Origin of the sequence: Shewanella sp. MEBiC00475 (assembly GCF_005234075.1) — a bacterium.
Lineage (GTDB): Bacteria > Pseudomonadota > Gammaproteobacteria > Enterobacterales > Shewanellaceae > Shewanella > Shewanella polaris.
In genome coordinates this window covers 1,557,129-1,614,799 of record NZ_CP039928.1, presented here as the reverse complement: position 1 = coordinate 1,614,799, position 57,671 = coordinate 1,557,129, and the positions used below count along the sequence as shown (strand labels likewise).

At 38.7% G+C, this 57,671-nt stretch carries 51 protein-coding genes, 1 tRNA gene and 3 pseudogenes (1 of these 55 only partly in view); 28 read left to right on the top strand and 27 right to left on the bottom strand.

The features are described from left to right. Positions 1-21: 21 nt before the first annotated feature. The gene (locus FCN25_RS21240; RefSeq protein WP_276611788.1) at positions 22-144 is read right to left on the bottom strand and encodes a hypothetical protein; all 123 of its coding nucleotides are present in this window, start codon (positions 142-144) and stop codon (positions 22-24) included. A gap of 269 nt (positions 145-413) precedes the next feature. After that, the gene (locus FCN25_RS07080; protein ID WP_137223279.1) at positions 414-1,352 is read right to left on the bottom strand and encodes a LysR family transcriptional regulator; all 939 of its coding nucleotides are present in this window, start codon (positions 1,350-1,352) and stop codon (positions 414-416) included. Between the two features lie 96 nt (positions 1,353-1,448). Here FCN25_RS07080 and FCN25_RS07075 point away from each other — a divergent pair, with 96 nt between their 5' ends. Genes FCN25_RS07075 through FCN25_RS07060 form a run of 4 tightly spaced genes read left to right on the top strand, consistent with a single transcriptional unit; the run spans position 1,449 to position 5,013 of the window. Further along, positions 1,449-2,543 carry an HlyD family secretion protein gene (locus FCN25_RS07075; RefSeq protein WP_137223277.1) on the top strand — a complete coding sequence of 365 codons (1,095 nt, stop codon included), beginning with the start codon at positions 1,449-1,451 and terminating at the stop codon, positions 2,541-2,543. Between the two features lies 1 nt (position 2,544). Continuing rightward, positions 2,545-4,176, top strand: coding sequence for a DHA2 family efflux MFS transporter permease subunit (locus FCN25_RS07070; protein WP_137223275.1), 1,632 nt, complete (start codon positions 2,545-2,547; stop codon positions 4,174-4,176). Between the two features lie 46 nt (positions 4,177-4,222). Beyond that, positions 4,223-4,696 (top strand): GNAT family N-acetyltransferase, encoded by a 474-nt coding sequence (locus tag FCN25_RS07065; RefSeq protein WP_137223273.1) that lies wholly within the window; start codon positions 4,223-4,225, stop codon positions 4,694-4,696. Continuing rightward, positions 4,696-5,013 carry a putative quinol monooxygenase gene (locus tag FCN25_RS07060; RefSeq protein ID WP_137223271.1) on the top strand — a complete coding sequence of 106 codons (318 nt, stop codon included), beginning with the start codon at positions 4,696-4,698 and terminating at the stop codon, positions 5,011-5,013. The genes FCN25_RS07065 and FCN25_RS07060 overlap by 1 nt, the downstream gene beginning before the upstream one ends. Before the next feature lie 119 nt (positions 5,014-5,132). On the opposite strand, the gene FCN25_RS07055 is transcribed toward FCN25_RS07060, so the two are convergent. Next, on the bottom strand, positions 5,133-6,158 hold the full coding sequence (locus FCN25_RS07055; protein ID WP_137223269.1) for a porin: 1,026 nt from the start codon (positions 6,156-6,158) through the stop codon (positions 5,133-5,135). A gap of 612 nt (positions 6,159-6,770) precedes the next feature. Here FCN25_RS07055 and tcdA point away from each other — a divergent pair. Continuing rightward, the gene (tcdA, locus tag FCN25_RS07050; RefSeq protein WP_137227351.1) at positions 6,771-7,571 is read left to right on the top strand and encodes a tRNA cyclic N6-threonylcarbamoyladenosine(37) synthase TcdA; all 801 of its coding nucleotides are present in this window, start codon (positions 6,771-6,773) and stop codon (positions 7,569-7,571) included. A gap of 186 nt (positions 7,572-7,757) precedes the next feature. Continuing rightward, positions 7,758-8,369, top strand: a complete 612-nt coding sequence (locus FCN25_RS07045; RefSeq protein WP_137223267.1) for a superinfection exclusion B family protein — start codon at positions 7,758-7,760, stop codon at positions 8,367-8,369. A gap of 216 nt (positions 8,370-8,585) precedes the next feature. Here the strand turns inward: FCN25_RS07045 and FCN25_RS07040 are convergent, their stop codons facing one another. Then, the gene (locus FCN25_RS07040; protein ID WP_137223265.1) at positions 8,586-8,717 is read right to left on the bottom strand and encodes a DUF3149 domain-containing protein; all 132 of its coding nucleotides are present in this window, start codon (positions 8,715-8,717) and stop codon (positions 8,586-8,588) included. Positions 8,718-9,358: 641 nt separating this feature from the next. On the opposite strand from FCN25_RS07040, the gene FCN25_RS07035 reads away from it, so the two are divergent. Continuing rightward, a tRNA-Leu gene (locus FCN25_RS07035) sits at positions 9,359-9,443 on the top strand. Between the two features lie 130 nt (positions 9,444-9,573). Here the strand turns inward: FCN25_RS07035 and FCN25_RS07030 are convergent. From FCN25_RS07030 to FCN25_RS06995, 8 genes are all read right to left on the bottom strand, one after another. Beyond that, the gene (locus tag FCN25_RS07030) at positions 9,574-9,912 is read right to left on the bottom strand and encodes a YegP family protein (RefSeq protein WP_137223264.1); all 339 of its coding nucleotides are present in this window, start codon (positions 9,910-9,912) and stop codon (positions 9,574-9,576) included. Between the two features lie 128 nt (positions 9,913-10,040). After that, the gene (locus tag FCN25_RS07025; protein ID WP_137223260.1) at positions 10,041-10,448 is read right to left on the bottom strand and encodes a DUF2787 family protein; all 408 of its coding nucleotides are present in this window, start codon (positions 10,446-10,448) and stop codon (positions 10,041-10,043) included. Positions 10,449-10,465: 17 nt separating this feature from the next. Beyond that, on the bottom strand, positions 10,466-10,909 hold the full coding sequence (locus FCN25_RS07020; protein ID WP_137223258.1) for a JAB domain-containing protein: 444 nt from the start codon (positions 10,907-10,909) through the stop codon (positions 10,466-10,468). Positions 10,910-10,965: 56 nt separating this feature from the next. Further along, a complete protein-coding gene (locus FCN25_RS07015; protein ID WP_137223256.1) occupies positions 10,966-11,454 on the bottom strand; it encodes a DUF6641 family protein in 489 nt (162 codons plus the stop codon). Positions 11,455-11,478: 24 nt separating this feature from the next. Further along, a complete protein-coding gene (locus tag FCN25_RS07010; protein WP_137223254.1) occupies positions 11,479-13,512 on the bottom strand; it encodes an AAA family ATPase in 2,034 nt (677 codons plus the stop codon). Then, positions 13,509-14,444, bottom strand: coding sequence for a site-specific integrase (locus FCN25_RS07005; protein ID WP_137223252.1), 936 nt, complete (start codon positions 14,442-14,444; stop codon positions 13,509-13,511). The genes FCN25_RS07010 and FCN25_RS07005 overlap by 4 nt, the downstream gene beginning before the upstream one ends. 132 nt (positions 14,445-14,576) lie before the next feature. Beyond that, on the bottom strand, positions 14,577-15,869 hold the full coding sequence (locus FCN25_RS07000; RefSeq protein WP_137223250.1) for a hypothetical protein: 1,293 nt from the start codon (positions 15,867-15,869) through the stop codon (positions 14,577-14,579). Between the two features lie 63 nt (positions 15,870-15,932). Beyond that, the gene (locus tag FCN25_RS06995) at positions 15,933-17,663 is read right to left on the bottom strand and encodes a DUF3987 domain-containing protein (RefSeq protein ID WP_137223248.1); all 1,731 of its coding nucleotides are present in this window, start codon (positions 17,661-17,663) and stop codon (positions 15,933-15,935) included. A gap of 403 nt (positions 17,664-18,066) precedes the next feature. On the opposite strand from FCN25_RS06995, the gene FCN25_RS06990 reads away from it, so the two are divergent. Beyond that, the gene (locus FCN25_RS06990; RefSeq protein ID WP_137223246.1) at positions 18,067-18,762 is read left to right on the top strand and encodes a hypothetical protein; all 696 of its coding nucleotides are present in this window, start codon (positions 18,067-18,069) and stop codon (positions 18,760-18,762) included. Between the two features lie 150 nt (positions 18,763-18,912). On the opposite strand, the pseudogene FCN25_RS06985 reads toward FCN25_RS06990, so the two are convergent. After that, a pseudogene (locus tag FCN25_RS06985) lies at positions 18,913-20,025 on the bottom strand (IS4 family transposase); the annotation flags it as partial. A 139-nt stretch (positions 20,026-20,164) separates the two neighbouring features. Between FCN25_RS06985 and FCN25_RS06980 the strand changes: the two are divergent. After that, positions 20,165-20,998, top strand: coding sequence for a hypothetical protein (locus FCN25_RS06980; protein ID WP_137223244.1), 834 nt, complete (start codon positions 20,165-20,167; stop codon positions 20,996-20,998). Between the two features lie 308 nt (positions 20,999-21,306). On the opposite strand, the gene FCN25_RS06975 is transcribed toward FCN25_RS06980, so the two are convergent. Together FCN25_RS06975 and FCN25_RS06970 are read right to left on the bottom strand one after the other, a co-directional pair. Further along, positions 21,307-22,152 carry an HNH endonuclease signature motif containing protein gene (locus FCN25_RS06975; protein WP_137223242.1) on the bottom strand — a complete coding sequence of 282 codons (846 nt, stop codon included), beginning with the start codon at positions 22,150-22,152 and terminating at the stop codon, positions 21,307-21,309. Beyond that, the gene (locus tag FCN25_RS06970) at positions 22,145-23,605 is read right to left on the bottom strand and encodes an AAA family ATPase (RefSeq protein WP_137223240.1); all 1,461 of its coding nucleotides are present in this window, start codon (positions 23,603-23,605) and stop codon (positions 22,145-22,147) included. The genes FCN25_RS06975 and FCN25_RS06970 overlap by 8 nt, the downstream gene beginning before the upstream one ends. A gap of 470 nt (positions 23,606-24,075) precedes the next feature. Here FCN25_RS06970 and FCN25_RS21090 point away from each other — a divergent pair, with 470 nt between their 5' ends. The 6 genes and pseudogenes from FCN25_RS21090 to FCN25_RS06945 all read left to right on the top strand — a co-directional run bounded on the left by FCN25_RS21090 (position 24,076) and on the right by FCN25_RS06945 (position 28,707). Beyond that, a complete protein-coding gene (locus tag FCN25_RS21090) occupies positions 24,076-24,300 on the top strand; it encodes an SOS response-associated peptidase family protein (protein ID WP_254693732.1) in 225 nt (74 codons plus the stop codon). A gap of 657 nt (positions 24,301-24,957) precedes the next feature. After that, the gene (locus FCN25_RS06960; protein ID WP_137223238.1) at positions 24,958-26,202 is read left to right on the top strand and encodes a tetratricopeptide repeat protein; all 1,245 of its coding nucleotides are present in this window, start codon (positions 24,958-24,960) and stop codon (positions 26,200-26,202) included. Positions 26,203-26,725: 523 nt separating this feature from the next. Then, positions 26,726-27,379 carry a zinc ribbon domain-containing protein gene (locus tag FCN25_RS06955; RefSeq protein WP_175405839.1) on the top strand — a complete coding sequence of 218 codons (654 nt, stop codon included), beginning with the start codon at positions 26,726-26,728 and terminating at the stop codon, positions 27,377-27,379. Between the two features lie 308 nt (positions 27,380-27,687). Continuing rightward, positions 27,688-27,927, top strand: a pseudogene (locus FCN25_RS06950) (IS3 family transposase); the annotation flags it as partial. Positions 27,928-28,078: 151 nt separating this feature from the next. Beyond that, a pseudogene (locus tag FCN25_RS21085) lies at positions 28,079-28,282 on the top strand (ISAs1 family transposase); the annotation flags it as partial. Positions 28,283-28,428: 146 nt separating this feature from the next. Beyond that, positions 28,429-28,707 (top strand): hypothetical protein, encoded by a 279-nt coding sequence (locus FCN25_RS06945; RefSeq protein WP_137223234.1) that lies wholly within the window; start codon positions 28,429-28,431, stop codon positions 28,705-28,707. 286 nt (positions 28,708-28,993) lie between these two features. On the opposite strand, the gene FCN25_RS06940 is transcribed toward FCN25_RS06945, so the two are convergent. Further along, the gene (locus FCN25_RS06940) at positions 28,994-29,200 is read right to left on the bottom strand and encodes a hypothetical protein (RefSeq protein ID WP_254693731.1); all 207 of its coding nucleotides are present in this window, start codon (positions 29,198-29,200) and stop codon (positions 28,994-28,996) included. Positions 29,201-29,567: 367 nt separating this feature from the next. Here FCN25_RS06940 and FCN25_RS06935 point away from each other — a divergent pair, with 367 nt between their 5' ends. Next, positions 29,568-30,812, top strand: a complete 1,245-nt coding sequence (locus FCN25_RS06935; protein WP_175405837.1) for an MspI family type II restriction endonuclease — start codon at positions 29,568-29,570, stop codon at positions 30,810-30,812. Positions 30,813-30,854: 42 nt separating this feature from the next. Here the strand turns inward: FCN25_RS06935 and dcm are convergent, their stop codons facing one another. Beyond that, entirely contained in the window at positions 30,855-32,072 is a 1,218-nt protein-coding gene (gene dcm, locus FCN25_RS06930; RefSeq protein WP_137223228.1) for a DNA (cytosine-5-)-methyltransferase, read from the bottom strand. A gap of 479 nt (positions 32,073-32,551) precedes the next feature. On the opposite strand from dcm, the gene FCN25_RS06925 reads away from it, so the two are divergent. Further along, positions 32,552-32,791 (top strand): helix-turn-helix domain-containing protein, encoded by a 240-nt coding sequence (locus FCN25_RS06925; RefSeq protein WP_137223226.1) that lies wholly within the window; start codon positions 32,552-32,554, stop codon positions 32,789-32,791. Here the strand turns inward: FCN25_RS06925 and FCN25_RS06920 are convergent, their stop codons facing one another. After that, positions 32,792-33,007 (bottom strand): hypothetical protein, encoded by a 216-nt coding sequence (locus tag FCN25_RS06920; protein ID WP_137223224.1) that lies wholly within the window; start codon positions 33,005-33,007, stop codon positions 32,792-32,794. 17 nt (positions 33,008-33,024) lie between these two features. Then, positions 33,025-33,357, bottom strand: a complete 333-nt coding sequence (locus FCN25_RS06915; RefSeq protein ID WP_137223222.1) for a hypothetical protein — start codon at positions 33,355-33,357, stop codon at positions 33,025-33,027. 255 nt (positions 33,358-33,612) lie between these two features. Here FCN25_RS06915 and FCN25_RS06910 point away from each other — a divergent pair, with 255 nt between their 5' ends. Next, a complete protein-coding gene (locus FCN25_RS06910; RefSeq protein WP_137223220.1) occupies positions 33,613-34,146 on the top strand; it encodes a hypothetical protein in 534 nt (177 codons plus the stop codon). Positions 34,147-34,288: 142 nt separating this feature from the next. On the opposite strand, the gene FCN25_RS06905 is transcribed toward FCN25_RS06910, so the two are convergent. After that, positions 34,289-35,572 (bottom strand): site-specific integrase, encoded by a 1,284-nt coding sequence (locus FCN25_RS06905; RefSeq protein ID WP_137223218.1) that lies wholly within the window; start codon positions 35,570-35,572, stop codon positions 34,289-34,291. 1,181 nt (positions 35,573-36,753) lie between these two features. On the opposite strand from FCN25_RS06905, the gene FCN25_RS06900 reads away from it, so the two are divergent. Then, complete coding sequence (locus FCN25_RS06900; protein WP_137223216.1) at positions 36,754-37,452, top strand: hypothetical protein; 699 nt, start codon at positions 36,754-36,756, stop codon at positions 37,450-37,452. Between the two features lie 679 nt (positions 37,453-38,131). On the opposite strand, the gene FCN25_RS06895 is transcribed toward FCN25_RS06900, so the two are convergent. From FCN25_RS06895 to FCN25_RS06875, 5 genes are all read right to left on the bottom strand, one after another. After that, positions 38,132-41,989 (bottom strand): S8 family serine peptidase, encoded by a 3,858-nt coding sequence (locus FCN25_RS06895; protein WP_137223214.1) that lies wholly within the window; start codon positions 41,987-41,989, stop codon positions 38,132-38,134. Positions 41,990-42,279: 290 nt separating this feature from the next. Further along, positions 42,280-42,741: a transcriptional regulator AsnC gene (asnC, locus tag FCN25_RS06890; protein WP_137223212.1), complete on the bottom strand. Its 462-nt coding sequence runs from the start codon at positions 42,739-42,741 to the stop codon at positions 42,280-42,282. Positions 42,742-42,843: 102 nt separating this feature from the next. Beyond that, positions 42,844-43,521 (bottom strand): bifunctional tRNA pseudouridine(32) synthase/23S rRNA pseudouridine(746) synthase RluA, encoded by a 678-nt coding sequence (gene rluA / locus FCN25_RS06885; RefSeq protein WP_137223210.1) that lies wholly within the window; start codon positions 43,519-43,521, stop codon positions 42,844-42,846. A 73-nt stretch (positions 43,522-43,594) separates the two neighbouring features. Beyond that, positions 43,595-43,885, bottom strand: coding sequence for a hypothetical protein (locus FCN25_RS06880; protein ID WP_137223208.1), 291 nt, complete (start codon positions 43,883-43,885; stop codon positions 43,595-43,597). A 32-nt stretch (positions 43,886-43,917) separates the two neighbouring features. Next, complete coding sequence (locus FCN25_RS06875; RefSeq protein ID WP_137223206.1) at positions 43,918-44,337, bottom strand: hypothetical protein; 420 nt, start codon at positions 44,335-44,337, stop codon at positions 43,918-43,920. Positions 44,338-44,890: 553 nt separating this feature from the next. Between FCN25_RS06875 and FCN25_RS06870 the strand changes: the two genes are divergently transcribed. Then, a complete protein-coding gene (locus FCN25_RS06870; protein ID WP_137223204.1) occupies positions 44,891-45,880 on the top strand; it encodes a 2-hydroxyacid dehydrogenase in 990 nt (329 codons plus the stop codon). A gap of 97 nt (positions 45,881-45,977) precedes the next feature. Beyond that, the gene (locus FCN25_RS06865) at positions 45,978-46,715 is read left to right on the top strand and encodes a dienelactone hydrolase family protein (protein ID WP_137223202.1); all 738 of its coding nucleotides are present in this window, start codon (positions 45,978-45,980) and stop codon (positions 46,713-46,715) included. Positions 46,716-46,869: 154 nt separating this feature from the next. Here the strand turns inward: FCN25_RS06865 and tnpA are convergent, their stop codons facing one another. Then, positions 46,870-47,214 carry an IS200/IS605 family transposase gene (gene tnpA, locus FCN25_RS21325; protein WP_368074085.1) on the bottom strand — a complete coding sequence of 115 codons (345 nt, stop codon included), beginning with the start codon at positions 47,212-47,214 and terminating at the stop codon, positions 46,870-46,872. Between the two features lie 88 nt (positions 47,215-47,302). On the opposite strand from tnpA, the gene FCN25_RS06855 reads away from it, so the two are divergent. Then, positions 47,303-48,454 (top strand): transposase, encoded by a 1,152-nt coding sequence (locus tag FCN25_RS06855; protein WP_254693730.1) that lies wholly within the window; start codon positions 47,303-47,305, stop codon positions 48,452-48,454. A 164-nt stretch (positions 48,455-48,618) separates the two neighbouring features. On the opposite strand, the gene FCN25_RS06850 is transcribed toward FCN25_RS06855, so the two are convergent. Then, positions 48,619-49,161 carry a mechanosensitive ion channel family protein gene (locus tag FCN25_RS06850; RefSeq protein WP_137223201.1) on the bottom strand — a complete coding sequence of 181 codons (543 nt, stop codon included), beginning with the start codon at positions 49,159-49,161 and terminating at the stop codon, positions 48,619-48,621. A 150-nt stretch (positions 49,162-49,311) separates the two neighbouring features. On the opposite strand from FCN25_RS06850, the gene FCN25_RS06845 reads away from it, so the two are divergent. The 6 genes from FCN25_RS06845 to FCN25_RS06820 all read left to right on the top strand — a co-directional run. Beyond that, complete coding sequence (locus FCN25_RS06845) at positions 49,312-50,055, top strand: spermidine synthase (RefSeq protein WP_137223200.1); 744 nt, start codon at positions 49,312-49,314, stop codon at positions 50,053-50,055. A 241-nt stretch (positions 50,056-50,296) separates the two neighbouring features. Next, positions 50,297-50,866: an alkyl hydroperoxide reductase subunit C gene (gene ahpC, locus FCN25_RS06840; RefSeq protein ID WP_137223199.1), complete on the top strand. Its 570-nt coding sequence runs from the start codon at positions 50,297-50,299 to the stop codon at positions 50,864-50,866. 111 nt (positions 50,867-50,977) lie between these two features. Beyond that, positions 50,978-52,543, top strand: coding sequence for an alkyl hydroperoxide reductase subunit F (gene ahpF / locus FCN25_RS06835; protein WP_137223197.1), 1,566 nt, complete (start codon positions 50,978-50,980; stop codon positions 52,541-52,543). Between the two features lie 394 nt (positions 52,544-52,937). Next, complete coding sequence (locus FCN25_RS06830) at positions 52,938-56,636, top strand: ATP-binding protein (protein WP_137223195.1); 3,699 nt, start codon at positions 52,938-52,940, stop codon at positions 56,634-56,636. After that, complete coding sequence (locus FCN25_RS06825) at positions 56,636-57,289, top strand: hypothetical protein (protein WP_137223193.1); 654 nt, start codon at positions 56,636-56,638, stop codon at positions 57,287-57,289. The genes FCN25_RS06830 and FCN25_RS06825 overlap by 1 nt, the downstream gene beginning before the upstream one ends. Beyond that, positions 57,286-57,671: the beginning of a phosphoenolpyruvate carboxylase gene (locus FCN25_RS06820; protein WP_137223191.1), read on the top strand. 835 nt of this gene lie beyond the right edge of the window; 386 of the gene's 1,221 nt are visible here — the first part of the coding sequence; its start codon is at positions 57,286-57,288; its stop codon lies off the right edge, out of view. Before FCN25_RS06825 ends, FCN25_RS06820 begins: the two co-directional genes overlap by 4 nt.

The window sequence follows — 57,671 nt, the reverse complement described above, 5'->3', positions numbered from 1 at the left end:
TTTATAAAAACTATTTATGAACTACTTGATATTACTAGCAATATTTTCAGGAACATGTTTAGCGTGCTTGGCTGCACGTTTCTCTTTTAAAGACATTGCCGGTTTCTTCTTCGCTTCTTTTGAATTATTACGTTCTTTGCTCATTTGTATGACTCCTAGTATGCATAATGCGTAACTAACTTAATGAAATTCTTGTTATCAGTACCAAATGTGCTTATTAATCAGTCACCTGATACTCACTTAGAATTTGAACAATTTATTGAACCAAACTTATCATTGATATTGCGAATACTGGGGTGAAATAACCTATCCAGAAGATGAACATTAATCACCCGACACATTTGATAATAGCACCTAGTTAGTTAAAAATATCTATATATTCTATAGATTATTTTATGCTTAAAAACGTGTTTTTAATTATGAGATTTGCGAGTCACAAAATCTGGAACCTCAAGCACTCCTTCATTCCAACGATCAAACAATGCAGCATATAAAAACTCTACAAAAACGCGGTATTTTCTAGGTAAATATACTCGTTGAGGAAAGCTCAATGTTACTTTAGTTTGCATCATTGGGAAGTCTTCCAAAATTGGCATTAGTTGTTGATTAGCTATGGCTTCTTGTGCAATAAATACTGGTACGGCCGTAATGCCTAATCCTTCAATAGCGGCTTCTCTGGCAAAAGTGACATTATTGACTTTAAGCTGTGCGGGCGGATCAAGGTCAAGCCAATGAGTTCCATCAAAAATACGCCAACCGCCATCAATATGGGCGGATTGTAATTTTATTGCTGTGTGGTGTATTAAATCTTGTGGAACCAATGGCGTGCCATGTTTCTGTAGGTAATTCGGGCTTGCCATCAATACTCGACTGGCCGTAACAAGTGAATAACTTTGCAACCTTGAGTCTTGTTGCTCAGTAATTTGAAACAGAAAATCGACCCCTTCTTCAATTACATCTACCTTTCGATTTGTCAGTTCAGCATCAATGGTAATGTTGGGGTAAGCCGCCAGAAACCGAGCAAAAATACGACCTAAAAATAATTGGCCTAACTCGATAGGACAAATCACTTTTAAATTGCCTTTAATGTCTTGTTGGCTAGCGCTGAGAAGATCTTGAGCATTTTGTAAATCTTGCAAAATTTTATTGATGCGATGGTAATAACTCGACCCAGCTTCAGTGAGCTTTAACGCCCTTGTCGTTCGAAACAACAACTGTACACCAGCATCGGCTTCTAAGTCTGCCACCTTACGGCTTACCGTCGCTTTGGTTATCCCAAGTGCTTTAGCTGCACCAGTAAAGCTGCCTTGCTCTACAACTTGCGAGAATATTTGAACACGATTGAGATCCATATTGTTACACCTGTGGAACAGTAGGTTGAATTTTTACTATCTAATAAAATAGAGGAAACAGTAGTAAACTAGAGCAGAATAAATTAGGAGTCAAACATGTCTATCAATAAGCGGTTAGTGTTAGTACCAAGTATTATTTTAGCGTTAGTTGTTGCAGGCGTTTATTGGTGGTCACAAGTTCGTTATATCGAGTCAACGGATAACGCCTATGTCGAGACAGACATTTCTAACATTAGTGTCAAAGTACCAGGCTATATTGTGCAGTCTACTGTGGTTGATAATCAGCATGTCAATGCAGGTGAATTATTAGCACAGCTGGAAGACAGCCAGTTTGTCGCCAAGCTAGCACAAAGCCAAGCGGTGCTAGCCAGCTCGAAAGCTAACTTACAAACTCTGGCAGCTAAAGTTGATTTGCAACAAGCATTAATTAACCAAGCTAAGGCAGCTGTTGTGGCATCTCAGTCTGAACAATTAATTGCCAAACAGCAACTTGCGCGTTCACAAAAGCTAAAAGCCAGTAATTACAGCTCGCAAAATGATGTGGATCAACTGCAAGCCAACTTTGACTCGGCTTCTGCTCATGTAGACGAAGCGCAAGCTGCACTTGTGGCGAAGCAGCGTGAATTGTCGGTATTTAATGCCCAGTTGTTGCAAGTTGAAGCTGATGTTGATCAAGCCCAAGCCAGTGTAGAGCTGGCTAATATTCAGTTAGCTGATACACGTATTACGGCACCATTTTCCGGCATTATTGGTAAACGTGGTGCCTTAGTGGGCCAATATGTGCAGCCAGGACAAGCCCTGTTCAGTTTAGTACCAGACTCACAAGTGTGGATAACGGCTAACTTTAAAGAAACTCAAATAGAGCATATGCAACCTGGTCAACATGTAAAAGTCAGTTTAGATGCTTATCCTGATGATGTTTTTAATGGTTTTATTGACAGTTTAGCACCTGCGTCAGGTTCTAAATTTAGTTTGTTACCCACTGAGAATGCTACCGGTAATTTCACTAAAATTGTTCAGCGTATTCCGGTCCGTATTCGTCTTGAGCGCGATCAACCATTATCAACTGTTGGGCGTATTTTGCCTGGATTAAGTGCCGTGGTTAAAGTTGATACTGAATCTGCGACCCAATCACACGCACTAGCTAAGTCATCAGTTGGCCAGCAAGCACCTGTGACAGCAGGACACTAATATGAGCCAGTCAGCTGCAGAGGTAAATACTTCTGAAGTTCAACCTAATAATACCTTAGATAACAAACCGACAGGTTATCAGCGGGGAAGTTTTCGATCTTGGGTAGCGGTTATTGGTGGATTAATTGGTGCGTTTATGGCGATTTTGGATATTCAAATCACCAACGCGTCGATGAAAGAGATTCAGGGCAGCTTGGGGGCGACGCTAGAAGAAAGTAGTTGGATTGCCACGGCTTATTTAGTGGCTGAAATGATCGCTATCCCGCTCTCAGGTTGGTTGAGTACAGGATTATCTACTCGTCGTTATTTACTGTGGACTACAGCAGCTTTTATTGTCGCATCGGTATTATGTTCAATGTCCTGGAACCTTGAATCGATGATCGCTTTTCGGGCTTTGCAAGGGTTCTTTGGCGGGGCATTAATTCCATTGGCATTTAGACTGATCCTTGAGTTTTTACCTGACAATAAGCGCGCCATGGGGATGGCATTGTTTGGGGTGACGGCCACATTTGCACCGTCTATTGGCCCAACATTAGGAGGCTGGCTTACCGAACAATTTAGCTGGCATTATTTATTCTACATCAATGTTCCGCCAGGTTTATTAGTGATGGCGATGTTGGCTTATGGTTTAGAGCGCCAATCGATTATTTGGGATAAGTTAAGAGATGCCGATTACTCTGGCATTGTCACCATGGCATTGGGCATGGGCTGTTTAGAAGTCGTGTTAGAAGAGGGCAACCGTAAAGACTGGTTTGGCTCTGATCTTATTCGCAATCTCGCCATAATTGCCGCGATTAATATCAGTTTATTTATTTGGATCCAGTTACGTAAAGCGCAGCCATTAGTGAATATCCGTTTGCTTGCTCAGCGCGACTTTGCGTTGTCCACCGTGGCTTACTTTTTATTGGGTATGGCCCTATTTGGTGCCATTTACATGATCCCGCTGTACTTATCCCAAATTCATGATTATACCCCGTTAGAAATTGGCAAAGTGATTATGTGGATGGGCTTTCCGCAGTTATTAGTGCTGCCATTTGTGCCAAAATTAATGCAAAAATTTGATCCGCGCTATCTTGCTGCGCTGGGTTTTGCGTTATTTGCGACGAGCTATTATATGAATAGCCATATGACTATTGATTATGCTGGCGATCAAATGATTACCTCGCAAATTGTGCGTGCTTTAGGGCAACCGTTTATTTTGGTTCCTATTGGAATTTTAGCAACAATGCACCTTAAACCGCACGAAAATGCCTCTGCTTCGACGGTATTGAATGTGATGCGTAATTTAGGTGGGGCGTTTGGTATCGCGATGGTGGCGACGTTAACTGATAACCTCGCGAGAGGGCATCTGGCGCATATTAAAGAGACTTTACCCGCCGTTAGTTCACAAGCGTATAATTATATAGAACATACCAGTTCGATACTGCAAATTGCGGGTTCTGATGCGGTGAGTGCTAATGCTCAAGCTTATGCCTTGCTTGCTAAAAATATGTCACAGCAAGCGTATATTCAAGCCTACAATGATGTATTTTTTATCATGGCGTGTTTTCTTTTTACTGCAGTCATCGCGGTTTTGTTTATCCGAAAACCACCCGAAAAAAGCCCATCTGATGAACCAAATGAAGTTCATTAATCATGTTAATATGGCTTGGGTTTGGCAGAAATAAATAAGGTTTTTGATGACAGAACAATGGTTAGACGTTGGTTTTTCTGAATTGACGCTTGAACAGCTTTACGGGTTATTACAATTGCGAGTCGATGTTTTTGTTGTGGAGCAAAATTGTCCATATTCTGAATTAGATGGAAAAGATAAACATCCGCAAACCAGGCACTTATTGGGTGTGAATGAACAGGGTGATATAGAGGCTTATAGCCGCGTGTTAGCGCCCGATATTAGTTACCCTCAAGCGAGTATTGGCCGTGTCGCTGTTACTAAATCGGCGCGAGGTCAGGGTGTTGCAAATCAATTAATGCAGCGAGCAATAGCAATTGCCAAACATCGCTGGCCTGAAGACCATATCCAAATTGGTGCTCAAGATTATTTACGTCATTTTTATCAACAGCTTGGATTTGTGGTTAATTCTGATGTGTATCTTGAAGACGGAATTGAACATCTTGATATGCTGCTAACGTATAAAACTAAGGAAACATAATGCCAGATTATACCATTAACACCCAACAGATTGTTTGCGTGGCCCAATTTGTGGCAAAAGCGGGCAAGCGTGATGCTTTAATTGCGGTGTTGGTAAGTTTAGTGCCCGATACCCGTCGTGAGCTAGGCTGCATTCGTTATGAATTGAATGTCAGTATTGAAGACGATAATAAAGTCGCCTTTGTTGAAAAGTTTGCTAGTCGTGAGGCGTTCGATCAACATTGTGCTAAAGATGCTATTACACATTATTTTCATAATGTCATGCCTGAGCTGGTTGAGTCGCACCATGTTGAAGTATTTAACCAGGTAATTGCTTAAGCGTTTTTGAGCAAATATACACAGATGTTAATAAGATAATAAATACAAAAATGCCAGTCTACACAGACTGGCATTTTTTATTCATTTAGGGTGTTAAGCCGAAGCTTATACCAGAATGATTAGAAGTCGTAACGTACGCCAACAGTGAAGATGTTGTCATCTTCTAAATCAACTTTTGCTAACTCAACTTTATGGTCGCCTTCATACATTGCATAGTGGCCATAAACTAATGTTGACTTAGATACGCGGTAATCAGCACCGACAATAATTTGGGTAACATTAATGTCAGTACCAATAGTGTCTACGCTGTTTTTGAAGTATTTACCAAAACCTGCATCATCTTGACCGTATTCAGCTTTTAAATTTACGCCGTTTAGGTTGTAAGATACGTTAACGAAGAAAGAATCACCTTCTTGATCCGTTATTTGGCTTTCAGTATTTTGGAATAAACCGCCTACTTTAAAGTCACCAAATTTAGCTTGTGCAACACCACGATAAGAATCTGTTCCATTAATGGTGTTGTAGCCAGCAGCTAAATAATAGTTGTGTGCTTTGAATTTTTTATCACCGATTGTAGCACTTAATGCATATTGGTCTTCGTCTGAACCTTCGTAGTTGTCATCCATTAAATACGTTGCATTTAATGTCACTAAACCACCAAGCATTGGAGAGTAGTACCAAACACCATCAGCTACACGATCTTGGTCATCTACTAAACGGTCCATATCGGCATTCGTGTTACCAAATAAATCAACACCACCTTCAGTTTGTTTGAATACAGTGTCGTTACGGCCAACTAATACTGTACCTACGTCAGATTTCAAACCTAAGAATGTGTTACGTGCTTTAAATACCACGTTATCACCACTACTGTCTTTAGTTTGAGTAGTGTTTTCAACTTGGAATTCCATTTGGTATAAAAGCTCAATACCGTTGCTGATTTTTTCACTACCTTTCACACCTAAGTTAGAAAAGTTGCTTTCTAATACTGTACCGTCTTTACCGTTTTGAGTCGTAGCGCCTTCATCAGAGTTAGATACTGATAAATCTAGACGACCATAGAAACTTGGGCCTTCAGCAAGTGTAGCGAAAGAAACTAATGTAAGTACAGATGCTATCGATGCAGAGATTAATGTCTTTTTCATCTTTCATGCTCCCTAGAACGTTATGTTCTATATTCCATTTTTCATGGTTTTAGTTAGTGAAGTTGATTGCAGATTAAATTCTGCAACAATCTGGTGCAGATTTTCACAGATTTGACACCTTCAAAGTGTGGCCTAGATCAAATAAATTGGCCCTACTTAAGAATTTGTATTTAAATCTGTGATAACAGCGACCATTTGTATAATTAAGAGACAATATGGGTTGCATATACCTCTTTAGGGGTATTCCTATTTTACTTTAAATAAGCAGGCTATCTCTAGGTGAGTTACATCGCACTATTTTAGCGCATGTTAATTTAACTTTTATGAATGTTTTATGATAAATTTTATATCTTTAGTCTAATAAGGTCGTAAATTGTACATATTTGGAACGTTTTTTGATAAATGATTTTTGCTTGAGATTATTGAGACAATAGATGTTTTATTATCAATATTAATTTAATCAAAAATGTAACGTTTTGGTGCAGCTCATTGAGTTAAAACTAACAATAACAAGATTCATATAAAACCTGTTGTGACAAGCATTTAGCTTTGGGGATAAATCGTATAAAATTGGTCGCGAAAATAGTTGTTAATCTAGGGCGTAACCAAATGTTGTCAGAATCTTATACTCATCGTTTTGCAGGTATCGGCCGTTTATATGGTCAAGCTGCATTGACGACATTTTCTAAAGCTCATGTTGTTGTTGTTGGTATTGGTGGTGTTGGTACTTGGGCTGCAGAAGCGTTAGCGCGAAGTGGTATTGGTCAAATCACCCTCATTGATTTAGATGATATCTGTGTCACTAATACCAATCGTCAAATCCATGCATTAACCTCAACCATTGGTCAGTCGAAGGTTGAAGTTATGGCAAATCGTATTCGTGACATAAATCCAGAATGCATAGTTAATGAAATTGAAGACTTTATTACCTTAGATAATCTTGCTGAGTATTTTAAGCCAGTCTCGCAAGACGGCAACATCGATTATGTGATTGACTGTATTGATGCCGTAAAGCCTAAAGCGGGATTAATCGCTTGGTGTAAACGCAATAAAATCCCATTAGTGACAATTGGTGGTGCTGGTGGGCAAACTGATCCAACCTTAATTCAAGTTACTGACTTAGCGAAAACGGTCCAAGATCCTTTATTGGCTAAAGTGCGCAATATACTTCGTCGTGATTATCATTTTACCAAAAACCTCCAACGTCGCTTTGCTGTAGATGCGGTGTTTTCGAGTCAACATCTAGTATATCCACAAGCAGACGGCAGTGTATGCAACACCAAGGCTACGGCAGAAGGTAGCATGCGGATGGACTGTGCTTCTGGTTTTGGTGCCATAACAATGGTTACAGGCACATTTGCTTTTGTTGCGGTTAGTCGTGTGCTGACCAAATTAGCCGCTAAGTCGGCTTAAATACCCTTAGTACAGATGTTAAATATATGACGTTATTTCCAACGGAATACATTTACGTGCAGGCGTAGTCAGATAAACCCGATAAAGAGGAATGAACATCAATAAAGTTGGATGTATCTATTATTTTTCTGGCATATATATTGCTTTATCGTAGTAGGTTCAAAAATCTGACACTGCGGGTAAGTTATAATGAAAATGAAAATTAGATCTATCAAGTTATTGAATAGCAAACACTTGTTTGTAAGTGCAATGTCGTGGATTGTAGTAACATGTACAAGTTTGCTCTTTGTGCCCAAACATTTATTGGCGGTTTTATCGTTAGACCAACTTGTTAATCAATACAGTCAGTTTATTGGCTTAGGGTTAATTATTGGTGTGGCATATTTTTTAAGCCAAATTATCGCCTTTGTTGTCGATGAATCCATCATTTATTTACGTCAAAAACGTACCGTAGAAACCATTGAAGCCAAAGTGAAGTTGCTTGATCCTGCTGAAAGAGCCTTGCTACGAGAATTCTTTTTGCAAGGGCAAACAATACTAACACTGCCACAAAACGAATTAGCGGTTAAGAATTTAGTCCAGACAAGCATCCTCGAAATGCTAGGTAATGAGCGTCACTATGCTATACAAGGACCAACAGCGGAATACAAAATTTCCATGCAAGCACGTAATTATTTAAATCGTGATGTATTACGTTTACCAGCAGGTGAGCCGAGTGCAGAAGAAATGAGTTATCTGATAAAGACGCGACCACATTTTATTAATGGATTGGTTCAATCGCGTAAGCATGCAGTATAGCGGTGTATAAGGTGCGATTAGCCACCTTAGCAGTATTTTTAGCTGTATTTTGAATTTAGGTTGATGTGGATAAAAAAATTGGGGGCAAATAAAGTAGCCCCCCAAATCCGGCTATAAAAACACCGTAGTGTTTAGTCGCCTTTGTATATTTCGCAAGGAAGTTTTCATATTAACTATGAATAATAAGCAGTAAAATAACTTGGCCTAATAAGAGACTCACTTAGTAGGTGCAGACTTAACAATAAACATCCACGATAAGTAAGACATAATACCTATCGTGCTGAAAATAACGATCATGGACAGTAAACCGATTGGATTTCCAAACATTAAATCTAACCAAAATGCCATGTTACATATCCTCTGTTATTGTGAAATCAAGGTCATAGTAAAAGGGAATTTATGTTGTAATACTGATCTTGATCAATTTTCAGCTTGGGTAGTGTTATTTTTCTGTAAAATTGTCTATTAGCTCACAAAAAGTCTTTACCCTACCTTAATTTGTTCCTATGAATAACTTTTGAGCAATTGAGTGTTTTTTAAAGAAAAGAATAGGTAAAGGGCTTGCGATTATTACATGCAAAGGTATAATCGCCACCACTTAATTGTGACAATGTAAATTAAGTAATTGTATTATACGTTTGCAAAGATATTTGGCTAAATCAGATTACTTTGCAAAGTTAAATATAGCTTATAAGTCTTTGCCGGTGTGGTGAAATTGGTATACACGACGGATTCAAAAATCACAGCGTGTACTAGCTTGGTATAAGTAAGTTGTTGAAGTAAAACGTTAATGTTAGATAATTAACATGCGAAATCCTTGCAAAGATTTGCAAAGTTTTTGAATTATAAGATTTTATGCCTCCCAACTAATATAGGTTGTAAACAGGCTAAAATTACATAATTAAAGTAAGATGAAATTGGTTTGGTTTTGCAAAGATATTTGGTGTTTTAGATTTCTTTGCAAAGCTAAATGTAGCTTGAAAGCCTTTGCCTGAGTGATGAAATTGGTATACATGGGGGATTCAAAATCCCCTGCTTCGCGGCGTGTCGGTTCGAGTCCGACCTCAGGTACCATTATTTGAAAGCCCTGTTCTTAATCGAACGGGGCTTTTTTATGCTTATAATTCAATGGTAAGTGATACAAGTTTGTTGCTGTAAGCCGTTAGAGTGCGAATGCATTCATTTAAGCTTGAGCTGATAGATTTTATCCAGCGGTTAAGTCTTTTATTGTAGATGTATTTCCATTTTCCATTACTGAACGTATGCCATTATCTCTACCTGAAGTGCTCGAATACATTTGGCTTGTGCCAATGATTTGATGATTAGCCGCTTTTAGGTTGAAATAAGGCTTATCGTTCTTTGCTGTTTCTTTCGCGAAATTAGTTTCACTTTGAGAGTTTGTTTGAACCGAGCTAATACCATTATTCGCACCAGCCTTAGCAGTGTAGAGTTCACTTGTTAATATGATTTCTCCATTGCCTGCCTTTAATACAAACTTAAATTGGTCATTAGTGCTTTTACTTAACTCATACCATCCTGACATTATTTAGCTCCTTTATAGTTACGATATGCCTATTCATAGCAAGGACAACTCCCTGCTTGAATATCAGTCTAGTTGGTTTAGTTTATTTTGGAATGTCACTTTGGTCGTAATTTTGAGTCTTTTGAGGGTTAATCTGCTGTGATACTAACTTCAAACATTTCTAGATCTAACCAATAGCACACGAAGTTTTGTTCCCAAATCGGATAAAACTCCTTCGCTGCCTCAATCAAAATCTCACCATTAATACTTTGAAATACACCAAAGCTGAAGTCAAAATCCAACTCTTTAACCAACTCCGAATAACCGCTTCCCTGACCAACGAAACAGAACTCAGTGATGTAACACAACGTCCACTGTTCAGCTTTTCTTTCTAGTCTCATTTCTACGGGATGAAAACCGCCATGTTCTGCGCTGTAATTGGGATCACGGAAGTTAATGGTTAAAGCATCATGAGGGGTGTTACTAATTAGCTTTTCTAGTGGCAGTAGTAAGCTATCGGAAACAGGCAAAGCCAGTTCCTTGTTAATGGTATTCATTGTTTATCTCACAGGTTTTAGAATAGGTCTGGATGTGTTTGGCGTAAGCTGGTAAAGCGGTTTAGGCCAATAATCACATGGTCTACAACTTCAATATTGAGTACCTTGGCGCATTCAATGACCATATTGGTAAAGTTGAGGTCACTTGTGCTTGGTGTTGGATCGCCTGAAGGGTGGTTATGAACAAGGATAATCCCCGGCATATTCAGTATTACGGCGGTTCGAAGTACTTCCGCTGGCCGCATGCTAATGCTGTTTATGCACCCAGTCGCCACAACTTCAATGCAATTGATGGCTCGCTGGGTAGTAAGATTGGCGACAATGAAGACTTCCTTTGTTTCATATTTGAGGTAGTCGAATATCTTTGCGGTTTCCTCTGGGCTGGTGAGTGTCTTTTCCGCTTTTTCGCAGCTGGTTTCTCTAAATTGATACTTAACGTTTATTTCGCGAATAATTGCCATGAGTTTACCTCTGACTAAAGCAAGTTAAGTCGAGGGGGAAGCCCCCTCAAGCATTGTTATTTTGTATTGGGTTTTACTGCTATGTCAGGCTTAGTGGCCTCTTTGGCTTTCATCTTCTTACTGGGAAACTTAGAGGGCGGTGCAAGTAAAAACTCATCTAGTTCGCCTTTTTCCACTGCATCAATAACTATTTTGATGGTGTCGGGCAGTTTGGCTTTATCACCCACATCAATAGCAGGTTTATCTTTGACTAACTCGATAGGTTTACCGCTAATACGGACTTCAAGGTAGTAGTACTGTTCATTATCATAATACCAAGAGCGAACGTTATAGCGTCGGCGTACCTTCTTACGCTCTCCTGTTTCAGGGTCTTTGACCATTTTTTCACGGTAGGCTTCAAACTCTTTGCCTTGAACCATGCATTCAGCCATGTCTAATTGTTGTTCCAGCTTTTCTATTAAGCGTAATCGCTTGCTGATAATAGGTGGCTTGATGGCAATTACAGGGCGAGCGATAACCTTGAGAGAACTCAATAATGTTGTCATTTTACATTCCTTAGATAGGTGGGTTTAGCGGATAAAGCCGATGTGGCGTGGTGTTTGTTTACGGTTGTTTTCTTCTGTGAGTAGCGGGATAGCCGTACTTCTGTGATTATGGTTAGGCTGAAATAACATGCGTCTTGATAAAATGGCGAAATCGCCGGGCGTTAATTGTTGTAACACTTGAAGTCGGTCTTTCTCTGCATTGGTTAATTTAGTGATACCCAATACTTGACGATAGAGCGTGTGACGTTGCGTTTCAGTGAGATAGTCGCAAGTCAGCTTAAAGTCAAAGCGGCGCATCACAGCGCTGTCGATAGCTGTCAGTGCATTGGTTGCAGCGAAGACAGGTTGAGTATTGCATTCAAGCTGAGACAGCAGTTCGTTGATAAGCTGGACTTCATGCTGTGCTTGAGCGCTTTCACGTTTGCTCAGTAAGCTATCGACTTCATCAAAGAGCATTAGCTTCTTTGTTCTGTGCGCTTCACGAAACAACGCAGCAATATTCTGCTCACTTTCACCGACATACTTGCTTAGAACGTCAGAGCACTTGATGTGCATCACTTCTATACCATGCGTATCAGCTAAGTGATGTACCCAACCCGTTTTGCCTGTGCCTGGAGGGCCGTTGAGTAATACCCTGACAGGTAAACCATTGGCGATGGCACTGTCAATATCCTCAATTAAGGCTTGTGCATTATGTCCGTCAATTGCGTTAAGGTTTAAGCAACTTGGGTCAAATATCAGTTGGCCTTCGTATTTAGATGGTGGTGACTCTTCGCCGCAGGCATCAAGAGTTGCTTCAATGACATCTAGTACCACCTCTTCAGCTTGCTCTCCTGTCAACGTTAATGTGTTGGCAACATGAGCCGCATTCGCTATATACGCTGGTGCGGCATTGGATTTACTTGCCAGTATCAGTCTAAATTCATCCGATACTTTTAATGCTTTGAGTATGTTTTTACTCATGGCAAAGCTAAACGCTTCATCTGGTACAGGTATTTCCATTACCAGTTTAAAGCGGCGTATAAAGCTGGGTTCAAGCATGGATATATGATTGGTTATCCAAATAGCAGGTACTGGATTCGTTTCAAGTAAGCGCATTAAGCCTTCTTTTGAGTAATGCTCATCGGCATGCTTAAACACGCTTTCACATTCATCAATTAATAACAGGCTTTCATCTGACCCACCAAGCAAGCCTTGCATCAAGTTCAGATAAGTTAAACGCAGGCTTGCTGGTTCTTTACTGAGAAATTCACCTGTCACTTTGCCATCTTCAAACTGTACGCTTTGTACTTCGATTAAATTGCGGCGTAGCGTTTTAGCTAGCGTTCGTGATAGTTCTGTTTTTCCTGTGCCCGCAGCGCCATAGAGAAGAATATTAACCCCTGTGAGTTGCTGTTTACTGGCGGCCTTCATATAACGAGACACTAAATCAGCATTCACATGCTCGAACTGTTTCAGTGTGAACCTTGCTACTGGACTGCGTTTCAATATCGGCGCAAGAAAGGCTTCTCGGCTAGTGATTTTTTCACTCACCAATAACACACGAAACGGCTCTGGGATGCTCAATACATGTGGTAAATGCAATAAGGCATCTTCAATAAAGCGATTAACGACCAGCGGTTGGAGCTGCGTAAGAATGGCATCACAGTCCAATCCTGTATCTTGTTCCATTGCCTGAATCAGAATATCGGCATCGTAGTCAGCTAATAGGTTAAGTAACTCCTTTAAACCCGGATTGGCATTCATCACAATGATAAGCACTATGACAGGTTGCATGGCATGATTAAGCTTAAACAAGTCACACAAAAACAAGGCATTGTGCTTAACGGTTTCTGTCATAGCAGGGTGACTATCTCTAATCGGAAACAGTGCAAGCGTGCTGTCTATGTCATAGTTGATGCCATATTGCAGCTTTATCCCGACCAGTGAGCTAATGACATAAGAAGGCACGTATTCGAAGCGGTAATCTGCTGCTGAAAGTAATAAATCCTCAGCAATTTGAGTCGCCAGATAATAACAATGATTCGACTTTTTATTGTTGGGCTTCACCTTTATCATTGGCTTCCACGCCCCCGTTTAAGGTGTTTCTCTGGAGGGGTGTAGTCGAGCGTTTCAGCAGCTTGTTTCATAAACTCATGGTCACGTTTATCGTAAATAGTGGTCGTGCTGATATCAGCATGTCCCGCCATCTGCCTAACCGTATTAATATCGACATTTTGCTCAAGCAAGCGGGTAATAAAGGTACGGCGTAAATCGTGAGGCGATACATTGTCTACTCCAAGTTCATAGAGGGTATCTTTCACTAATCGATACAAAGACGTTGGACTTGTTGGTTCGGCCAGTCTTAATTTACCTGTTAGTGTTGATTTACACAGCAAATAGCCTTGTTGTTTGCCGCGCAGCTTGAGCCATAAAATGAGGTTTTGCTCTACCCATTGAGGTAAGAACAAGGTACGACTTTTATTACCTTTACCCGCAACCACCGTTAAGGAGTGTAAATTAGCATCGTAATCATGCAGCATTAACGTAGATAGCTCACTGCGGCGAAGTCCAGTGCCTAAGAACAGGCTAAAGATTGCGAGATTACGTGCAGCGAATGTGCCTTTCTTATCTTTAAAATAGGTGAGTATAGCCGTTACTTGCTCAGTGCTTAACGGTGTACCTTGATGTTGTCCATGCTTGACCTGATTAATTGTCTCCAAGTTAGCAACTTGCGATAACTCAGCTTGGTTCATTAAGGCGGCTACTTTAACGATATTCTTTATTGCAATCATGGCGCGGTTAATCGAACGAGCAGACCATTTTGCATGTGTCATCACCGCACGTATCTGTAGTGCTTGTTGATAGTCAATCTGGCATAGCTTGTGGTTGAGGCAGTCTTCTTGCCATTGCATTAATCGCGCAATACTGCGCATCTGTGAGCTGATAGAGCGCTGACTATTAGAAGACAGACGGCTCAAATACAGCGCGAACGGGGTCGCTGTAGTCATTGAAAACTCCAGTAAGTGTATTAGTTGAATTGTATTTAGAGGGTTGAGCTAGAAGGGAAAAGTGATACTAGAAACACGTTCATAGTATCACTTTAGAGCCTAAATTTCAGCCGATGTTTTTGACACGGTTAGCTAGGGCTTAGCCTTGGGGGACAATATTATGCAGTCTTGTAATTTCTGTAGCACCTTTTCCTGCATAGACTTAAAAGCGCTCTGATTGATAAACATCGCATAACGTTGAAGCATTTCACTTCTAGCTATAAAGGCGGCTTCTTCATACTCTTTTTTCATATAGACCATCAACCCATCTCTGAGCGCCAACTTTCTTTCAGTGTCATCTAAGTTTCTGAGTACGTTTGGGTTATATATTTCAACAGACTTAAACAGGTGGCTCATTTTGTGTAGGTCTTGTAGTAATAATGTGCTGCCTGACTGCTGAGGTCGATAGACATTTTCGTAGCGTGTTACCGCTAGTGGATTGCCATTATCGTTAATGAGTATGGGTAACCGATTTTTCGCCTTGTGAGGTGGAAGCTCTAATAGCTTCTCAGGTTTGTTGTAAATGATGATATGGCTTTTTTTATACAGGCAAATATACATTGTTTGGACAAAGCGCATGTTCTTTAGTGCATGATCTTTGTAGTTACTAAAATACTTAACCGCTGGTTTATCTACAATCACCAGCGGGGTAGGAATGCACATCAAATCAATGGCAAGATCACAGCGAGTGACGTTCGCGGCTTCCATTCGTTCTTCGTAGTTATCAATACACTTCGAGCGCTTAATTACACGGAAAAACGCTTTAATCTGCTGATGTGTAAACCTCGCGGGGACAAACTCAATTCTGAGCTTGTTGTGCTTGGTTTTACGATTTTTAGCGTAATCACCAAGGAATATGCGTATTTTAGCCTTGCTATCTGTTTTTAAAGAGAATGTTAGTACGTTAATATAAAATTGGCTTTTCTGGCGCTTAATCTTCGTCTTAGAGCACTTAAATTGACTGCCTTTAAAGATTGTATGAGATTGACTGTATAAGTCATTAATCTCGTCTTCTGCCACATCCACAGTGATATGCAACTTATCGATGATAGGATAACTCGCCCATGCCTGTGGGTTGGCTAATTGAGATGCCAGCAAAAGACTCTGAAAATGCAGACCTTTAGTGCTATCAGTGACATTTCCGACAGTGGCATGTTGCAATGCGTATTTGAGCGCTTTAGTGTCCATCACGTTTAGCGCTTTGTGCTCGGCTAGACGTCGATACTCAGACTCTGGTACAAATTTGTTATGGCTAACACGATACTGAATAATAGCTTCTAGATAATTGTCTATTGTAATGTGAATATCATTGTTACTGTTATCTAAGTACTTATAACTATTAAACATAGTACTATTAATAGATGATTTGGTTGGATTATTGTTCATGGTATTTCTCTCTGTAAATACTACTAGATATAGGGGAGGTCATCCTCCCCATCAGGAACTCAATTAATCGATGATTTTGACGATTAACTGCCACTTTTCAGATCTACGTCCGATTTTTTTGTTATCATTTGCAGATTTAATAACCCCTTCATCGACGAGTACCTGAAGCGCCGTTTGTGCTTTATCATTATCCTTGTTAATACCTGCCCAGTTGCGTTGGGTGATATCACGAGTGGTGAAGCACTTATTTTCATCTAACAGTGATTTAATGTTCTCTAAAATCTTGAGCGCATTCTCCATCTTGATACTTTTGGAACCCCACAGTTTTTTTAGATGTTGGAAGTAGTATTTAGTCCATTTACTCGCCATTTTAAGATCACTGCTTTTGAGTGTTTTGAGTGTGAATATTGAGGATGGATCGTTCTCAAACGTACGAAGTACAGCAATAACCAATGCAATACTCAGCATCATATCTGGATATTTTGAGAGTTTATTTTTTACATTTGGTGATACATTCTGTGACTTCTGGAGGATACTAATAGTCGCTTTATAGCTTTCCAACAGTTTTTTGGCCTTATTGCTCAATGTAACCTTGATAGTTTCTTTTGAGCTTTTATAAAGCAACTTTACAAGTGCCATTAAAGACTCTATTGATTGTTCATCTACGTGACCAAGATTGGTCGAGTGTGCCAGCACATAATTGGCATTTGGAAATGCAAGTAGCTGGAATCGGTCTAAATAACCATCATCGGCTACTTTTTCTGCCACTATCTTACCCACGATTTTGAGAATCACACTTGGTTGAGTTGTTCCAAACAACGAAATAATAGGTGGTTTAACCGTTTGTATCGACTTGTGAGCAGTGACGTTGGTGTAGCTATTCTTCCCATCCATTGCTTCGATCAAATAGCGTCTGAAGCCACTGTTTTTTGAGGCATAGACTTCTTCTAAAAAGGGAGCAAGCTCATCTTTATAAATCAATACTGGCTCAGATTGAGCTTCAGCAATTTGCAGTAACCCTTTTAGGGTTGGATCCTGCACCACTAACATTTTTGGTGCTTTTATTTTTGGTATGTCTTGATGCTTTTCCAGAGCATCATCGAGCTGCTTTTCTATGTCTTTGTACTCATCAGAGGTCGGTGGGTGATCTAAAAGCTCTGCTGAAAGCGATCTTGCTTTCTTTTCGTATGCTAAGTTTTTGAACTTTTGTTTTGAAAGCTGTTTAGTATCATCTTTCGTTTTTTTCATCCGCGATTTAGCAGCAGCCTTTTCAAGGTCAGTGAATGGTTCCGTGAGCAAGCGAACGGGGGCGGATTTACGACTTCCGGGATCAGCGATAATCATGCCTGACAAGTTAGGAGTAATGATGTATGCGGTATTGTTCTTATCTGGTTGAATGCGAAAACGGTTAGCAACGGCAAGGCTTAAGGTTGCTAGCAAGGCAGTAGCCGCGAAATCGGGAACAGACTCTGTTCTTGCAGCAACTGTACGTACCATTTTTACTCCCATCTGTGGTAGTAGCCCATCAAATGCAAGCGGTTTAGTGGGATCGTTTACACGTCCAGTAAAGGCTGTAATAGAGAATTCTGGTTTCTGTATAGCATTTTTATTTGAAACCTTGGGTGATTTTTTTGGTGTCTTTTTAGTCACAGTCAGAGAGGTATCAAATTTCAATGTTTCGTTAGCGCTTGCAGAGCAAGGTGCATCTTTTTCCTTCTTAATTAGTTTATTAGGCGTTATTTTCGACTTACGAGTTGCTTGAAATTTAGTTGTGTTTAGTGTTGGTTTTGACATTGTTTAGTCTCCTTTTTGAGTACATGGAAATGTACTACAGGCGTAATGGGAAACCTTCGGACGCATTTTTTTTTAATAAGAAAGAAAAAACATCACAAAAAACCTTTTTAACAAGTTATTTATTAAGGTTTAACTTATTGGTTTTATAGTGTAATTTATGCTGATTCGGTTATTTTAATAGAAGACCTCACCAAGTAGCATTTACAATGTTGTGATCAATATTAGATTTATTTTATATATTGTTTTTGTAACTTTTGCTTTTGGTGGCTCTATTATTAAGGTGAAATACTTAAAAGAAACCTTAAATCAATAGGTTGTTGTTTTCATGGGTATTATAAATATCTAATTTAGAATTTTATCAAGTTACAGATTTGGTATGATACAAAAAGCTGCTAGGTGACTTATGGGGAAGAAGTTTGGTACAGAAACTAATCCAATAGTGTTGGTTCCTGAAGTTCATGAACCAACAAATCAAGGTAACGCAATTTATAGGCCTCGTGATGAGTTGTTGGGTCATACTACATTGGGGAGAATAGAACAAAATTTAAGTCATTTAGGTCATACAAGTGATGAATCTAGATTTATCTTGAATGTCATTTCAAATCCTCATCTCAACTATGTGGAATCACGAATTGCTTTATTTCTATATGCAAAGTACAGGTATGGTCGGGGAGAGTTTTTTCTTGTTTCTCAATATGATTTAGATATGATTTCGTTTGCTGATCTAGGTGAAAAAGATAGGTTTTACAGTCGTAAAAGCCATCTTTCTGACATAGACACTTATTTTAAAAGCAATATTCAAGTACTAAGTAGTGTCATATGTAATGCTTTAAATATTGCGATGTCGCCGCCGAGATTAACAGGAGTATTGAGGAAGTTGCATGGGTTTGGCTATATAACTCTAACTGATATTAACTATCATAATTCACAAGATGGGAATAAGGAGTTAAAATTTTCTCTGAAAGAAGGTTTGGATAATGAAGAATGCTACAAAAGTACGTCTGGACGTGCGATGGTGAAACACATCAGGGTTTCTGAATACCTCCAGAGAGTCGATATTTCTAAAAGGTGGTTGTGGGATTCTGAAGCTCAGGAATAATAAAGATCACACATATCTGCTTAGCTTTTTTAATAAACTTTGCCACAAACACACTAGGCGCTCAAACAGTTGTTGGCAAAAATGGGAACTCATGGCTTTGGAATATTCCATAAAGCTAACAAATCGCTTAAAAAGACAAAATACAGTTGGCCTTCGCCGCACTTCTTTTCCTAATCTTACAACGGATAATACAGCGCGATGTTTGATACTGTTCGCTTGAAAATCCTTCTGCCAGCCAAGATGCCTCGCGGCTATACCTATGCACCACAACAGTATTTCTGCCAGCATTGCGATAAGCAATAACACATCATATCGCTTTGGACACCGACTGCGACTTTGCCTCAGCCCTATGCCATATTGCGGGCTTTTTAAATCCCGAAAGGTTTCTTCAATTTGCATGCATTTAGCATATAGCTCAACCACTTTTGCTGAGCTGAAATATTCAGGCGGTAAGTTGGTCGCCAGTAGCCAAGGCTCCTTACTGCCTAAGCGATAACTCTTTTGTGCTGTGTGGTTTCGGCCCGCTTTTGAAGAGCTTTTATCTTTACGTAATTTGGGTTTAGCCTCAAATAGATGTAAATGGCAGCTTAGTGGTGATTTACGTGCAAGCTGGACATTACATATGTATTTAGCGGTTGAGTTTGCTTTCGGGTCGAGCGATTTATTCGAGAACCAGGTCGCTTTTTCCATGATGCATAAAGCCCACATCGCCACGTACCCTACCAAGCCAGAACCAGCCGTAGCGCTCCACTTCCCTAAACCAGGTATTACGATAACCTGCATCGGTCACGATGAGCGGACAACAGCCTTGAGGTAGAACATTGGCGAGTTCAACGAGAAACGCATTATGGCTGCGAGGTGCGTTGTAGTCTTCGAACAAAAAAGTGTGTTCATATACAGTCACAGAGCGATCTAGAACACTGATGGATGCACGTAGCGTCATTATTCGGAGCTGTTCACGGACATCAGACCAATCGACCAAGATAATAGGCATAGGATTTGAGCCACACAAATATCGAGCATGCCATTGATAGAGGGTTATTTTATCTTGGGCTAAGTGATGATTACCTAAGAGTCGATCTATACGTTTAATGTTATGTTTAGCCGCCACAGAGCCTGTAATATTGCGACCAAGCTGAGTGAGTGACAATTGATTTCCATCGAATAGTGACTCAGTGGCAACCATCAGAGAATTAGGACGTTTTTGATGATTTTGGGGCATTGTTTTTTAAGCAAATCGTGTAGTATATGGATATCACGCATGGTGCTAGATTTAATAAGTTTTTGACGAAATTGATTTGATCAGATAGCACCATGTGTGTCTACTATTTTGAAATTTAAAAGAATTATCTGGGGATTCCCTAGAGCGAGGCGTTAAGTTGTATTTTGATAACGAGGCTACATGAAGTTAAAACGACTAAAAACATTTCCCGAAGTTGTAATGCTGAGCTCTCGCCTTGAAAGTGGTTTTGAACAAAAGGTATTGGATGCTGCGTTGCGCAATTACTGTTCCATGGGGAACCCTATACGGTTCAATAACTTCGCCTTTGTAATCCGGGAACTATTGACTCGAGTTACTGACCGACTTGCTCCTGTCGATGATGTTAAGTTAGCTAGTTGGCATGAACGTGCTTCTGAACTCCATGACGTTAATCGAAGACAACAACTAAAATACTGTACTCAGAGTTACTTTCCCGATGCCACTGTACCTGAATGGATTACGGAAGAAACAAAAGTAGTGACAAAAGAGTATTTAGCTTTATATCAAAAGCTAAATAAATACACCCATATAAATGAACATGCAATGGGCGCAAATCCAACAGAAGCGCTCGCTTTCCTCAAAGATTTACTTTCTTCATTTACCAGTATTATAGATACCATTTATGGCATCAAAGAACACGTGATTGAAGCTATTGAAGAGGAGGTTCATGATATCGTATTTAATAAATTAGCATTTGAGTCTCATGAAGCTCTAATCGAATTGTCATCACAAACTGTTGTAGAACTCGTAAATGTGGATAATTATAAAATTGAACAAGTAAAACCTGAAGAGGTTATCTTCATTGGTTATGGTGACGTTGAATGTACGTTAAATTATGGATCAAAGCATGATCCGTTTTCTATGAATCAGAGTGTACCTTTTACTTTTAAATTAATCGCTCCAATCGATGAAGTGACTAAGCTAGATTTCTATGAACAAGGAATGTACTTGGACAATAGTTCATTCTACGAATAGCAACTGAACAAGTACATTAAACTGAACAAAAACAGTTGGCTATTTAAGTGTACTGTATTTCATTTTATTGCAGTGCTTATACTGACTTGACACAGATAGATGTGTTTTCGTTGTAAACTGATAAAAATATGACTAAATATAACTGGGAATGCAGTAAATACTATATATTCTAAGCTTTATGTCATGATTACATGCAGAACGAGTTAATAAAACGCTACACTGTCCGCATTACGTGGGCAGTGGTTAATTTTTCGAAGTAATAATATTTGGTGAAGTACGTATTTTATACTTCACCAAGCATTATTTAATCAACGATAGTAATTGTCACAGAACCAATCAGAATCATACAAGCCTGATATAAAGACGTAATCAATATTAATAGGCCAGTAAGTTTTAAGTTTTAATGGAGAAACGAATGCTTTTTGTCTCTCTCCCTCTAAAAACAATCTTAGGTTAGCCGAACCATTATTAACAAAAGTTTCACGAAGTCCATCTTCCAATTCATCAAATAGTACAGACATATGACGTTTAAACACTCCTTCTAGTTTATATGCTGCTAAATGATTTTTTACCATTTGTTTTTCTGACGGGCTAAGTAAGTCGTCATAAGTAATTTTATATTTTAATGGCTTACGTTTTTCTATCATAACCTTTAACCAATTCTTCTTGAAAAGATGAGTGTTATAATAAGGGTGCGGTAAGTTTTCTATATTACTTCTTGGGCTGACGTTACTTTTAGCTCTATTGCAGTCACCACATGTCGGAACAAGATTCCATGGAAGCACAAAAAAGTTAGGATAGATAGAAGAGGGTAAAAAATGATCTTTAGTTGCTCTGTCTGTAGCATAGCCTTTTTGACAACCAACACAATATAGGCTCTGTTCAAATATTAATTTTTTGACACCACTTTCTTTTACATACGTGTCATATAATATCTTTAGACTCTTTATACTATCATCGTCGATAGTAGATATTTTTCCACTAACCTTATGAAAATCACCCTTAGTAGCGAGTTTTTTATATATTTCTGTGTCATTAAGTAGAGCTGATTTAATCCTATTAATGTTCTTTTTATGCTTTTTTGAAACTCCTTTTTTTGCCAAATAGAATTCAATTACAACATCAGGTTTTAAAGAGTGAATATTCTTAAACATCGTCACTCCCGTAAAGTAGACCCCATGCTAATGTTGTAGCTTCTGAACCTATTTGATTATAAGTGGAGATATTTTTTTTCGTTATTTTTTTATTCTCAACAAGCTCGCTGATTGTGTTATGAAACCCAACATTTTGATAGCCAAATGCAGTTCTAGTTAGTTTTGATACATTTTGACCGTAAGTCACTACATTTGGACGAGTATAAGTGACATTATCATCTAATCGCCTTAGTACTAAAACGTTTTCTGTAAGTATTTCTTGAAGGATAATTGGAGAATGTGTCGCAAATATCAATAAACCATTATACGTATCACATATTATTTGAAGTGATTGAAGAAATGCGCCCAATAGAGGTGGATGTAAATGTGTTTCAGGCTCATCAAATAATGTCACAACTCCTTGATGTAAACTATCCATTAATAATACAAGCGTATGTAGTACAATCCGATGACCAGAACTTAGTTCACTATACATTTTGACAATTTTTGATAGATTTTCAATATTCTCAAAAAAGTAATCTATATGTTCACCTAAATAGTCAACATTTTCTAATGGCTTTAGCACCATTTTTATATAATTTAATTTCTTACCATTAATTAAGTTTTTTAATGAACTATTAAACTCTTTACTTAATAATTCAGGGCTTTTAAATCCGCCTTCACCATTATGTAATCCTAAGTAGTCAAATTTATACTTGTCATTAATATCAGGAATGTTGTTGTCGAAAGCTGAGAAGCTGATAAAAAGCACCTTCTCTATGTAATCAATTTTTATTCCATCGTCAATATCCTCCGTATTGATGTCACTTAGAATCTTACAGTCGAAGTCATCATCTACTATTTTTTTTGCAATTTCTTTTAGATAAGTAGTCTTACCTACTCCATTATTACCTATTACAGCATGAATGTTAGAATTTTTAAATGGTAGATTATGATTAATTTTAAAACTAACAGAGGGGGTATTATTAATAGTTAAGCAATAATCGAGTTTTCCTTTTTCACCTTTAAATACCATTTGGTAACTAATAACATCTAAATTAGTTACGTTTCTTAGCAAAGAATAATCCAGTGCTTGTGATGATTTATTCTCAATCCAGACTTCTCTATTAAAAGCGATATCCTTGAGCATTGCCAAAAGCCTTTTACCGCCTTCATTTGGCAACTCTCTTAAAGTTGAATAATATGATTCATCTTGACCCAGAGAAAAATATTTTTTTGATATGTCTTTAATATAACCATTCAAAAAAGGGCGTTCGTGGTGCTTAAGGTCTGACGTAGCAATCTTTACAGTACCAATTTCTAAAAGTTCTTTTTCTTTATCAATGTAAAATAACTGGTACGTTGTCTGATAAGAATAATCGTCCCAAGAATTATTTCTGAGGAAAAATGACTCATTAAGCCTATCTATTTTTGCTGGAGCAACATCGCCAACATATACATTTAAACCTTTCATCCAGAATCCTATCTTTTATCAGTCCTATCCACAAAAGAACTGCAATGTGTAGGGTAGCTATGAGTTGTAGCCAGCATTGGCATGAGAAATAAGCTTAAAACATTATAAATTAACAAGTTAAGCTTGAAGTTGTTCTTTGTCAATATTGCGTAGCAAAAACATGTTTTCTTAAAATCGACATTGGGTATTAGTCTTATGGCAGCTTGCTATTATTTGCTAAAGATGACTGGCCCATAGCAAGAATATTAACGGTTTACTGTGAGAGATGCTTATATGGGGAAGGCTCAACTTCAATGAAATGCTTAGCCCAATGGTATTAAGCAGGTTAGGCTTAGATTTTCATGCGCAGCAAAATCTAGATTTACGTCCCACGGAAAAGGTGACGACAATAGTCATGCATAATGACGCACTGCATCAACAAGAGGCCACTTGGGGCATAAAGCCTGAATGGTTTAAGAGGATGTTAGTCAATGCTCAAGCCGAGACTGTTGCCATCAAAAAACCTTTACCTCACCTTTGCTTATAATCGATGTCCAGTGCCTTGTTCTGGTTGGTTTGAATGGAGAGATGAAGGCGGCGCTAAGAAGCAAAAGTACCTGTTTAGTAATGAAGATAATGAACCGCTGTATATGGCAGGTATTCTTTATTCCAGTGATAATGCTATGCACCTTACAACTGCACCGACGAATAAATGAAGTCTTTACCACCATTGAATGTCTTTGCTGATAGGTGCTAGCTATATCCATTATTGGTTTCAGTCTGAACCGAACCAGCTAGAAAGTCTGTTGTTCAATAATCCCGATAACAAAATTAAAAACTTAGCTGTATAGCTAGTGCTTGAGAAAGTTTGCTCATTATCGCTGTAGCATTCTTCAAAATTTGATTGAATCACTGTGCTTATGCTGACTCTTCTCAGATTTGTGCTTTGTAGCTGTAAATTGATGGAATGTGACTATTTATGCAGTAATGTGTGCATAAACTGTATTTTGTGTCTATCTATCACAATTACGCGCAGAACACGTAAAGTAAGCGCTAAAACACGCTAAAAGTGCACTTTAATACATATTAAAGTGCAAATCTTTCTTCGAATCAGCAATGTACAATCTAATCCGTATGATTTCTATCTCGCAGACCAATTTTTGTTGTCCACAGCAATTTTGTGGATTTTTTAGTTGCCATATTCATCTCGATAAGTCATTTTACTGATTCATAGTGTGGTTTGTGGAAGTGTTAGAACTGCTCTAAAAACGATAGTTTTCATTCGCACTAGCCGCTAGTTAGAGAACAGATACTCGTTTAAATAGTAAATGGGTGAATAATTAATCTGAACATTACAAAAAGGATGTTATTTCATGTTTAGAAACTATATATTTTTAATCATGTTTTTAGTTACTGGAACAGTAAATGCTTCACAAGACTTGTCCCTTACCTCTGAGTTCAATAAAAATGTTTTACTATCAGAATCTGGGGATACGTCAGCCATGGTTGAAGTTGCAAAAGCTTACAGTAATGGGTTAGGTACTAAAGAAAATTATGGTAAAACTATTCAATACATACAAAAATCTGCCGCTATGGGAAATCTTGAAGCAATTCAAATTTTAGCTATGATGTATGAGACTGGGGTTAATGATATTAGTAGCATCTATTCTAAAAATCGATTGTTATTAGAACCTAATAAAGAAACGGTAAAAAAACTAAATAAAAATATTTTTGATAAGTCTTTAGAACAGGCCAGCTCTAGTGTACGGGCTAATATGTTGTTAGGGAATGCTTTTACAACTGGATTTGACGGAGTAGTAACACCTGATCCACTTAAAGCATATTCTTATTTTGAAAAAGCATTCCAGTTAGCAGAGAGTGGCGCCACTCAAAAAGACGAAAAAAGTATGCTAGAACTTATGAAATTATATGAGTATGGTACTGCTGCAACTACGCAAAACGTCGAAAAAGCATATGCTATTCTAAATGAATTGGTTAAGTTAAATAATGTTGAAGCAACAAAATTGTTGATCAAAGTAAATATGAACTTTTGTTGTAGACCTTTATTTAAATACATAAAAAAAGATGAAAGAAATGGAAGTGTCGTACAAAGTTTATTAAAAAATTTGGCATTAAAAGGAGATTATGAAAGTCAGAAAATGTTAGCGGAAAAATATGGTTCTAAGTGTGATGAAAAATGTAACAAGGACGTAATTTATTGGGGGACAATGGCGGTAAATCAGAAACCTGATGATAATACTTACGAAAATCTAGCCGCTTCATATATGGCTATAGATGACTACGATATGGCATTAGCTAGCTATTACAATGCATTATCTATAAGCCCACATCCTAACCATTATAGACAATATAACCAGATTTATTCTTTCACGTATATATTGGCTGGTATAGAAGGTGGAGTTACTGAAAATAATAAACCATTAGTTAATTTTGTCATGCATTTACCTAAAGATGAATTAGCTAGCTTAAAGAAAAAGGTTAAATCAGTTGTTGAGGATGTTAAGTTTCAGAATGAAACTTATAATGACAATAATGAAGGACGACAACGAATTGTTGATTTCTATAGTAGAATAAATAAAGAAGGGTTACTTGAATAGAGTTCAGGGATTGAATAGCAGCAGCGATATCGAAAGTCGATGTTGTTATAAATAATCTCTTTTCGTGTAGTTTAAATAAATGATACAGAATTAACATTATTCGATAATGCGTAAAATCCAGTAATTTAGCGGTGTAACAAACTAAAAGTGCACTTTAATAGTTATTTATATGCACTTTCAAGTGTTTTAGCGCTAAATTAACGAGTGCTCTGCCAAGGGATGAATGCACATCCAAGTGGCTACTCGAATGCCTAAAAAGTCCCTAAAAGTCAGCGTGAAATTACAAATAAAAAACTTATTGGTCGCATCGACAATGTAGGTTAGAAAGCGATAGGCACTAAGGTTATCGTACTATTCGTTCTGATTTAGGTGAAGAACAGTCGGAAAATATGCATTTGTGTTTTTTATGGTGTAGCTCTATGAAAAATGCTAGATTTATATTATTTTATTTTTTACTAAAAGTTAATAACGAGTCTTTTAATGAGTTATGGAATGCTCATTTTATCTATTAATAAGGGATTTTATGTACACAGTAATTATCGTTTCTGAAACTCTAAAAAAGTTTATAGTTTTAAACACTTTTGATAATCCGTCTAATGTTTTAAGAAATGTTAAAGATAATGTCGATGAAGATAATATTGCATTGGTCGAACTTTGCTGCGCATCAGACCTCAGTGCTGTGACTATATTTACTGATACTACAATGCAAACTAGAAATGATAGAACGATTCAAGTAATTAACAATTATGAATCAGATGGTTATGTTTTCATAGGTAAGAACCGGCCAGAACTGACTGTTGTAGAAGACATTAACAAAGATATTTTGGTCATTCGTTATAATGGCACTCATAAGCATGCATATGACCTTTTCATTAACGATAAAGTTAAAATGAAAGAATATATCGTATCTGAAAAACGTTGGACTGAAAACACATCAATGAGTGCAGGTGCCATAATTTATTTTATACTTTGCATTATCCTATTACTTATAAACTTATTTATTGGTGCTGCTTTTGTTTTAATAGGTGTTTTTTATTTTGTAATTTCTACAAAGAAAGGCTCTTTAACTGTTACTTACAATAAACAAGAAACACATAATGACAAAACATGTCCTCAATGTGCTGAAGTAATTAAGCTAGATGCCAAAATATGCCGATTCTGCCGATATGTTTATTAGATTAGCCAGAATTCAGATTATAAGTTCCTTTAAAATAGGGGGATTTTTAGTGGTCAAGTTAAATTGGTCACGATTTTAGAGCCATTCCAATATAAAGGTGGAAGGCCTGAGACTTATAAACACTTTTTTACCATCAGCAGCATAAGTTGAGATTTACATCAGTTCATCACGATAATGTGCAATCTTATCGATTAAGCTCTAAAAGTGCACTTTAATAACTATTAAAGCGCAGATTTTTTCAAATCAGCAATGTGTAGTGTAATTCGTATAGCTTCTATCAAGCAGGCCAATTTTTGTAGACTGCTACAAGTCATCAATATCGACGAATACTGAGATCACATAGATTTTTAGGCAGTATGAGTAAAAAAGAATGTTTGTTGGGATAATGTCGTAGTAGAAAGCTTTTTCGGCAGCTTGAAACAGGAGCTAGTTCACTGGCGCAATTATCGGACGCGATATGTAGCACAACAGGATGTCTGAATTACATCACAATGGGGTACAGCAGCAAACGAATGCATTCATACCTTGATAACCAAAGTCCCAATTAATTTGAGTGTATGGGTAAGCCGTTAAAAGAAGTAGCTTAACGAACTTAACTAGGTTGACCAAGTCAGTACTTAATATCGTAACCATCACCATCACTGATTTTAGAGACCCAAGTGACCTTATCATTGCCATATTCTTTAACTAAAGCATCATGTCAGTTTGGGAGAAGACCAATGCGAAATTCATCAACAAAACGGTGCCGAGAATTGGGCAATGTTAAGCCAACTCTCTTTAAATATGCTCATGGCAGAGTCTTCAAAAGGGAGAATCTGTGCAAAACGCAAACTAGCATGGATGAAACCAACTTTCTTAGAGGCTGTTTTAAAAACGGGATTTAGCGACATGTATAAAAATTAAACACTAATGCGGTTGCCCTGCCCAATGAACAGAGGTATTATCGTTAAAAAGTAAATATGAACTTTACGACATTTTTTCAACCTTATTAAGGTTCCCAATCAATATAAATATTCCTAGCATGTTAAAATTACTCAATGAGGATAATTATGAAATTCAATCAAGTTAAAACAGATGAAGATACGGTTATTACATCGCAAGTTGAATGTATGTTTGGTGATTACCCAGTGCTGTATCAAAAGTGGGTATATGATGGTATTGATGCAGAATCTTTGATTTTTTGTAATGAAGATATAACAATAATTCCACTTAATGATTTAGTTGAAAATATTAGAAAATCACCTTTGGTTAATTACCCCGAGAAAGAAATAACCACATCAATTAATGAGCTATATACATTCGTCAATTTTAATTTTAAAGTTAATTAATACCTACTTATTTGAGGAATACAGACCCAATACAACATTAGATAGTCGCTTATTTAACCAATAACTTGCAGGGCGATAAATTACTGCTAAAGCGTTATTTTTATGATTTTAAATATATGCAACGTATTTTTAAATAATAAGAAAAGTAAAATGAATGAACTGAAAACATTGTTAACTGAGCATCAGAAAACGCATAACCTCACCCGTTACACCTTTATTCAAAAACTAGGTTATAAAAACATAACAAAAGGATTAAGGCCTGTATCTTGATCAGATCTCATAAGCTCTAGTCATCAGCAATCATGTCTTTCGCGACTAGGTAGCCTACAACATGAGACTGTAATGTACTCCAACCTTCCCAAACCGCTGTCCAGCTTGCGATCCCTGTTGGTTTAGTATCTGTGAAACCACCCAGCTTTGCTATTGATTGATACGACCATTTCAGACTCTGTGCTCCTTTATCTTTATGCCCTCTAGGTTTATTAAACCGCATTAGCACCTTCCATTCATCTTCTTCGAGTATCGCGTGTGCCGTGTGCCGAACTGTGATGGCGTTCATTTAGTTTTACTAAATCAGGTTGAACCTTTAGTTAAGTGTAAAGATAAAAAGGGTAAAATGCGTACGTACTACTCTAAAACGTATTGAATGGTGGGGAGGTTCAGCATATAAAGAACCGATAGTACCTATTGTGATTGCCATATTCAGCGAAACTAGTAGTTATAAGTCATTTTTACGTAATTGTGTCTTTTATTTTTAAAAATAATACTCTTTATCTCTTGAGCTTTGAATTGCTCATCACTTTAAAGCTTGGTAAAGTCTTTAAAAATTATTTCTAAGGTCAATTCTTATGGAACAATACATGATTAATGAAGCCAATCGACTAAAGCAACAAGCAGGACAAGAACTTGATGCTGTGTTAACCCTTAAATTTCAGGAGCTTAAGGCGCAAGGTGTTATTAAGGGGTTTTGGGGGAAAAGTAACTTTAATCACACGGGTTTTACCTATAGAAATCAATATAAAACAAATTATATTTTAGAAACTTTAGATGAAAAAATTATTATTATTAATAGCAGCAACTCTTATAGACAAGACAGGGTTAAACAAGATTTGTATGATTTTCAAGGGATAATGGGCCATGCTCAAATATCTGATCGTATTATTGCTTCAATCCTCCTTTATCCAGACGAGCAATTAACTTCTAATACTGCTTTGCTGTTATATCGTAGAAATGTCCAAAATAAAATAGCCTACAGCCCTGCGACACATATTTTAGGATTTAGTGAATTAATTCATTTTCTTGAGAATCATAAGATTTCGGTTGAGTTAGAAAAAGCCCGTGAAGAAGAAGAAGGTACAACAGTTGTTAAAGATGGCAGTTATTATGGCGTGAGAGGAAATACATTTGAGAAGGAAGTTGTCAGAATCCTTAACGACTATGAACAGCTGCGTTTTCTTAAAGTAAATATTTCTTTTGTTGATAATCTATATAAACAAATAATTACTACATTGGCCTCTGACTGTGGATGTTGCATTCAAGATATAATGTCTGTTGAAGCTACAAATACAGTTAAAAAACTAGCTGGTGGTGGTAATGCTAAAACGGATGTAATCATTAAACTAAATACTGTAAAAGGGGTTGTTGTACAAACAATATCCATAAAAAATACAATCCATAGTAGGGTTAGCTGTCATGATTACAAAGCTGATGACTTTATAAGAGTTTTAAATATTTCTGATACTAAGCTTGCAAATTACTTTCATTATTATCAAGAATTTGGTTCTCATAAAAACTTTGTTAATGGCTTACCATCAGGCTATACAGTAGATGAATTTAAAATATTACTTGAACCTTACAAAAGAATTTTTATGGAATGGGTATTAATGGGAGCTCATGATTCTTACAACCTTATTGAACCCGAGAGTCAAATATCAAATTACCTCTTAATTAACAAGTCAGGTGTGACAAGGTTTATCGACTTTCAGTCTTATATTCGAGAGCTTTTTGATAACAGCCATTTTGTCTATGGAGTTCCTCTCAGTTGGACATATCCATCGAAACAATGTGGTTCTAGAATACAGCTGAAATTACCTATTTTAGTATAGATAAGTACTTTAGGAGGCAAGTAGCCTCCTAATTTATTTTATTTAAGATACTTTTCCATTCTTAATAGAGGATATTCTTGATAAAGATTTATCAATTTCATTTGCTATTTCACTTACAACTTTAATAACGACAGAATTACCCATTTGTCGATACATTTGAGTCCTGGAAACCGGTATAATAAAGTTCTCAGGGAAGCCCATAATAGCCTTACATTCATTCTTTGTAAGTAATCTTATTCCAGTTTCACCATCCGTAACAAATGTTCCAGTTAAACGTTGGATTTTGTGGTATGTCGATACTAGAGTTTTTACATACCCTTTTGTTTCCTGGTCAATTAAAGCTGGTCTGCCATCATCTTTTTTAAACAAATATGATTGCTGTAAATGCTTTGAAATAGAGTAACCAGTAATACCTTTTTCAATAAAGTCTCCAATATCCGAGTTTATCATCGGGGGCTCAGGGAATGAAAACTCAACGTCATCTAAAAAAGCGACTAGGTAAAAGCGCTTTCGGTTTTGAGGTACACCAAAATCCTTTGCATTTAACAAAGTGTAATGGCACTTATACCCAATTTTCTCAAGCTCCATTAAGATAATTTTCAGTGTTTGGCCATTATCATGATTTACAAGACCAGCTACGTTTTCAAGAAAAACAACTCTGGTTTTTTTATGTTCTATAATCCTTAGTACTTCATGGAACATAGTTCCTTGCGTTGGATGTTCAAATCCTTCTCTTTTCCCTATATGGCTAAATGGCTGACATGGAAAGCCTCCACAAAGAATATCATGGTCAGGTATCTGTTCTGGTTCTATTTTTGTAATATCACCAAATGGAATGACTCCGTAATTTGTGTAGTAAGTAAATTGTGCATGAGGATCTATTTCCGAAGAAAAAACACACCCACCATCAATTTGTTCAAATGATTTTCGAATTCCACCAATTCCAGCGAACAAATCTATAAATTTATATTTCTTATTTTTACTGAGTGCTTGCTCTTCGTTGTGTGTCTCAATAGCAAGCTCCTCGTGATTTTTTTTAATATCTTTTGGAGTATATTGAGTATAAATCTGTGTCATTTTTAAGCTCTCAGGCTGATAATTCATTTTAATTTTAAACAGCTCCCAGAATGCGGGATGCATCTTTCTTTGGCCAAGTTCCCATTGTTGCCAAGTCCGTTTACTGACATACAAAATATTCGCTGCTTGAGATTGTGTAAGGTTCAACTCTTTTCTAGCTAGAACGATCTCCATCGTGTTCATTATAGCTCTCGTTTTTAATACGGAATTTTATACTCATTGAGTACTTTTAACAACATATCAATTTTACTTCCTGAACTTTGAAATGTCTTTTCTGTTTACTTGAGGGTTTAATTCACAATTAGTCTCTAGCTATGTGCTGACAAGGCTTATTCTTAGAAAAGTAGTTATTTATCATATGATTGTAGATTTTTTTTGGTAGAGGTTGTAATGGCAGCATTTAGCTCATCAGAATCGCTTCGTATCTATTTATAAGCGATCAATAATTAATGCAACAATGATTAGGTCTTATAGTTGCTTGTTGAAATATAAAAGCTCTGGTTGTACGATTAAGTAGTTTTTGGGGACTAACTTCATCATTAGCCCATGAATGGTATAGGTAGCTTTGTGCTATTTAAGAGCGAATGTTACTTATACTCCATTGCTTCATATCTATAAATCATCGAATATCGGTTTGACGATCTTAACTTGGACATAAAATAGTGAATCTCAATCATGCGACTGCTTTAACGCTGAAAAAAATACGTAATGAAGCTGGATTAAGCCAAGAACAATTGGCTAGAAAGTCTAGTATTGATCGTACTTATATTTCAGGAGTAGAGCGTTCTGTTCGCAACATAACCCTTGATTCACTTGAAGGGTTGATTGATGCGTTGGGTGTTACACCAGAAGAATTTATTCGTAGGCTGCATATTGAGCTAGTTAATAATGAATCTAGTTGATTAGTGTGATTCGTTTTCTAAGGCATTGATAGCGTTGTGGGCAGTATCAATTGCCATTTTAATATCAAACTCTAAGCCTGAGTCTAGGCATTCATCATTCTTGCTGATTGACCAGCTAAAACCTTCGTTGTATTTGTCTGGATTGGGTTCAACATATATTTCATAACCTTTATATTCATCTTCAAAAGGTAGAGAGGTACTTGTGTCGTTATCCATGATGTCATCCTTAGGGTTTAGTGTGCAGAGGCTAATTTTTTTAGATACGCCGCTAGTTCAGAAGGGCTTTCTGTTGTAAACACGACTTCACTTTCTTCACCTGTGTTTATTTCTGGTTCACTATCGGTGCCTTCGTTTATAGCTGTCATCACAAGATAACGTTCTTCTGATTGCTCGCGGTCATCAGGAGTTTCATAGTCTACCCACAGGACAAGGTGCTGAATACCCACTTTAAAGAAAAAGCTAGGACTCATATCGTTGTGCCAGCTTTTGTCTGTTAGCCAAGGGTAGTCTGCCAAATTAAACCCTAAATTAAAGCTTTCACCAAACTCGCGTTTATATAGTGCCATTTTAAACTCCTGAACGTAGTTACACATCTTATCATTGGTGTATAGAAGACGAGAAGTGTTCAATTTGATTTGGATACAGCAGTAGGCCCATAGTTGATTTCTCGTTTGGTATAGTGCTTCCAATTAAAATGAGTAAAGATAAAACTAAGGTTGCTATGCAAATTTATTAGTCACATAATTTATATTACAGGTTATGGGATAAACCTAACGAAAGCTCAATTAACTGTTGTTTACTCGTTTCAGAAAGGGATATTCATGAAGTTTAAATATAAAATAGTTACAACTCTTTTTCTTTTTATGGTTCAAGGGTACACAGTCGCATCAGTGTACAAATGTGATATTGGCGGTGTTACAAACTATTCACAAACACCTTGTGAAAATGATAATGAATCAATAGGGTTGTACCAACCAAGTCAACCTAGCATGACATTCAAGTCTTTAGATAGTTCAGGACCAATCATTGAAGATGAAAAAAAGCCTGTTAACACAATGGACGCTGGAGATGCTATTTCCGTTAGACAGGGACAGTGCAATCGTGATTCGTACAGTGGTGTAATTAAAAATATTAGTTCGTATTCAACTTATACAGCGACCATTGAAGTTAAGTTTAAATATTATAAAAAAGGTATGAAAAAAAAAGATTGGGATAAAAAAAAGAAATCTTTTAAACTTAAGCCGGGACAATCTAGTAACTTTGTTATTAAGGGAAGACCCGCACCGACGTCATATAAAATTCAATGTGAAATATCTCGTTCAGTTAAATTTATTGATAGCACCGTTACTAAGTAAAAAGTATTTACAGATTTAGGGGCCGATCAACTAGCTTTAAGTGCTGATATTGACCGCAGTTATATTGTCCTTGTAGAGCAAGCTGAAACGAGAATCACGCTTGATTTGTTGTACAAAATTACTGAGACGCCCTACTGTGAGCTTAAATACAGCCATGCTGCTTATAGTTAGCTTGCCATTCTTTAAATAGTTCAGAAAGCCTTGCTTCATTTTGTTTCATACCAGAGGTCTTTTTGACTTTTGCTTTGGGAGCATTTTTACCTAAGTCTACGCCTGAGAGTTCTTTACTGTACATTTTAGGTGTGACATGGCTGTAGTGCTGTTCAATCATGGCAATGCTGGTACCACACTGTTTTGCTAAAACCTCCATGCTGACGTTACCTGACATCAGTTGCCATGTGATGTAAGTATGGCGTAATGAGTAAAGCGTTCTTACTCCCTGTGGTGACGATTTTAATTTAGCTTCAGATATCGCCTTATCAAAGGTTCTACTGAGTTCATTCGTGGTTGACCCATCTGCTAATCGAAATAGTTTATCCGAGGGCTTTCTATCAGGGAACCGCTCTCGTAATTCTTGGACACTTGAAAAAATTTCATCGCGGCAGACAACCTCCCTAGTACCTGTATGCTTGACCGTTTTCCCCTTGGTGACTGTTATATAGAAAATGACGTTATGCTCATTGGTATCTATATGAATATCACCCCATGTTAGGCCTTCCATCTCCGTGCCGGGGCGAATGCCTGTGTTAACTGCAAACTCCATATAATCCTTGAGTAGCTCACGAATCAGGCGAGTTTTTTTCTTACTGCTGTTTTGCTCTAGTTGGTAGACTGCATCAAATGCTTTATCGTATTCCTCTGGTGAGAAATGTGCTCGCCGCTGTGACTCCGCGCCTTTTGTAGACAGCGAAGGCACTTGAGCGGCTAACATCCATTTATTTTCAACTGCTTCTTTGAATACTAATTGCATGGCGGCATTGTGATTAAGCAGTGTCGATTTAGCAGGGACTCGTTTAAATTGCTCAACACGCCATTTATTAAATTCACGTAACTTTTCAGCATCAATAGAAGTAATGTAAGTGCGGTCGAAAAAAGGAATGTGGTACTTATGCAATAACTGAATATAGGTCTTGTCGTTAAGTGTTCCAGTTCCATTATCGAGAGCCTCTTGCATGGTACTAATCACTTTTTCAGCCACATCGCGAAAGCGTTTTGAACTAACCAAAATATTGCGGTCTGCCATAAATTGGTATTCCATTTGAAGTCGATAGGCCATGCCTATAGCCTTTTCTTTTTCTGTTTGTTTGGTGGCTTTGGCGTGCCATTTATCAATCACTTTGATACGGGCATACCAACGCTTACTGTTGTCTTGTTTATAGATATATAATTCGTCGGAAATATTGTGTCTTTCGACCTGTTTGCTCATAGTTTTTGTCTGTAGTTTTTGCAAAGAATTTGCAAAGTAGTATATTAGTGATGCCTAATATATGTTAGGTGATTGATAAATAATAGCAAAAAAAATCAATTTTAGTAATATATAAGACGCGCTTTATTCAAAATCCGTTGACGAAAGTCGTGTCGGTTCAAGTCCGACCACCGGTACCATTATTTGAAAGCCCTGTTCTTAATTGAACAGGGTTTTTTTATGTCTCTAATTTATTGATTCTGTGTCTACTAGCTTTATCAATACGATCTCAACCTATCATTATAGGCCGCCATAAGATTAATCAATTAACAGAAAATGGCTGACCTCAAACTACAACGAGTTAAAATCTTTGTCTACTGCGCGTTGTGTTCTAGCTACGATGCAAACGGGTAATAGTTTCAAGTAAGCCGATCTTATATCAATTCCATTAATTAGGTGTTCAATCAGAGTTACTCAGGTATTTCAGTTTGCGGCACATTGTTGCAAGAATGGTTGTTCCCTTGTAAAACAATGCAACAACGAAATGGTAAGCCTGAGTCGCTCCCGAAGGGCGGGTTTCTGCAGTATTCTAGGATGCTTAACATTATTTTGACGTACGACTGCATGGTCTATTTTTTCCATAAAAAGTAAGACATTCTCATCATCTATGGCAGTCAGATGCAGGAGATAAAGCAACGCAGGAGCTGTGTCGAGAACAACTATGCCTACAATCTTATTATTTGCCTAGAAGGCGCAGAACTCCCGCTGAATGACCAGTTAATTATTGGCATTGGTATCACATACTATATTGGCAATTTATGTGTGAAGTGATTTTAGGCAACACAATTTATAAAACCTATATTGGTAAACACACCTTTAAAATAAAAGTTCATAATAATTGCTTAGGGGATCATTGCAGTTTCAGCATGTGCAGAGTGGCGACTCTGTCAGCGTTTGTGTCATTCAAAATATGATTTGTTTGATGTGTAGACTAGATTCATATTATGTAAACAAAGTTTAATGTAATTCTTAATATTATATGTTTTAAATAAATTTATATTTATCAACCCATTAATATTATTTGGGGGTGGTGTAATGTATTACATACCGTTTTCACACTTATACAGTATTGCGATTGTATAAGTGAGGAATTAGGTTTATCTGTATTAGTCATGTTTTGACGCTTATAAGAAGGAGTTTCCATGCAAACGCAATTTAATGTGCAAATTGGTTCTTTTCGTAAAATCAATAAAATCCCTAATGCTTGGTCAAATGAAGATTACCTTCAGTTGATGGCAATTATGGGCTTAGATGATGGTTTAGAAGGCATGGATGCTGCTGAGCTTAGAGAGATGTGCATGATGTCCCTTAATGATTTAGAGGTAAATGAAGCTGCTAAAATCGTTTTGACTCATTTATTTACTGAATTAACAGAGGGTAAAATTGATCAAGTAAGTAACGATATGGTTGGAGATAGGTTATGGGAAGAATATTCTGATTGCCTACTTCATGAAGGTTTTTTTAGCGCTTATGCATTATTGAGAGAAGCATTTAATGGTGTTTTTGCCGAGCCTACCGGTGTTGAATTTACGGTTAATGTAACTGCAACAGATGCAGATGATTTAACTATTTTTGACAAGTCATTGCATGCATCGATGGTGCGTCTTTTGGCCTCAGGGTTATCTCCAGATGCGTTATTACATCGATTGTATGAAGATCAACTTACAGGTACCCAATTTCCTGAAGCCACAGGGATTTTGTGGCAATTAGAATCAGTATCAAGTGAAGGCTTATCTCGTCAGTTTAAGATGATCAGCTCAGATTTTTGGTTCGGAAAGTTAGCCGATGTAGAGCAATTTGAAGCTTCTGCTCATGCTGATGAGTCAGATGAAAATGAATAACTAACCTGAGCTCGGGTTAACAAACGACTCTCAAACAGTTCTTTGCTTTACTAACTGCGTTATTCTTCACACAAGAAGAGCTTGCAATAGACCCGCTATTAACGCGTCAATTCGCCTTGTTAGTAAAACAAATGACAAATTTGATAGTGGTTAACTTTTAGGTTTATGATCTTTATTACCATATTATTATCTCTTATCTCAAGTTCAGGTTAACTAGTATCATCACGTTTTATACCAATCCTATTAAATATGTGATCTTTCAGCGGGAGTTCAAAGTGCTGTAGGCAAGGCAGATGATTGAAGCGAATAGTGATTCTCGGTAACAAGCTCCTGCGTTACTCTACCTCCAGCATCTGACCGCCATGGATGGTGGGAATGTCTTATTTTTTATGGAAAAAAATAGACCATGCAGTCGTATTTTGAAAGCATCTAACGAAGCATAAAGGACTTTGAAACCCGCTAGAATGGAGTCTCTCAGGTATTCCACTTCTGTGTTGCATCGATTTAAAAGGGAACAGCCATTTCTACATCAATGCGCCTTGAATTGAAAAACCTGAGAGACTCTGAATAGACCAGATATTTAATTAGATTGGTATTATTTATTCAATAAAAAAACCAGCTGATAACAGCTGGTTTTTTAGGTTTAATTTGGGCTTACCAAATTATTAATTACTGATAATTAGTGCTTACGACGACGTAATGCAGCTAATGGCAGTAATAGTGCAGTTAACCAACCCATAGAACCACCAGAAGATTGCTCTTCTTCCTCAGTGATTTTAATAGTTGCTGTACCTGGCTCACTAGTCAGCTCACCGTCAGATGCGGTTACAGTGAAAATTAAGCTGTCATTACCTACCGGTGCAGTAAATAAGATTGATGGACCACCGTTAGTAAAGTTAACGCTCGCACCACCAGTTTGCACCCAATCATAAGTTAGTGCATCACCATCGATATCGTCGCCATTAGCTTTTGCTGTTACCACGAAACCACCAGCACTGCTCATCCCAGAAGGAGAAACAGTTGGAGCATCATTAATGTTATTAACAGTAATTACAACTTCAGTAGGCGTGCTCAAATTACCCTCTTCATCTGTCGATGTATAAGAGAATGTATCTGTGCCAGTGAAGTCTGCTGTTGGTGTATAAGTGAATGCACCATCTGCTGCTAAAGTCAGTTCGCCGTTAGTCACTTCATCAACAAGAACAACAGTATCTAATTGTCCAACAGGAGACACATCGATTAAGCGTTGAGCTTTAGCCGTCATGCCATCACCTGTTACTTGAGTGCGAGCTACTTTTTGGTCTGGTATAGTATCATTATCTAATACATTGCCTTCCATAGAAGTATCTTCATCAAGTGAAGGCGCATCGGCTTGTCCGAAGCTAAAGTCAGTTACCATCGCTTTATAAGCAAGTTCAACACTACCAGCTGTGGTCGATTTCACTTCTACCCAGTCATCATTTGTGACAGAAGTACCTACGCCATTATAGTAACGACTTGTACCAATGTTGCCACCGATGTTTTCTGCGCCAATAGTGACGTAATCTGGCATGTTAGGAATATCGAAGTAATTAAATGTGACTTCTTCTGTATCGCCAGTTTGGAACCACACGCTGAAGCTATATTGATCACCAGATGTGTCGCCATAAAGCTGTGCATCTTTCCATTCAACAACTACCCAACTGGTTGTATCATTTCCTACAACATCAATTGAAACCGATCCGCCGCCAGTATCGGTAGCTGTACCATCACTTAAATCAAAATCTGACCAGAATGGAGCAACAACATTATTTGGGGTTGAGCTATCTGGTAATTCTTGATTATTCCAAGAGCCTGCAGTTGAAGCATTACCAGGAATAACGATACCGTTATCTGACATTGTGATAGCAGTATAAGTTACACCATTGTACTTATAAGCTGGAACTGTAAATACAAATGATGCTTCATCACAACCATCAGCACACACAGGGGTATACATTGTAGCCGCAACACTTGGGTATGAACCTGTTCCACTGGTTGTCACCATTTCAGGTAGGTCCATTGACCCAACCCAAGTGATAACACCAGTATTCTCATCGACACTTAAACCATTTTGCGTTGCACCATTAAGGGCGACAGAAACATCGTCTTTTGATGTGAGCTTTGTGCCTTCTGGTGTTGTTGCAGTTAGAGTGACTGTATTTTCGAACAAAGTATTGTTAACAACAGACTTTATTGTGAACGGGTCAGCAACACTAATATCAGTGTCAGTTGTAAAGGTAGAGATTAATGATGAATCACTTGACTCTTTAGCTAATACAGCCAATGGAAGGTGTGCATTTTGCTTGCCTTCAGTGCTGGATAGCATGACATTACCAAAGATCCAATCACCATATTCACTAAAGGTAGAATCCACAGTGACTGTAAATGTTGCAGATGCACCCGCTTCTAATTCAAGTGTTGACGGTGAAATCATTAGGCCTGCAGCATCAGAACTTGCAGAAAGTGCCCAAGAAGATGCTTCATCACTTTTGTTGTAAACGGTACGAGTAAAGGTACAAACACCTACACAAGAGTCAGCAGCAATAGAAGGCTTGTCAAATGTTAACACTGCTTTTGCTGCAGCATCTAGATCCATTCGACCCGCACCCATAGCAAAAGGTGTCGCTGGTGTTGATGAGTCGTCATCTAAAATGCCATCCATTGTAGACGTTGATGTTAGAGCTGTTTTAATATCAATTGCTGACCATTCAGGATGTAACTGGCTTAACAACGCGGCTGCACCTGCTACATGTGGGCTAGCCATACTAGTACCAGAGATCATACTAAAGTCTTCACCACCATCATCAGGTGAAAAAGCTGATAAAATGTTAGTTCCTGGAGCCGCTAAATCAGGCTTAAGGATATTTTCATTACCATTTGGACCACGAGAACTAGATTCATTGATAGAATCAGCAAGGCCACTGGCCATAATACGTTTAATATCAGCGCCAATAGTCCCCTGTGTTGCAGTGTCTCCCATTGAATCCATTATTGCCATGCCGTCATCTTGCGAAATCATAACAGAAGGGAATGTAACGCCTGGCACTGACATGGTGATAGGTGCGCCAGCGCGGTTGTTATAAACAACAACTGCAGTTGCACCAGCATCTTCAGCGTTAGTCACTTTGTCGCTAAAGTTACAAGAACCACGTGAAATTAATGCGATACCATCTTTAAATGAATCAGCAGCAAATGCATCACAACCTTCAACGTTTTCAGCGTCAATGCTAAGTGCTGAAATAACGGTTCCAGATATGTCCATGTCAATGACGGTATCTGATCCTGGAATCGCTAATAAATCGTCGCCACCAGTATTGAAACTGTTGGCAAAGTAACGGCCAGTAGTACTGTTAGCCACTGTAATACCAGACTCAATACAACCAGGGCAACCTACTGTTTTAGCCGCATTACCATCATTACCTGCCGCACTTACAACGACAATACCAGCCGCTTCAGCTGCTTCAAACATTGTTTTGTATGGACTGCTCGCTGGATCTGAACCTGCACCGCCGCCCCATGAATTGTTAATAACATCTGCGCCGTCATTAACAGCATGTTCTAATGCTTCCATAAGCATGATGTTAGAACCACTACCGCCTGTACAGTCTTCTGTAGAATAAAGTGCTTTGTAAGCCATTAAATATGCAGCAGGAGCAACACCAGACAAGGTAACGTCAACACCTTCATATGTTGTTTCTACCTGGTTACCAACGGCCGTGCCTGCAACGTGAGTACCGTGACCCCCAAAGCCTAATGGGCTCATGTATTCATCTGGGCAAACTGCGAACGTAGGTTGTGACCAACGTGCAACAATCAATTTATCATTACAAAATGAACTATCTACAGTAGAACAGTAGTCATCTGTAGGCATCATAGCTGTTGGTGCTTCAAAACCGTCGCCTGAAAACATTGGGTTTTCTGGGCGAATACCACCATCAATAACAGCAACACGAATGCCTTTACCAGCGTTTTCCATGCCCTCAACAGCATTCCACATGGCTTCGCTGTTGATTACTTCGAGTGAAGCATCCATGTTAATGTTATACATCGTTTCAGGATATACAGAGATAACCCCTGGAATAGCCATAATTTGTTCAACGGTTAACCCTTGACCAACAATAGTGACACCGTTAAATAAGGTTTTAAATTGGCGTTCAACTTTAGCATTTGAAGCAACCTTTGAAAGTGCATTCGTAAATGCAGCTTGTTCGGCTTTAAGGTGAGAAGCATAACTTTGAACTGGAGCCGATTGAATATCTAATTTACTATTTTTATCTTTTACGGCTGTAGAGCTATAAGTTGAAATGCCACCTTGATATTTTGCAATAGCTGGAGATTCAAGTTCAACAATATAACGTTGAGGAGCTTTAACGTCGTTAATCTTTACAGCAGGTTTTTTATTGTTATCAATAGATAATAACTCAACGCCTGAATGGTTAGAGGTATATTGTGTATTTGCATAAGTCACACTTGAAATTAGTGCTGCCGAAACGGCTATGGCTAGTTTTGTCTTCACAACTTCTTCCTTGTTTTATATATCACTTAAATACATGAGCCAACCGTGTAAAACACGATGAATATTAAGAGATATGTTTATAATATTTACATTTTTATGTTGCGCTCTATGGCACATCAATAGCATTTGTAGCACAAAGGTTTAACAAAAGTAACACTACGATTTAAAAAAGTGGCAAATAATTGTTAATAAGTGTGTGTAGATTTGTGATTTATATCGCGAGGTTTTGTTGTGACGTTTGACAATTCTGACGGTTGGGAAGTGTTTGAGGGCGGTGAAGCCCTCTATAATTAGGGTTTTACAGATCTTACGATGGGATTTTGTAGGCTAATAAGTGTTTCAGTGGACTGGATTTCATCAATAGATTGGATGCGGTTAATCAACACATGCTGCAATCCATCGATAGATTGGCACATTACCTTTACAAATACTGAGTAATTGCCAGTGGTGTAATACGCTTCCACTACTTCTTCTAATTCATTTAACTTGGCAATAGCAGCTGGATAATCGCCTGCACTTTTTAAATTAATGCCGATAAAACAGCAAACATCATAACCGAGTGCTTTTGGATTCACAGTGATCTGCGCGCCGGTAATAATGCCGGCTTGTTTCATTTTTTCAACGCGAACGTGAATAGTGCCAGCACTCACACTAAAGCGTTTAGCTAATTCGGCAAAAGGTGTTCTGGCGTCTTGCATCAGTGCAGTAAGAATTTGATTATCTAAATCATCGCGTTGAAATGAGCTATCCACAATATTAAACCTACCAAACCAGTAATTGACCATAAATCTACGACTTTCATTGCATAATAGCTACTAAAATTAGCATGGCTATTAACAATGTTTAATTTTTCATTACTGTCCGATTATTGGGGTCATAAATGTGGCTGGAGATTCAAAGTGCATTGCTTGTTGTGAGTATGGGTGCGTTATCGATAATGCCGCTGCATGTAATAACAATCGCGGTGATAAACTTTTTGCTAAAGGGTCAGCATAAAATCCATCACCAAGGATAGGGTGCCCTAACGCCATCATGTGGACTCGGAGCTGATGTGAACGTCCAGTAATTGGAGTGAGTTTAACTAGCGTTGATTTAGAACCATAACTAACCACTTCAATTAATGTCACCGAAGGTTTGCCTACAGTATGGTCGACTTTTTGTTTAGGTCTATTTGGCCAATCGCAAATCAGGGGTAAATCGACTTTTGATACGGTTGATTTCATATGACCTGCTACGCGAGCAAAATAGGTTTTAGCGGTTTCACGCTCACGAAATTGGCGTTTTAATTCCCGCTCAGCATTGCGCCTTAACGCGACCACAATAACCCCTGATGTCGCCATGTCTAAACGATGCACTATTTGTGCATTAGGGTGCTGAGCTAATACTCGAGAATAGATACTGTCATGGTAAATGGCTTCCCTTCCAGGGACCGACAGTAATCCTGATGGCTTATTGAGTACAATAATATCTTTGTCTTGATACAAAATATCAAGCCAAGGAGTGGTCGGTGGGTTGTAAATAAAATCAGCCATGGTTACTTTCGTGTGTCAATTTGCGGCAACGATACCGCTAGGGATAACGATGTGCAAGTGTTGGTATATGCGCTTAAGAGAAAGCGTGGCCGTTGACGTGCATTATGGTGAATGTCCACACCACAAACGCGAGAGGAATATGGACCAATGCATAAAAGCATTGGTCAAGGCGACTCATACCTTTAGCGATTAAAATTAAATATAAATGTACCCCAATGGCGGCAGGGAATAAGCAAAGTAACGGGTATAAAGCAAAAGGACTTGCGTCTACAAATATAGCGTGACTTAGAATGGCCCAAATAACCATAAATCCAGTGGTTATAGGGGGTAATGCAACGCGATATTGTTCTGGGTAAGGGAACATCCAATATCCTTAAAATCATCTACTAAGGCATGTTAGCCTTTTACTTCTTTTCGGCTTTGAATCACTTTACGATGTACTACAGAGTAATGGCGTAATCCAGCCGGTCCGTGGGACACCATAACAGATAATAAAATAATAAAGATGACTAATTCAGAGTTATATTCACTTATTTGAATAAATGAACCTAATAATATGACTTTTAATAGAGTGAGTACGCCCTTTAGTTGGATAAGCCAGCGCCAGTCTCGCACTATCTCCCAACTCATCAATAGCACCCCTGAACATATTGCTATAATCCAATAATTTAACCAAATAGACATGTCTAGGTTAAAGATAATACCACCACCACTGCCGACAACACCGATAATATGTAATGCTCTAAGTGAGGTTTTGCTTAGTCGTTCAATCCAAAATCGACGGGTTGATACCGATGATTGCTTTTGATTATTCATACTTTTACTCGTCGATGAAATTACATTAAATTAACAATTTTAGTGTGTACAAACAGTGATGTGTACAACAGTTTTTCTTTATTTATACCTTCGACAATATTGATTAGGCATTGAGTAATGTTCACGCTATATGATATCAAAGATTTTTATTGAAGAGTTTTGCTTATCGTTTATTCTTTAGTGTTGCTTTATTTTTTTAGCCGCGAGAGGTGATAATCTGCTAATCAACACACCAGCCAAATTTGTGTTTGCTTTGGCAATATTGGGTTTTATCACAAAGATAGTACATGTCACTATAAAAATGTCATTTAAGCTCAATATTTAAGATGATTTGAGTTCTTTATAGTGATGTATTTTAGTCAAAAGGCTTATTTTTTATCCTCCAAGTAATCTATCTAAATAGGTATTGATCAGAATCAAATTAGATCGAAATTTCATCTTTATCCAAGGTGATATTGGCGACAATATCTGTTAATTCACATACAATTAATCTATATATGGGCTGATCATGATGATTTGCTCATCAATCCGTTATTAACAAATTTGGATACTTATGAAAATTGGATTTTTTAGTGCAAAGCCTTATGACATCCGTCACTTTAATCGTATGAATGAAAGCTTTAATGCTGGTATTGAATACTTTGATTATCGCCTTTGCATGCAAAACGTAAAACTAGCCGAAGGTTATGAAATTGTCTGTGCATTCGTAAATGACTCCTTATGTGAAGAGGTGTTAGTCGATCTCGCAAAAGGCGGGACAAAAATTATTGCCATGCGTTGTGCTGGTTTTAATAATGTCGACTTAGTTGCCGCAAAACGGTTAGGGTTAAAAGTGGTGAATGTGCCCGCTTACTCGCCAGAATCAGTTGCTGAACATACCGTGGCTTTAATGTTAACGCTTAATCGTAAAATTCATAAAGCGTATCAACGTACTCGTGACGCCAATTTTTCATTAACAGGGTTAGTTGGCTTTAACATGTTTGGTAAAACAGTGGGGGTGATAGGTACAGGTAAAATTGGCTTGGCAACCATTAAAATTCTATTAGGTTTTGGCTGTAAAGTGCTCGCGTATGATCCTTATCCAAACAAAGCGGTTATTGATCTTGGCATTGAATATGTTTCATTGGAGACTATGTATCCTCAATGCGACATCATTAGCTTACATTGCCCGCAAACCAAAGATAACCAACATTTACTCAATCAAATCAGCTTTCATAAAATGAAGCCTGGCGTGATGGTAATTAATACCAGTCGAGGTGGATTATTAAATGCATTTGATGCCATGGAAGCGTTAAAAGACGGCCAAATTGGTTCATTAGGTTTAGACGTGTATGAAAATGAAAAAGGGTTATTTTTCGAAGATAAATCAAATGAAATTATTCAAGATGATGTTTTCCGTCGCTTGTCAGCTTGTCACAATGTAATTTTTACTGGTCACCAAGCCTTTTTAACGGAAGAAGCGTTAAACGCAATTGCCTTGACCACATTAACTAATGTAACTCAATTGACTACTGGGCAAGCTTGTAAAAATGAGCTAATTTAAATCATATATATTGAGACGGGTGCTTATGCACAAACAATCGCTACACTATGGTCTAACTTAAAAAGTTTGAGATTTAGTGAAACATAAATGGAATATTATGATTACAACAACTGAGATCCACGATGTTAAAACGGCCACAGGCTTAATGCGAACCACGCTTTATCGTCCGGATATTAGAGGTCAATTTGCAACAATCATTTTTTACTCAGAAATATTCCAGCAAACCGCACCAATAGCTCGTTCAGCTGCTATTTTAGCAAGCCATGGCTTTGTAGTATTAGTGCCAGAAGTGTTTCATGAACTCAATCCTATCGGCACCGTGTTGGCGTATGATGATGCAGGTAAAGATAAAGGAAATGCCGACAAGTGGGCTAAGCCTTTAGAGCATCATGACAGTGATACTTGCGCGTTAGTTGATTTTGCTCGTGCACAGCCATTTTGCAGTGATAAATTAGGTGCAATGGGTGTATGTATTGGTGGGCATTTAGCTTATCGAGCGGCACTTAATCCAGACATTAGTGGCGCTTTTTGTTTATATCCCACAGATACTCATTCAAATACTTTACCTTGTGATGTAGGTAATGACTCTCTTACTTGTACTAATGATATGAAAAGTGAATTAGTGATGGTATTTGGCAAACAAGACCCACATGTCAGCAAAGAAGGACGTCAACTTATTTACCAAAAGCTTGAACAGGCCAATGCAAACTTTACTTGGCTTGAGGTGAATGCTCAGCATGCGTTTATGCGAGATGAAGGTGAACGTTACGATGCTGCTTTAGCCTTGCAAATGTATTTACAGGCGGTGGCATTTTTTCATCGGGTACTTAATTGATTCTTACAACCAAGATGGATCGCCAAAGGCACATGTTGCGCCTTTTTTATGCCTAAAACCCTTTAATTTAATGGCTTATGCTTGCTATTTATCGAAAATGTCGAGAAAACCCACTGATCGACACGAAGTGGCGTCGGTGGGATGAATCGTTAAACTAACCTTGATCTTGAATGTATTTCCGAACTGTTTCTGCCGAAGTATTTCCAACAGAGCAAACAAAATATCCATCTGACCAAAATGCCCTTTCACGCCAGAACTGATTTGTAAGCCACTCGTACCTAGCCCAAAGACTCTGTGTTGTAGACTGTTTCATTCGTCGCATATAGTTCGAAACACAGATGGTTGGTGAGATTGTGAGAAGAATGTGTATATGATCTTTGTCAACTTCGATCTCTTCTACTTTGAAATCCGACCGAGATGCTATGTCCATTATTTTCAATTTCATAAACTCGGCAACCTCACCCAAAAGTAGTTGTTTTCGATATTTAACAACAAGAATTAAGTGTAGGGCAATTAGATGTTTACAATGTGACTTGGTTTGCTACTCCACTTGACAACCTCGGCGTATACAGTAGTCTATACAGTGTATGAAAAAGACTCTCAGATACAACTATCGGCTCAAGCCGACACTAGAGCAGGAAGCCAAGCTAGTGGAATTTGGTTCATACGCCCGTGGCGTGTGGAACTTGTTGTTATCTGAAAACATGCGCCGCTATCAGTACGATAAAACCTTTTTGTTTTACAACGAAATGGCTGCACTTATTAAGGACTTAAAACAGTTTGAAGAATTTGCCTGGTTAAAAGCTTTTGATTCAGCGGCCTCACAACAAGTAGCGCGAGATCTTGATGCAGCACTAAAGAATTCGTTTAACAAAAAACGTTTACAGAAGTTTCCTACATTCAAGGTTAGTTTTAAGCAGAAGAAACGCCACGATGACAGCTTTCGTTGCGTGAATAACGCTAATTGTATTCGGATAGAAAAAGGCGCGATGAGTCTCCCTAAAATCGGCAAAGTGCCGTTGGTTTTACATCGTAAGTTGGCAAGTGCAATCAAAACCGCTACCATCCAAATGCGCCACGGAAAATGGTATGTCTCTCTGACCCAAGAGGTTAAATGCAAAAGTGCTAAGAAAATATTATCAACGCTTATTGGTTATGATATTAACAGCCAACTGACGGTTGTAGGTTCAAACGGATGGTACGTAAAAAACCCAAAAGCCTTTAAAAAGGCCTCTGGCAAATTAAAGCAAATTCAAGTCCAGTTAAGTCGTCGAAAGAAGGGCTCAAATCGCTGGCACAAAACAAAATCACGCTTAAACACACTTCACGGAAAAATCTCTCGCCAGCGCCTAGCGTTTGCACATGAAATCAGCTGTACGATAGCCAAGTCCAGCGATATCATTGTGTTTGAGGATTTGAACGTAAAAGGAATGCAGCAATTTAACGGCGCTATGGTGAATGATAACGTCATGGGTATGCTCACGGAATTGGTCAAGTACAAGGCTGAAGTAAACGGTGCTGTTTATCATGAAATCGGTCGATATGTGAAATCATCAGGGATCTGTAGTTGTTGCACCCACGAACATAAATTGGGTCTAGGTATTAGAGAGTTCGAGTGTGAAAAATGCGGGTTGGTGCAATGCAGAGATTTAGCGGCCGCTAAATCCGTAGCCAATACTGGTGAAAAAGAGTTAATAGCTAATGGGATATTAGTTAGGGCGTTGCCCAAATCTCAGTAGAAATCACCTTGTAAAATGAAAATCTTTGAGTAATCAAAGTTTGGTGTGGGAACTGAGAAAAAAAAGCAACCTAGTCTTTAAAAACGAGATTGCAGAAGCCCATTGATCGACACGAAGTGCGTCGGTGGGTAGTTCACATTAGCTATTTACATTAACTCTTTACATTAGTTATGGCGTTTAGGTATTACACGTCTTACAAGTGGCTTTTTCTTTAACGGTTGGTCATTAGATAGTTTGACCACGCCTTTTTGCAATAAAAGGCTGTTTGGGTATGTCATCACGTCACCAGACTCGCGTTTAATTAAAATGTGAAATAATGCGATTTCAACAATCACTCCAGACATATCCTCGTCTTTTTCGACAATTCTAATTCGGTCACCAATGCGATACGGGAAGACAAAAAAGATCAACACTCCAGCAGTAATATTACTGAGAATTGACCATTGGGCGAACAAGGCCACACCTAATACGGCAAAAGCAGATGATACAAATAGTGAGACGTCTTGGTAACCTAACCCCAGTGATACAGCCATAAGCGACAGCGTAACAAAAAACATAAAGTAAGAAATAAGCCGAGTGACTAAACGACTGCGTACCTCGTTAACTTGCTTTTTTTGCGCATGCAGTTTTATCCAATTTTTGACTTGGCGCTGTGCAAATAAGAATACCGCTAAATATAAAACACACATCAGCAACTGATAAAACATGTTAATTCCCTGCCAGATAATGAATAGAAATAATCGAGTCGATAGCGCTAATTGGTGTAATTACGCCCAGACTTGATACTTTCATTTGGGGTACAATACGGTTTTGTTGTTGGTTAACTTAATTAGCCAAGCCTCCCCGTAGAGTAAAGTATGTCCGATTATAAAGTATTGCATGTCGACAGTGATAGTGTTGGTGATTTTTGTGTGCTCGACGATGGTGATTTTAGACTATTGTCCTTTGGTGATAACGACGAGCAAAGCAAAATGTATAAAGCACAACCGCACGTGCCGCAACATACTTATGTTCAAGCCATGCTTGCGGTATTGTTATTTACTCAACCCAAAAGTGTGATTATTTTAGGCTTAGGTGGCGGAGCATTAGTGCATTCGCTTCGACATGTTGATGCCGCAATTAAAATTACTGCAGTTGAATTACGTGAACGCGTAATAGAAGTAGCCAAGCGGTTTTTTCAATTACCCTTGAGTAAAAAGCTAAACTTAGTTCATCAAGATGCGAATGAATTTTTACAACGAGCAGAGCACAAAAAAGTCGATGTAATTTTTGCCGATATATACAGCAACAAAGGTGTAGACAAGCAGCAGTTATCGACATTATTTATTGGTCAAGCAAAGCAACTGCTTAAAGCTGATGGTTTTTTAGTGCTTAATTGTTGGAAAGAACACAGTCGCGATATACAACTTCGAGACACACTTTATAGTCACTTTACTCATGTTTATGCTTGTTTAACCGGAGGCGGTAACTGGGTTGTTTATGCCACCAATGGCATTAATAGCTTTGGCGCGGCTAACAATAAACAAGCATTACAAGCGTTATCGCAAAAGCTTGATACCAACATTAGCCGTGTATTAACGCGGTTTGGTGCGTGGGAATAACCTTAATAAGTTAATCTGATTACTCGAGGTATGAGTGAAGGCTTAAGGCCGGCGTTCGATTATATCGATTAACAATTAGCTTAATATAAAAAACGATTAGGATGATAGTTTTTATCCGTTATACTTAATATCACTCCATCGCTATTATGATTCACATCAGATGACGAACACATTGTTCAACATCACCGACACCATATTGGTTTCGGGTTAAACGTTAATCTTAATCTCAATGGAGCATGACATGACACAATCTATCATCAACAGCACTATCAAGCCATTCAAAGCAACTGCATTTCACAACGGTGCATTCGTTGACGTTACCGAGCAAGATTTATTAGGTAAGTGGTCAGTAGTCTTTTTCTACCCAGCAGACTTCACTTTTGTTTGTCCTACTGAATTAGGCGACATGGCTGACCATTACGAAAAGCTACAAGCAATGGGCGTTGAAGTGTACTCAGTATCAACTGACACGCATTTTACACACAAAGCTTGGCATTCAAGTTCAGACACTATCAGTAAAATTACTTACCCAATGATTGGTGACCCAACTGGCGCAATCACTCGTAACTTCGGTGTGATGATTGAAGAAGACGGTTTAGCACTTCGTGGTACTTTCGTGATGAACCCTGAAGGCGAAGTTAAGGTTGCTGAAATCCATGACCTAGGTATTGGTCGTAGCGCTTCAGAACTTGTTCGTAAAATTCAAGCCGCACAATATGTTGCCACACACGATGGTGAAGTATGTCCAGCTAAATGGCAACCAGGTGAAGAAACTCTCGCTCCTTCAATTGACCTAGTAGGTAAAATCTAACCACTAAGCTCACCCTTAGGTTAGTAATATCATCTCCAGTTGGTCGGTGCTCCCCCTGCACCGACTAACACTTCCCACACTTATTCACCATTTTCCCTATTAGGAGTTGTTATGTTAGATGCGAATGTAAAAAATCAACTGAAAACCTATCTGCAAAACCTCAAGCGCCCAGTTGAACTTGTCGTATCTGCAGATGACTCAAAAAAAGCAAAAGAGTTAACCAGCTTAACCCAAGATATAATTGATTCATCTGATTTAGTGTCAGTCACTTACCAACAAGGTAAACGCACACCGAGCATGAGTGTGATTAACCCACAAAATGATAGTAAAATTACCTTTGCTGGTTTGCCAATGGGTCATGAATTTACTTCACTAGTGCTTGCACTATTACACAGCGGCGGACATCCGATTAAGTTGGATGCGGATATCATTGAACAAATCCGTCAATTGCCTGGTGAATTCCATTTTGAAACTTATATTTCGTTAAGTTGCCAAACCTGTCCTGAAGTGATCCAAGCACTGAATATGATGGCAGCTATTAACCCCAATATTACTAACGTGATGATCGACGGTGCTCTTTTCCAACAGGAAGTGAGCGATCGCAACATCATGTCAGTTCCATCAGTATTTTTAAATGGCGAAGCCTTCTCTGTAGGTGCTATTAGCGTTGTTGAAGTACTGAATAAATTAGATAAAAATGCCGCGGGCAGACAAGCCGAGCAATTAAATCAAAAGTCAGTTTTTGATATGTTAGTGGTTGGTGGTGGCCCTGCAGGTGCGGCGGCAGCAATTTACTCTGCCCGTAAAGGCTTAAATACCGGTATTGTGGCCGATAAGTTTGGCGGTCAAGTTGCTGAGACTGTCGGTATTGAAAACTTTATCTCAGTGTCTAAAACCGAAGGCCCTAAATTGGTTGCCAATTTAGAAGCCCACGTTAACGATTATGACGTCGATATTATGCAAAATCAGCGCGCGCTAAGTCTCGCTAAAAATGGTCTGTTTGATGTGACCTTGGAAAGTGGCGCCACATTAAGTAGTAAAACGGTAGTATTGGCCACAGGTGCACGGTGGAGAGAAATGAATGTCCCTGGTGAACAAGAATATCGCGGTAAAGGCGTAGCGTATTGTCCACATTGTGATGGGCCACTATTTAAAGGTAAACGCGTAGCGGTAATTGGCGGCGGTAACTCAGGTATTGAAGCGGCTATCGATCTTGCAAACATTGTTGAACACGTTACAGTGCTTGAGTTTGATAGTAAGTTACGTGCTGACGAAGTATTACAGAGAAAAGCTAAATCAATGGGTAATATCACTATTATTACTCAAGCCATGACCACAGAAGTTCAAGGTGACGGTACCCGTGTTACTAGCTTAACTTACACCGATCGTGCAACAGGCGACAATCATAACGTTGAATTAGCAGGTATCTTTGTGCAAATTGGTTTAGTACCAAATACCGAGTGGTTAAAAGGTGTTGTTGATATGACTCCTCGCGGCGAAATCATTGTCGATGAACGAGGCCAAACTTCTATCCCTGGTGTATTTGCCGCAGGTGATGTAACTAATACTCCGTTCAAGCAAATTATTATTGCTATGGGTAGCGGTGCAACGGCATCACTGGGGGCATTTGATTACTTAATCAGACACTCTGAAGAGACTGATGCAAAAGCGGCTTAATCGCCTAAGATAGAAGCTTCTACCAAGCTAACAACTGTTATTATTAAGTGCTGCTTATCCAAATAAGCGGCATTTTTTTGTATTTTTACTGTTCGCTCTCCATTATCTTCCTTTTCTCTAGTGCTAATTGAGCACTATCACAGCAATTGTGCTTAATTGTTGTAATGTTAGGCGTCACTTTTTAGCGAAATAGCGTATTATCAAGACAATTTTTTAGCTGAAAATTGCCTCAAGACGGTGTTTGATTTATGTTAATTCCACTTGTATACATTATCTGGCTTTTACAGAGAGTGGATATTATTGGTTTAACTCGATCGGGAAGGTTTCTCTCAGTTATTCAGCGTTATTTTGCCTATATTTCACTGTAATGTGAGCTGTTTGGAAAAGGATTATCATGCCAAGCTTGATTAGAATCGTGTTAATTAATACCCACCTACCGGGTGTGGTCGAACTGTTATTAAAGGGTCACACCAATATTTGTGGTACCAATGCGTCTGGTAAAACAACGTTACAACGATTGGTGCCCGTTTTTTATGGCGAGTATCCCAGTCGCGTAGTGCCATCAACACGTGACAGTTTCGAACGTTGGTATTTACCCCATGACTCCAGCTACATTATTTATGAGTATCAAAAAGATGACGGTTTACTTTACCAAGCCGTGCTAGCGTCGGCAGGTGACGGTAAAGGAGTAAATTACCGTTTTATCGCCCGAGGTTTTGAACTAGAGCATTATATTAAATCCCGTAATGGCGACACGATTATTTGTCATTCGATGGCCGAATTAGGCCGCGAAGTAAAACGCGATGGTATTGCTCATACCAATTTAATTAATACCCGTGAGTTTCGTGCGATCATTCAAAATGATCGCAGCTTATTAAACACAGGTAGCAATCGTAATGAGCTGCGGACATACGCGCGACAATTCTCATTATGCGACGGTGAACACTCCCTACGTCATATTGAAAAATTGGCTAAAGCGGTTCACTCTAAAGAAGGTAAAATGGAAACGGTCAAATCAATGATCGCGGCCATTTTAGAAGAGGATGGGGTTAACCCGCCAACGTCTAGACTGAACCCACAGCGGGTTGAAACTTGGATACGTGAGAGTCAATTAGTCCAAGGCTTTGAGCAAATACGCCCGGAGTACGACAAGCTTGAACAAGAGTTTAATCAACTATTAAGTGCAGAATTACGTTTAGCTAGTTTGTCCCGTGGCTATCGAGACGATGAAACCCTTGAAGCCGAGCGTCAAGATCGCAATCAAACTCTAGGCAAAGAGCTCAATCTTAAATTGCGCTTACTCGATGATGAATGGAAAGACATTCGTGATGAATTAAACCAAGAATTATCTGCCGCCAAAGGTGATGTAGGCAAGTTTGAGGATGAGCTTGATGCAATTGAAGACCAGCATGCGGCTTTTTTAGATGCCGATATTGAACAAGCTAAAGCGGATTTAGACAATTTACCCAATTGGCGTAGCGACGTTGAAAACCTTAACGAGCGTCACAAGCTACAAACCGAAAAGCATCAAGATATTGAGTCTGCTTTTAATGCCAGACGTAATAAAATTGCCGAACAGTTACATCGCGAACTCGAAACATTACATGCTGAACAAGACACTCAACGGGAAGCTCGTGACAAGCTGCGCGAGTTAGCTAACGACGATCTGGCTAAACTTGAGCAACAATGGCGCGATCAAACCGACGCAGGTAAAGCCAAGTTCAGCGAGCAAGAATATCAGCTTAAGTTAACGGCTGCCGAGCTTAAGCATCAAGTTGACGGTGTGACTTACACCGAAGATGAAAAAATGCGTTTGGCCATTTTTGATGAGCGCATCAGCTTAGCCGACGAAGAGCAAGAAACCTGCAACCAAAAAGTGGAACGCTTAACCACAGAAGAGCGTAAACAACGAGCCAAACGCGACCAAGCTAATGAAGCACTGCGCATTGCCAGTATTCGTATTAACGAGCGTGAAAACACCAAAGAAGAACTGCATCATATGCTGTTTCCACAGTCGCATACACTGTTGGAGTTTTTACGCAAAGAAGCGCAAGGCTGGGAACAGTCATTTGGTAAGGTCATCGCTCCTGAGCTATTACACCGCAGTGATTTACACCCAAGTTTGGCTAAAGACAGTAGCGAAGCTTTGTTTGGGGTGAATCTAGATTTAAATGCCATTGATGTGCCGGAATATGCTGCAACAGAGCAAGACTTGCGTATTCGTTTTGCTAAAGCGGAAGAGGCATTGAAAAGCGCCCAAGAAATGCATGCGGAAGCCGAAGATCAACTGGTAGCAATGAATAACGCCCTTGATGTGATTACCCGTGAGCTGACATTTGCGCGCACAGCCTATAAAAACAGCCGTGAAGATTTACGTCGCCTGTTTGATGAAAAACGCAGCGAACAACAAAAGATCAACCAAGCCGTAGCCGATCGCAAAACCGAATCAGGCAAACGATTAGTACAGCTCGATAACGAACTAAAACAGCTTCATAACCAGCATCTTGAATGGCTTGCAGAACAAAAAGAGCAAGCACTTGAAGCACGCATGGACAAAAACGCTTACTGGCAAGAAGTGGTTGGCGCCATTGATAACCAATTAGGCCAAATTAAAGCCAATATAGAGCAGCGCCGATTGACGGCTAAAACCGAACAAAAAGCCTGTGAAACTTGGTATAAAAACGAACTTAAATCTCGCGGTGTCGATGAAGGCACTATTTTGGCACTTAAAAAGCAAATACGCGATCTTGAAGCCAAAATTAGCCAAGCAGAACAACGTCGTAGTGATGTATTACGTTTTGATGATTGGTATCAACATACTTGGTTAACCCGTAAGCCAAAACTGCAAACTCAACTTGCTGAAGTCAAGCGTGCCGCATTAGAATTTGAGCAACAATTAAAAGCCAAAACAGCTGACATTAAACAGCGCCGCACCACGTTAGAAACCGATCGTAAAGCCTGTGATGCCGCTCAAGTTGAGGCGTCAGAAAACCTCACTAAACTGCGCGCGGTAATGCGCAAACTCGCTGAGCTTAAATTACCACCTAATAACGACGAAGCCATTGGTGGCATAGGCGAGCGCCTGCGCCAAGGCGAAGACCTATTGCTAAAACGCGACTATTTAATGGGTTCCGTTAAGCAATATGTAGAGCACTTTGATTCGGTCATTGCCAGTAAATCAGGCTCGAGTTTAGCTGAGTTTTGGGAGCGCGCCCGTGATGAATCAAGCTTTGTTAGTGACAAAGGTATTCGCTTACTCGACTATCGCAAATTAGTGCCACAACTTGAACAACTACTGAATGTCATGGTGCCGCAATCGTTAATGGCTATTCGCGAACAAGGGCGTATTTTTGGTATTGATTTAACCGCGTTTTATGACGTGTTAACCGATATCGATCGCCGAATTGCCAGCCAAAGTGCTCGTATTACTCGCGAAGTAGGTGAGGAGTTATTCCTCGATGGCGTGTCTGAATCAGCCGTACGCATTCGGTCACGCATTAGTGAACTTGAGTTTTGGCCTGAACTGGAAGTGTTTGTAAAAGCCTTTAAAGCTTGGAAAGCCGACGGCTTTAGTCAACTCCCTGACGAGCATTACACCAATTCAATGCGCCGCGCCTTAGACATTATTGGTCGTGCAGCGTTAACCGGTGGCATTGCTAAATTGCTCGAAATTGAGCTACGGCTAAAAGAAGGTAATAGTGACTTAATTATTCGTACTGACCGTCAGCTAAACGAGTCATCTAGTCACGGAATGGCGTATTTGATTTTATGTAAATTCTTATTAGCATTTACTCGCTTATTACGCGGTAAGGCAGACGTGACTATTCATTGGCCAATCGATGAGTTGGGAACATTGCATCACACCAATGTGAAGAAGATTTTTGACGCCTGTGAAAATAATAACATTAGCGTATTAGGTGCTTTCCCTAACCCTGAATCTGAAGTGCTCAACTTATTTGCTAACCGTTACATTATTAATAAACAAACTAAAAAACTGCAAGTTGTGAAGCCCCAAGCCAATCCATTAGCGGCGCGTTTATCGCAACGTAATGCAAAAATAGCGAACGCAGAGACGACTAAGGAGCACATCTAATGTCAGGCGAAAATGAAACAACCTTAGTGGGTACCAGTGCGTTAATAGAGCAATTGCTTCGCGGTGAGTTTATTTGCCGAGTCACCAATGAAGATGGCTGGCGCGCGCTGAAAAATAACAGTACTCGCGACAGAGTAGAAAGTTACTTAAATCAAATTAACCGTACATTGGCCAACGTCGGCGAAGGTGAAGTGTTTTTTTGTGGTTACTTACAATTGGGTGATGCAGAGCGCAAAGTTATTTCATCGCAGTTTAAAGACATTTGTTCGGCGCTTATTCCGCTGGTGGAATGGTTGGTACTGGTACAAGAAGCTAGCGGCCAAGATGCACCATTAAGTGAAGGTGCGCCCATTCGTTTAACCGATTTACAAGCACGTATTGAAGACACACCAGCGTTTAGAGAGCAATTGGCTAAGTTGAGCCAATATCGTTTATTTGGTTCAACAAGTAATAATGTCGATGGCCAAATTAAATTAGTCTTTAAACGTTTGGTTGAACTGGGCTACCTAAGCAAACCTAACAGTGAAAAACAGATTTATATTGCTACCGGTAAACTTGATTATTTATATGAAGTGATCCGTTTTATTGATGAAACCGAAGGCTTAAGTCTTGAGGCGCAGGCAGAAACGGCAACTCAAAGGGATCTGATATGAGCAGCAACTTACACCAAGCTGGGGTAAAACTGCTCAAACAACTCGGGCGGCATGCCGATGTCATCATGGATGCGTATTTGGCTGGATCGATTAGTGATTCAACCCATGATGCAGGTGTTATCGAAAAACTAAAAAAAAGCGGCATTTTATGGCGCCCTGAACCTGATCAAGAATTGCGCTTAAAGCGTTCAGTAAGAGCGTTACTTGAAGAAGCGTTAAGTGATGAGCGTAATCGTCAAATCGACTCGAATGTGGGCTCATCCCTTGCCACCATTAAAACCCTTGCCGATCATTACAAAGAAGCGCGTCATAATGTTGATTACAGTGCCGCTGAAGCCTATTTGGCGGACTTGAACGAGCATGTCTACAGCTTTACTGACAG

What these genes read in the sequence shown, in the direction of transcription:
- FCN25_RS06935 (WP_175405837.1), top strand. Translation starts at nt 29,568, where the DNA reads ATGATTAATGAAGCCAATCGACTAAAGCAACAAGCAGGACAAGAACTT.
- FCN25_RS07015 (WP_137223256.1), bottom strand. Translation starts at nt 11,454, where the DNA reads ATGACAACATTATTGAGTTCTCTCAAGGTTATCGCTCGCCCTGTAATT.
- FCN25_RS06875 (WP_137223206.1), bottom strand. Translation starts at nt 44,337, where the DNA reads ATGAATAATCAAAAGCAATCATCGGTATCAACCCGTCGATTTTGGATT.
- FCN25_RS06845 (WP_137223200.1), top strand. Translation starts at nt 49,312, where the DNA reads ATGTCCGATTATAAAGTATTGCATGTCGACAGTGATAGTGTTGGTGAT.
- FCN25_RS06975 (WP_137223242.1), bottom strand. Translation starts at nt 22,152, where the DNA reads ATGTTTAAGAATATTCACTCTTTAAAACCTGATGTTGTAATTGAATTC.
- FCN25_RS07010 (WP_137223254.1), bottom strand. Translation starts at nt 13,512, where the DNA reads ATGATAAAGGTGAAGCCCAACAATAAAAAGTCGAATCATTGTTATTAT.
- FCN25_RS06850 (WP_137223201.1), bottom strand. Translation starts at nt 49,161, where the DNA reads ATGTTTTATCAGTTGCTGATGTGTGTTTTATATTTAGCGGTATTCTTA.
- FCN25_RS06900 (WP_137223216.1), top strand. Translation starts at nt 36,754, where the DNA reads ATGCAAACGCAATTTAATGTGCAAATTGGTTCTTTTCGTAAAATCAAT.
- dcm (WP_137223228.1), bottom strand. Translation starts at nt 32,072, where the DNA reads ATGAACACGATGGAGATCGTTCTAGCTAGAAAAGAGTTGAACCTTACA.
- FCN25_RS07000 (WP_137223250.1), bottom strand. Translation starts at nt 15,869, where the DNA reads ATGAACAATAATCCAACCAAATCATCTATTAATAGTACTATGTTTAAT.
- FCN25_RS06905 (WP_137223218.1), bottom strand. Translation starts at nt 35,572, where the DNA reads ATGAGCAAACAGGTCGAAAGACACAATATTTCCGACGAATTATATATC.
- FCN25_RS07060 (WP_137223271.1), top strand. Translation starts at nt 4,696, where the DNA reads ATGCCAGATTATACCATTAACACCCAACAGATTGTTTGCGTGGCCCAA.
- FCN25_RS06995 (WP_137223248.1), bottom strand. Translation starts at nt 17,663, where the DNA reads ATGTCAAAACCAACACTAAACACAACTAAATTTCAAGCAACTCGTAAG.
- FCN25_RS07065 (WP_137223273.1), top strand. Translation starts at nt 4,223, where the DNA reads ATGACAGAACAATGGTTAGACGTTGGTTTTTCTGAATTGACGCTTGAA.
- FCN25_RS21090 (WP_254693732.1), top strand. Translation starts at nt 24,076, where the DNA reads ATGCTCAAGCCGAGACTGTTGCCATCAAAAAACCTTTACCTCACCTTT.
- FCN25_RS06910 (WP_137223220.1), top strand. Translation starts at nt 33,613, where the DNA reads ATGAAGTTTAAATATAAAATAGTTACAACTCTTTTTCTTTTTATGGTT.
- FCN25_RS07020 (WP_137223258.1), bottom strand. Translation starts at nt 10,909, where the DNA reads ATGGCAATTATTCGCGAAATAAACGTTAAGTATCAATTTAGAGAAACC.
- FCN25_RS06920 (WP_137223224.1), bottom strand. Translation starts at nt 33,007, where the DNA reads ATGGATAACGACACAAGTACCTCTCTACCTTTTGAAGATGAATATAAA.
- FCN25_RS07075 (WP_137223277.1), top strand. Translation starts at nt 1,449, where the DNA reads ATGTCTATCAATAAGCGGTTAGTGTTAGTACCAAGTATTATTTTAGCG.
- FCN25_RS06960 (WP_137223238.1), top strand. Translation starts at nt 24,958, where the DNA reads ATGTTTAGAAACTATATATTTTTAATCATGTTTTTAGTTACTGGAACA.
- FCN25_RS07005 (WP_137223252.1), bottom strand. Translation starts at nt 14,444, where the DNA reads ATGACTACAGCGACCCCGTTCGCGCTGTATTTGAGCCGTCTGTCTTCT.
- FCN25_RS07080 (WP_137223279.1), bottom strand. Translation starts at nt 1,352, where the DNA reads ATGGATCTCAATCGTGTTCAAATATTCTCGCAAGTTGTAGAGCAAGGC.
- FCN25_RS06870 (WP_137223204.1), top strand. Translation starts at nt 44,891, where the DNA reads ATGAAAATTGGATTTTTTAGTGCAAAGCCTTATGACATCCGTCACTTT.
- FCN25_RS07025 (WP_137223260.1), bottom strand. Translation starts at nt 10,448, where the DNA reads ATGAATACCATTAACAAGGAACTGGCTTTGCCTGTTTCCGATAGCTTA.
- FCN25_RS06865 (WP_137223202.1), top strand. Translation starts at nt 45,978, where the DNA reads ATGATTACAACAACTGAGATCCACGATGTTAAAACGGCCACAGGCTTA.
- FCN25_RS06955 (WP_175405839.1), top strand. Translation starts at nt 26,726, where the DNA reads ATGTACACAGTAATTATCGTTTCTGAAACTCTAAAAAAGTTTATAGTT.
- FCN25_RS06970 (WP_137223240.1), bottom strand. Translation starts at nt 23,605, where the DNA reads ATGAAAGGTTTAAATGTATATGTTGGCGATGTTGCTCCAGCAAAAATA.
- rluA (WP_137223210.1), bottom strand. Translation starts at nt 43,521, where the DNA reads ATGGCTGATTTTATTTACAACCCACCGACCACTCCTTGGCTTGATATT.
- FCN25_RS06855 (WP_254693730.1), top strand. Translation starts at nt 47,303, where the DNA reads ATGAAAAAGACTCTCAGATACAACTATCGGCTCAAGCCGACACTAGAG.
- ahpF (WP_137223197.1), top strand. Translation starts at nt 50,978, where the DNA reads ATGTTAGATGCGAATGTAAAAAATCAACTGAAAACCTATCTGCAAAAC.
- FCN25_RS06880 (WP_137223208.1), bottom strand. Translation starts at nt 43,885, where the DNA reads ATGTTCCCTTACCCAGAACAATATCGCGTTGCATTACCCCCTATAACC.
- FCN25_RS06945 (WP_137223234.1), top strand. Translation starts at nt 28,429, where the DNA reads ATGAAATTCAATCAAGTTAAAACAGATGAAGATACGGTTATTACATCG.
- FCN25_RS06825 (WP_137223193.1), top strand. Translation starts at nt 56,636, where the DNA reads ATGTCAGGCGAAAATGAAACAACCTTAGTGGGTACCAGTGCGTTAATA.
- FCN25_RS06940 (WP_254693731.1), bottom strand. Translation starts at nt 29,200, where the DNA reads ATGCGGTTTAATAAACCTAGAGGGCATAAAGATAAAGGAGCACAGAGT.
- ahpC (WP_137223199.1), top strand. Translation starts at nt 50,297, where the DNA reads ATGACACAATCTATCATCAACAGCACTATCAAGCCATTCAAAGCAACT.
- FCN25_RS06980 (WP_137223244.1), top strand. Translation starts at nt 20,165, where the DNA reads ATGAAGTTAAAACGACTAAAAACATTTCCCGAAGTTGTAATGCTGAGC.
- FCN25_RS07040 (WP_137223265.1), bottom strand. Translation starts at nt 8,717, where the DNA reads ATGGCATTTTGGTTAGATTTAATGTTTGGAAATCCAATCGGTTTACTG.
- FCN25_RS21240 (WP_276611788.1), bottom strand. Translation starts at nt 144, where the DNA reads ATGAGCAAAGAACGTAATAATTCAAAAGAAGCGAAGAAGAAACCGGCA.
- FCN25_RS06915 (WP_137223222.1), bottom strand. Translation starts at nt 33,357, where the DNA reads ATGGCACTATATAAACGCGAGTTTGGTGAAAGCTTTAATTTAGGGTTT.
- FCN25_RS06990 (WP_137223246.1), top strand. Translation starts at nt 18,067, where the DNA reads ATGGGGAAGAAGTTTGGTACAGAAACTAATCCAATAGTGTTGGTTCCT.
- FCN25_RS07055 (WP_137223269.1), bottom strand. Translation starts at nt 6,158, where the DNA reads ATGAAAAAGACATTAATCTCTGCATCGATAGCATCTGTACTTACATTA.
- FCN25_RS06830 (WP_137223195.1), top strand. Translation starts at nt 52,938, where the DNA reads ATGCCAAGCTTGATTAGAATCGTGTTAATTAATACCCACCTACCGGGT.
- FCN25_RS07070 (WP_137223275.1), top strand. Translation starts at nt 2,545, where the DNA reads ATGAGCCAGTCAGCTGCAGAGGTAAATACTTCTGAAGTTCAACCTAAT.
- FCN25_RS07030 (WP_137223264.1), bottom strand. Translation starts at nt 9,912, where the DNA reads ATGTCAGGATGGTATGAGTTAAGTAAAAGCACTAATGACCAATTTAAG.